The organism is Spongiactinospora rosea, from assembly GCF_003315795.1.
Lineage (GTDB): Bacteria > Actinomycetota > Actinomycetes > Streptosporangiales > Streptosporangiaceae > Spongiactinospora > Spongiactinospora rosea.
Genome location: NZ_QMEY01000002.1, coordinates 171,575 through 229,245, shown reverse-complemented (window position 1 = coordinate 229,245; position 57,671 = coordinate 171,575). Strand labels below are relative to the sequence as shown.

Annotated in this window: 39 protein-coding genes (1 of these 39 cut by a window edge); 17 read left to right on the top strand and 22 right to left on the bottom strand. The window is 70.5% G+C overall.

The window, feature by feature from the left end:
- A protein-coding gene (locus DP939_RS06435) for a dioxygenase family protein (RefSeq protein WP_225878081.1) crosses the window boundary here: on the bottom strand, window positions 1-552 show its 5' portion. 282 nt of this gene lie to the left of the window's left edge; 552 of the gene's 834 nt are visible here — the first part of the coding sequence; its start codon is at window positions 550-552; the stop codon falls past the left edge of the window.
- Between the two features lie 383 nt (window positions 553-935).
- Between DP939_RS06435 and DP939_RS46750 the strand changes: the two genes are divergently transcribed.
- Window positions 936-6,656, top strand: coding sequence for a glycosyl hydrolase family 18 protein (locus DP939_RS46750; protein WP_199564989.1), 5,721 nt, complete (start codon window positions 936-938; stop codon window positions 6,654-6,656).
- Between the two features lie 51 nt (window positions 6,657-6,707).
- Here DP939_RS46750 and DP939_RS06425 read toward each other — a convergent pair whose 3' ends face one another.
- Window positions 6,708-7,190, bottom strand: coding sequence for a VOC family protein (locus DP939_RS06425; protein ID WP_113979671.1), 483 nt, complete (start codon window positions 7,188-7,190; stop codon window positions 6,708-6,710).
- An 87-nt stretch (window positions 7,191-7,277) separates the two neighbouring features.
- Here DP939_RS06425 and DP939_RS06420 point away from each other — a divergent pair, with 87 nt between their 5' ends.
- A complete protein-coding gene (locus DP939_RS06420; RefSeq protein ID WP_113980083.1) occupies window positions 7,278-7,811 on the top strand; it encodes a GNAT family N-acetyltransferase in 534 nt (177 codons plus the stop codon).
- Here DP939_RS06420 and DP939_RS06415 read toward each other — a convergent pair.
- Window positions 7,806-8,360, bottom strand: coding sequence for a DinB family protein (locus tag DP939_RS06415; protein ID WP_113979670.1), 555 nt, complete (start codon window positions 8,358-8,360; stop codon window positions 7,806-7,808). The two genes, DP939_RS06420 and DP939_RS06415, sit on opposite strands and share 6 nt — an antisense overlap.
- A 94-nt stretch (window positions 8,361-8,454) precedes the next feature.
- Between DP939_RS06415 and DP939_RS06410 the strand changes: the two genes are divergently transcribed.
- Window positions 8,455-9,717: a glycosyltransferase gene (locus DP939_RS06410; RefSeq protein ID WP_113980082.1), complete on the top strand. Its 1,263-nt coding sequence runs from the start codon at window positions 8,455-8,457 to the stop codon at window positions 9,715-9,717.
- Here DP939_RS06410 and DP939_RS06405 read toward each other — a convergent pair whose 3' ends face one another.
- Complete coding sequence (locus DP939_RS06405; RefSeq protein ID WP_113979669.1) at window positions 9,718-10,377, bottom strand: CGNR zinc finger domain-containing protein; 660 nt, start codon at window positions 10,375-10,377, stop codon at window positions 9,718-9,720.
- Window positions 10,378-10,513: 136 nt separating this feature from the next.
- Between DP939_RS06405 and DP939_RS06400 the strand changes: the two genes are divergently transcribed.
- The gene (locus tag DP939_RS06400; protein WP_113979668.1) at window positions 10,514-11,299 is read left to right on the top strand and encodes a hypothetical protein; all 786 of its coding nucleotides are present in this window, start codon (window positions 10,514-10,516) and stop codon (window positions 11,297-11,299) included.
- A 64-nt stretch (window positions 11,300-11,363) separates the two neighbouring features.
- On the opposite strand, the gene DP939_RS06395 is transcribed toward DP939_RS06400, so the two are convergent.
- The 3 genes from DP939_RS06395 to DP939_RS06385 all read right to left on the bottom strand — a co-directional run bounded on the left by DP939_RS06395 (window position 11,364) and on the right by DP939_RS06385 (window position 13,485).
- Window positions 11,364-11,726: a DUF6114 domain-containing protein gene (locus DP939_RS06395; protein WP_113979667.1), complete on the bottom strand. Its 363-nt coding sequence runs from the start codon at window positions 11,724-11,726 to the stop codon at window positions 11,364-11,366.
- A 13-nt stretch (window positions 11,727-11,739) separates the two neighbouring features.
- Window positions 11,740-12,339, bottom strand: a complete 600-nt coding sequence (locus DP939_RS06390; RefSeq protein ID WP_113979666.1) for a DUF6230 family protein — start codon at window positions 12,337-12,339, stop codon at window positions 11,740-11,742.
- A gap of 303 nt (window positions 12,340-12,642) precedes the next feature.
- Window positions 12,643-13,485 (bottom strand): AraC family transcriptional regulator, encoded by an 843-nt coding sequence (locus DP939_RS06385; RefSeq protein ID WP_113979665.1) that lies wholly within the window; start codon window positions 13,483-13,485, stop codon window positions 12,643-12,645.
- Window positions 13,486-13,581: 96 nt separating this feature from the next.
- On the opposite strand from DP939_RS06385, the gene DP939_RS06380 reads away from it, so the two are divergent.
- Window positions 13,582-14,472, top strand: a complete 891-nt coding sequence (locus DP939_RS06380; protein WP_113979664.1) for an MBL fold metallo-hydrolase — start codon at window positions 13,582-13,584, stop codon at window positions 14,470-14,472.
- Between the two features lie 107 nt (window positions 14,473-14,579).
- Complete coding sequence (locus DP939_RS06375) at window positions 14,580-15,254, top strand: hypothetical protein (protein WP_147267896.1); 675 nt, start codon at window positions 14,580-14,582, stop codon at window positions 15,252-15,254.
- 212 nt (window positions 15,255-15,466) lie between these two features.
- On the opposite strand, the gene DP939_RS06370 is transcribed toward DP939_RS06375, so the two are convergent.
- The 11 genes from DP939_RS06370 to DP939_RS06320 form a co-directional block, all read right to left on the bottom strand.
- Window positions 15,467-15,778: a winged helix-turn-helix domain-containing protein gene (locus DP939_RS06370; protein ID WP_113979662.1), complete on the bottom strand. Its 312-nt coding sequence runs from the start codon at window positions 15,776-15,778 to the stop codon at window positions 15,467-15,469.
- 311 nt (window positions 15,779-16,089) lie between these two features.
- On the bottom strand, window positions 16,090-16,377 hold the full coding sequence (locus DP939_RS06365) for a hypothetical protein (protein WP_113979661.1): 288 nt from the start codon (window positions 16,375-16,377) through the stop codon (window positions 16,090-16,092).
- A gap of 36 nt (window positions 16,378-16,413) precedes the next feature.
- The gene (locus DP939_RS06360; RefSeq protein ID WP_113979660.1) at window positions 16,414-17,145 is read right to left on the bottom strand and encodes a nitroreductase family protein; all 732 of its coding nucleotides are present in this window, start codon (window positions 17,143-17,145) and stop codon (window positions 16,414-16,416) included.
- Complete coding sequence (locus tag DP939_RS06355; RefSeq protein WP_113979659.1) at window positions 17,138-18,829, bottom strand: hypothetical protein; 1,692 nt, start codon at window positions 18,827-18,829, stop codon at window positions 17,138-17,140. The genes DP939_RS06360 and DP939_RS06355 overlap by 8 nt, the downstream gene beginning before the upstream one ends.
- Window positions 18,826-19,476, bottom strand: coding sequence for a hypothetical protein (locus DP939_RS06350; RefSeq protein ID WP_113979658.1), 651 nt, complete (start codon window positions 19,474-19,476; stop codon window positions 18,826-18,828). The genes DP939_RS06355 and DP939_RS06350 overlap by 4 nt, the downstream gene beginning before the upstream one ends.
- A 36-nt stretch (window positions 19,477-19,512) precedes the next feature.
- On the bottom strand, window positions 19,513-20,868 hold the full coding sequence (locus DP939_RS06345; RefSeq protein WP_158578484.1) for a YcaO-like family protein: 1,356 nt from the start codon (window positions 20,866-20,868) through the stop codon (window positions 19,513-19,515).
- Window positions 20,819-21,712: a thiopeptide-type bacteriocin biosynthesis protein gene (locus tag DP939_RS06340; RefSeq protein WP_113979656.1), complete on the bottom strand. Its 894-nt coding sequence runs from the start codon at window positions 21,710-21,712 to the stop codon at window positions 20,819-20,821. The genes DP939_RS06345 and DP939_RS06340 overlap by 50 nt, the downstream gene beginning before the upstream one ends.
- Before the next feature lie 2 nt (window positions 21,713-21,714).
- Window positions 21,715-24,171, bottom strand: a complete 2,457-nt coding sequence (locus DP939_RS06335) for a lantibiotic dehydratase (RefSeq protein WP_113979655.1) — start codon at window positions 24,169-24,171, stop codon at window positions 21,715-21,717.
- A gap of 3 nt (window positions 24,172-24,174) precedes the next feature.
- Window positions 24,175-25,191, bottom strand: coding sequence for a PqqD family protein (locus DP939_RS06330; RefSeq protein ID WP_147267895.1), 1,017 nt, complete (start codon window positions 25,189-25,191; stop codon window positions 24,175-24,177).
- Window positions 25,192-25,337: 146 nt separating this feature from the next.
- On the bottom strand, window positions 25,338-25,523 hold the full coding sequence (locus tag DP939_RS06325) for a hypothetical protein (protein WP_113979653.1): 186 nt from the start codon (window positions 25,521-25,523) through the stop codon (window positions 25,338-25,340).
- 507 nt (window positions 25,524-26,030) lie between these two features.
- On the bottom strand, window positions 26,031-27,239 hold the full coding sequence (locus tag DP939_RS06320; protein ID WP_113980081.1) for an IS701 family transposase: 1,209 nt from the start codon (window positions 27,237-27,239) through the stop codon (window positions 26,031-26,033).
- A 434-nt stretch (window positions 27,240-27,673) separates the two neighbouring features.
- Here DP939_RS06320 and DP939_RS06315 point away from each other — a divergent pair, with 434 nt between their 5' ends.
- The 10 genes from DP939_RS06315 (at window position 27,674) to DP939_RS06270 (ending at window position 50,731) form a co-directional block, all read left to right on the top strand.
- Entirely contained in the window at window positions 27,674-27,913 is a 240-nt protein-coding gene (locus DP939_RS06315; protein ID WP_113979652.1) for an MbtH family protein, read from the top strand.
- 123 nt (window positions 27,914-28,036) lie between these two features.
- Window positions 28,037-29,329 (top strand): MFS transporter, encoded by a 1,293-nt coding sequence (locus DP939_RS06310; protein ID WP_113979651.1) that lies wholly within the window; start codon window positions 28,037-28,039, stop codon window positions 29,327-29,329.
- Window positions 29,330-29,408: 79 nt separating this feature from the next.
- The gene (locus tag DP939_RS06305; RefSeq protein WP_113979650.1) at window positions 29,409-35,081 is read left to right on the top strand and encodes a non-ribosomal peptide synthetase; all 5,673 of its coding nucleotides are present in this window, start codon (window positions 29,409-29,411) and stop codon (window positions 35,079-35,081) included.
- 23 nt (window positions 35,082-35,104) lie between these two features.
- Window positions 35,105-42,634, top strand: a complete 7,530-nt coding sequence (locus tag DP939_RS06300; RefSeq protein WP_158578483.1) for a non-ribosomal peptide synthetase/type I polyketide synthase — start codon at window positions 35,105-35,107, stop codon at window positions 42,632-42,634.
- Window positions 42,635-42,655: 21 nt separating this feature from the next.
- Window positions 42,656-43,246, top strand: a complete 591-nt coding sequence (locus DP939_RS06295; RefSeq protein WP_113979648.1) for a DUF6817 domain-containing protein — start codon at window positions 42,656-42,658, stop codon at window positions 43,244-43,246.
- Complete coding sequence (locus DP939_RS06290; protein ID WP_199564988.1) at window positions 43,246-46,365, top strand: non-ribosomal peptide synthetase; 3,120 nt, start codon at window positions 43,246-43,248, stop codon at window positions 46,363-46,365. The genes DP939_RS06295 and DP939_RS06290 overlap by 1 nt, the downstream gene beginning before the upstream one ends.
- Window positions 46,362-47,378 carry a TauD/TfdA family dioxygenase gene (locus DP939_RS06285; protein WP_113979647.1) on the top strand — a complete coding sequence of 339 codons (1,017 nt, stop codon included), beginning with the start codon at window positions 46,362-46,364 and terminating at the stop codon, window positions 47,376-47,378. The genes DP939_RS06290 and DP939_RS06285 overlap by 4 nt, the downstream gene beginning before the upstream one ends.
- A complete protein-coding gene (locus tag DP939_RS06280; RefSeq protein WP_113979646.1) occupies window positions 47,375-48,664 on the top strand; it encodes a phenylacetate--CoA ligase family protein in 1,290 nt (429 codons plus the stop codon). The genes DP939_RS06285 and DP939_RS06280 overlap by 4 nt, the downstream gene beginning before the upstream one ends.
- The gene (locus DP939_RS06275) at window positions 48,661-49,875 is read left to right on the top strand and encodes an aminotransferase class V-fold PLP-dependent enzyme (RefSeq protein ID WP_113979645.1); all 1,215 of its coding nucleotides are present in this window, start codon (window positions 48,661-48,663) and stop codon (window positions 49,873-49,875) included. Before DP939_RS06280 ends, DP939_RS06275 begins: the two co-directional genes overlap by 4 nt.
- 31 nt (window positions 49,876-49,906) lie before the next feature.
- Window positions 49,907-50,731 carry a thioesterase II family protein gene (locus DP939_RS06270; protein ID WP_113979644.1) on the top strand — a complete coding sequence of 275 codons (825 nt, stop codon included), beginning with the start codon at window positions 49,907-49,909 and terminating at the stop codon, window positions 50,729-50,731.
- Between the two features lie 105 nt (window positions 50,732-50,836).
- Here DP939_RS06270 and DP939_RS06265 read toward each other — a convergent pair whose 3' ends face one another.
- A complete protein-coding gene (locus tag DP939_RS06265) occupies window positions 50,837-51,919 on the bottom strand; it encodes a lipocalin family protein (RefSeq protein ID WP_113979643.1) in 1,083 nt (360 codons plus the stop codon).
- 231 nt (window positions 51,920-52,150) lie between these two features.
- Here DP939_RS06265 and DP939_RS06260 point away from each other — a divergent pair, with 231 nt between their 5' ends.
- Window positions 52,151-53,755 carry an FAD-binding protein gene (locus DP939_RS06260; RefSeq protein ID WP_199564987.1) on the top strand — a complete coding sequence of 535 codons (1,605 nt, stop codon included), beginning with the start codon at window positions 52,151-52,153 and terminating at the stop codon, window positions 53,753-53,755.
- On the opposite strand, the gene DP939_RS06255 is transcribed toward DP939_RS06260, so the two are convergent.
- The 3 genes from DP939_RS06255 to DP939_RS06245 form a co-directional block, all read right to left on the bottom strand.
- The gene (locus DP939_RS06255; RefSeq protein WP_113979641.1) at window positions 53,756-54,433 is read right to left on the bottom strand and encodes a response regulator transcription factor; all 678 of its coding nucleotides are present in this window, start codon (window positions 54,431-54,433) and stop codon (window positions 53,756-53,758) included.
- A complete protein-coding gene (locus tag DP939_RS06250) occupies window positions 54,373-56,328 on the bottom strand; it encodes a sensor histidine kinase (RefSeq protein ID WP_147267894.1) in 1,956 nt (651 codons plus the stop codon). Before DP939_RS06250 ends, DP939_RS06255 begins: the two co-directional genes overlap by 61 nt.
- Window positions 56,329-56,579: 251 nt before the next feature.
- On the bottom strand, window positions 56,580-57,626 hold the full coding sequence (locus DP939_RS06245; RefSeq protein WP_113979639.1) for an aldo/keto reductase: 1,047 nt from the start codon (window positions 57,624-57,626) through the stop codon (window positions 56,580-56,582).
- Between the last annotated feature and the right edge of the window lie 45 nt (window positions 57,627-57,671).

The following is a 57,671-nucleotide window of genomic DNA, read 5'->3' as shown; positions in this document are numbered from 1 at the left end:
GCGCGGCTCGCCCGGGAAGTAGAGCTGGGTCGTCAGGACCGGGCGGCCGGGGGCCTGGACCTTGACGTGGATGTGGCGGGTCCGGCCCGGGTACAGGCCGGGGACGATCGTGGTGAGCCGGTACTGGCCCTGCGCGTTGGTGAACTGGTGGCCGCGGAAGGTGTAGCCGACGTTGTCGTAGTTGCCGTTGTTGTCGGCCTGCCAGAAGTCCAGCAGGGCGTTGGCGATCGGCTGGCACGCCAGGTTGAAGACGTAGCCGCTGACGACGAGGCGGGTGCCGGCGCCGGTCAAGGTGTCGCGCTGCGGGGAGTTCGGCTTGAAGTACGGGCCCTCGGTCTGCGCGGGGGTGCGGTCCTCGGGCTCCTGGCAGTACGGCGTGGGCTCCAGGGTCTGCCCGGGGGCCATGCTGCGGGCGAGCGCGGGAATCTGGGGGACCAGGATGGGGATCGGCGCTGCCATGACGGCGGCCTTCAGCAGGGTCTTCCGCGAGATGACCTTGCCGCCCTGTCCGGATTCCGGCTCCCTCGCGGCGCCGGTGTGCTCGGCTTCCACAGTGATCTCCTTGGTTTGCTGAGCGGTTTACCGTACGGCCCGGATGCTTGTAAGCACCGGGCCGCTACCCCAGAAGCTGGCATCACGCATTTACCCTGAGTACCCTACAGAAATCTATAATATCGACGTTATGGCGGGCTCCATATAGCGGCGTGACAGGTGCCGGCCGATATGAGGCCGCGGCGCCCCGAAGATCGCGGCGATGGATAAGGAGCCCCTTTTTCGGCCGCCTGGTCAGGCCGAATTGCGCGACCCTTCATGACCGTCCCGGAATGGATAAAAAGTGGACTGTCAGGTGGATGTCAGGCGAAATACTCTGCGCTTGACGGCCGTCATCGTCAGTCCACCACCACGCTGTCATAACGCGTACCGGGAAGGGACACATGTCTCGATTATTGGGTCGTGGATGGAGGCGCCGGGCGGCCGACCTGCTGGCCCTGACGCTGGTCGCCGGGCTCCTCGTCGTTGTACCGCAGCCGCCGTCCGCGAACGCGGCCATCGCCCAGGGCGCGATGACCTGGAACTTACATGGAAGCGGGGACAACGCGGGCAAAGTGCCCGATCTGATGAGTACCAACAATGTCAAGGTCGCCGCACTCCAGGAGGTGGTCAACGGGCCGTTCCTGGGCCTCACCGCCACGAATCACGATGTGCGTTACCTCAACACGGACGGGACGACCTCGTCCCCGCTGCGCTGGCGGGTCGAGCAGTACACGCTTTCCGGCAACGGCGGAACCGCCTTTGTGATCCGCACCAATTCAAACAACCGGGGTATCGCGATCGTCACCACCCTGAACGTCGCCAACGTGGCCACGGACGTTCACGTGGTCAACGTACGGGATGACTGGGACGGGAACACCGCTTTTCCCGCCCTCGGCGTGAGGGTGGACAACGCCTGGTATTACTCCATCCACGCCACCACGGCGCCGAAGCGCGCCAACAACAACGCGGACACGCTGGTCGAGGACATCTCCAGCCTGCACAAGGTGCCCGGATTCATCAGCGACTGGGCCGCGATGGGCGACTGGAACAGGTTCCCCACCGAGAACTCGGAGGCGTTCCGGGCGTCGCGGAACCGGCTCAGCGGGGCCGCCAAGCTCAACTTCCCGGAGAACCAGGCCGCGTTGAACAGCATCACGGAACTCGACCCCGGCGAGCGCATCATCTCCCAGGGCTCGCGGACCCACGATCACGGCGCCGAACTGGATTACATGGTGGCCAAGGGCGCGGGCAACGGCTACAACGCCAGCCGGGCGGGGTCGAGAAACGGTTCCGATCACTATCCGGTGTTCTTCGGGCCCGCCGGTACCGGCACCTGCACGGGCGGCACGGCGCCGGCGAACGCGCCGCTCGCCGCCGCCGCGGATGCCTGTCCCATCGAGGGCCTCCAGCTCGCGGCCGTCTCGATGGGGGACAGCTACATCTCCGGCGAGGGCGGGCGCTGGCAGGGCAACGCCAACACCTCCACCGGTGGCGACTCCTGGGGCACCGACCGATCCGCCGCCGGAGAGGTCTATGAGAACGGCCACGCCTGTCACCGCTCCGACGTCGCGGAGATCAAGGGCGTCGAGATCCCCGGGGTCTCGCAGGAGCACAAGTTCAACATCGCGTGCTCGGGCGCCGAGACCAAGCACCTGCTCACCGACTCCTTCAAGGGAGAAAAACCGCAGATCGAGCAACTCGCCGAGATCGCCGCGGAGTTCGAGGTGCACACGATCGCGGTGTCCATCGGCGGCAACGACCTCGGGTTCTCCGACATCGTGAAGGACTGCGTGACGAGGTTCATGGGCAACTTCCCGGCCTGCCGCGACAGCGCCGACGGGGAGCTCAAGGCACGGCTCGGCGGCGTGGGCAAGGACGTCTCCAAGGTCCTCGCCGCCATCCGCGCCACCATGAGCGACGCCGGGCAGGACGAGGGCAGCTACCGGCTCGTCCTCCAGTCCTACCCGTCCCCGCTGCCGCCCGCCGAGTTCATGCGGTACCCGGGCGATCACTACGACCGGTACACCAAGGGCGGCTGCCCCTTCTACGACGCAGATCTGACGTGGACCCGCGACGGGGCCATCAAGGGCATCGGCGACATGCTGCGGAGGGCGGCCAACGGCGCCGGCGTGGCCTTCCTCGACCTGAAGGACGCGTTCAACGGGCACGAGCTGTGCGCGACCTCCGCCCGGCAGGCGAAGTCCGGCGAAACGCTGTCCGATCCGATGCCCGCGGACGAGGCCGAGTGGGTCCGGTTCATCCAGGGGTTCACCACGCCGGGCGAGCTGGCGGAGGCCATCCACCCGAACGCGCACGGCCAGAAGGCCCTCAGCGCCTGCCTGTCGGACGCCGTCCAGCAGATCGGGGTCTCGGGGCAGAAGTACTTCCCGTGCGTCGGGCGGCCGGGCGACCGCCCCGGTGATTCGAGGCTGACCCGGTCGCCCATCGACGACGCCGTGGAGACCGTCGATCCGTGGCGCGGCGACGGCTTCCGGCTCGCCGACCACTACCTGTTCCAGGACGGCCGCTATGCCCGGTTCAACCCGGACGCCGACATCGACGGCACGATCCACCCCGGTGACGTACCGATCGGCAAGTCGGACGGCTGGCTCGGCGAGGTGAAGGACGCCGGCGACAACTGGCCGAGCCTGCGCGACACCGACTTCGCCGAGGGCATCGACGCCGTTTTCGAGGCACGTACCTCCACCGACAAGGAGCTGATGCTGTTCCGCGGCGACCAGTACGTGCGGGTCGAGCTGGACCCGGAGACCGGCAACGACAGGCGCGTCAAGGGCCCCGGGCCCATCAGGGACTATTTCCACCCCTTCCGGGGCACCGTCTTCGAGTCCGGCGTGGACGCCGCGGTCGGCGACCAGAAGAACCGGGCGCTGGTCTTCCGGGACGGCATGATGGGGGTGCTCCAGGTCACCGTTGATGCCAACAAGGACAGTTGGATCGTGGAGCCGACCCCCATCGCCGACGCGATCCCGGCGCTGATGTTCACCCCGTTCGCCAAGCGGGTGGACGCGGCGCTGATCCGGCACCAGCGGCCGACCGCGATGTGGGTCGATCTCATCTCCGGCAACCAGGTGGTGTCGGTGCTGGTGATGCTCTCCGACCTGCGGCAGAGCAGGCTGGAGACGAGCGTCGTGGACCTCACGGTCATGTGGCCGAGCCTGCGCGGCAGCATCTTCGACTGGACCGGCGGGGTACGGCCGAACCGGCAGGACCTGAAGATCGCCGCAGGTGTCCCGTACGACAACGGCGAGGACGGACGTCAGGGCAAGGCCGTGGTGGACGGCCCGCACTCGCGGTGCCGCCCCGAGGGGCTGACGGCGACCCGCGGCGTGGACGCGCCGTACTGCCTGGCCTATGACGCCGACGGCCGGGAATGGCTGGGCGGCGGCGGACGCGACAAGCGGGTGGTCGGCTACTTCACCGGCTGGCGGACCGGCGCGAACAACCAGCCGCGCTATCTGGTGCCGAACATCCCGTGGTCGAAGCTGACCCACATCAACTACGCGTTCGCGAAGGTCGACGGCAACAAGATCTCGGTCGGCGACACCACCCACCCGGACAACCCGGCCACCGGCATGACCTGGCCGGACGCCGTGGACGCCCGGCCCGATCCCGGCCTGCCCTACAAGGGCCACTTCAACCTGCTGGCCAAATTCAGGAAACGGCACCCACAGGTCAAGACGCTGATCTCGGTGGGCGGCTGGGCCGACACACGGAACTTCTACGCGATGGCCACCAACGCCGACGGCAGTGTGAACCAGGCCGGCATCGACACGTTCACCGACTCGGTCGTCGAATTTCTCGACACCTACAAAGCGGTGTTCGACGGCGTGGACATCGACTACGAATATCCCAGCGCGCTGCCCAAGGCCGGCAACCCCGCCGACTGGGAGCTGTCCGACCCCCGCCGCAAGGGCCTGCAAAAGGGCTACAACGCGCTGATGAAGACGCTGCGCGAGAAACTGGACCGGGCCGGTGCGGACCGGGACCGCTATTACCTGCTCACGTCCGCGGCCTCGGCCTCGGGCTACCTGGTCCGCGGCTTCGACGCCGGTGAGGCGCTGCAGTACCAGGACTTCGTCAATCTGATGACCTACGACATGCACGGCTCGTGGAACCACTTCGTCGGCCCGCAGGCCCCGTTGTACGACGACGGTAAGGACAACGAGCTGGAGGCCGCCGACTTCTACTCGACGAAGGAGTACGACAAGACCGGTTACTTCAACGTCGACTGGGCCTACCACTACTACCGCGGCGCGCTGCCGCCGGGCCGGATCAACATCGGCATTCCCTACTACACCCGCGGCTGGAAGAACGTCGCCGGCGGCACCGACGGCCTGTGGGGCGCGGCGGCCCTGCCGGACCAGGGACAGTGCCAGCCCGGCACAGGACCGGGCTCCGGTTCGTCCACCCCCACGGCCTGCGGAAACGGCGCGGTCGGCATCGACAACCTCTGGCACGACCTGGGCGGGGCCGGTCAGGAGGTGGCGTCCGGCTCCAATCCGATGTGGCACGCCAGGAACCTCCAGAAGGGCAGGGCGCCGAACTACCTGCGCGCCTACACCGACGCGGGCAAGGAGGAGGGCAAGCTGAAGGGGACCTACGAGGAGAAGTACGACGACGCATTGAAGGCCCCGTGGCTGTGGAACGCCGACAAGAAGGTGTTCCTGTCCACGGAGAACAACGCCTCGCTGGACGCCAAAATCGACTATGTCAAGGAGCACAAGCTCGGCGGCGTCATGATGTGGGAACTGGCCGGCGACTACACCGAACTCGGCGGCGGCGACTACGGCATGGGCTATGACATGACCACCCGCCTCGATGAGGGACTGCGCGGTTCCGGCGGCTATGAGACCACCCGCGCGGGCGGGACCACGCTGCCGAACTACGTCGTGGACGTTAAGGCCGAGCTGGTGGACTATCCCACCGGAAAGGATCCGGAGTTCCCGAACGACGACCCCTTCTACCCGATGCGTCCCAAGCTGCGCATCACCAACGACACCGACGTCGCGCTGCCGTCGGGCACCGAGATCGCCTTTGACATCCCGACGTCCGCGCCGCCGATCCTGCGGGACGGCAATTATCAGGAATTCGGGAAGAACGTCGTCATCGAAAAGGGGCGGGAGGGCAGCAACACCGGCGGATTGAAGGCCGACTTCCATCGCGTGACCGTGAAACTCGGCTACTGCGAGGACATCGCGCCCGGCGCGAGCCACGACATCGTGCTGCGCCACTATCTGCCGCTCACCGGCCCGGCCAACGTCACCCTCAAGACCGGCCCCCGCACCTACGGTTCCACTCAGAACGACCAGAAGGGAGCCACCACCGTCACCCCGGAGATGGCCGACGGGGTGGACTGCCAGGCCGAGGAGTGGCAGCCGCACCCCTACAACCCGCGCGGCACGTTCGCCTTCGACAAGGACGGCGACGACTGGCGGATCGTGGACTGGGTCGGCAGCAACGTCCTGGACCACCCCGCCGACTGGGACACCCCGCACCTGGTGGGGAACCAGCCGGGCAACGAGAACCAGTTGTGGAGCGTCGATGAGGAGGGCGGCGCGGGCTGGTACCGGATCAAGAGCCGCGGCAAGTGCCTCCAGGCCGACGGGGTTCTCAAGTCGCTCAGCGTGCACGACTGCGACGGCGAGCCGCACCAGTGGTGGCAACTGCGCACCATGCGGCCGGGCGAGGACGACATCATCACGACCGGCACCCCGGCCGGTGGAACCGGTTACCAACTGGTGTCGTTCGCCGACGACTCCTACGAGCCCGCGTACGTCGCCGAGGGCAAGAACAGCGGCAACCGGCCGGGCACCCAGGTCGTCGCCGGTGACCCCGACGGCACCACCGCGAGCACCGTCATCTGGAACGGCTTCTACTGGCGGGCCAACTGGTGGACCACCGCCACCGACGAACCCGGCAACGGCACCGCCTGGAAGAAGCTCGGCCCGGCCCCCGGCACGGCCGCCCTCGCTCCGGTGCCCACCGGCACCACCAGCAGCGCGGCGCCTCCGCCGGCCGCACCACCGGCCGGTCCCCGCAAGAGCCGTAAACCCGACCCCCACATGAAGCCCGCCCTGCCCAAGCCCAAGCCGATCTCATAACGTCCTACAACACCGTCGCCCCGGCCGGTGCCACCGGCCGGGGCGACGGGTTCACTCCGCGCGTTCGGCCTCGGTGCCGAAGCCCTCGCGCCCGGCGCGCTCCTCGATACTGAGCTGTTCCTGGAAGACCGTGATGTGCAGCCCCGCGGGCGCGTCCAGCCGGGCGTTGAGCGACTGCCACGGAGTGACCGTCGGCGGGGCCACCTCGGTCGCGCCCGCCGACACCAGCCGGTCGGTGGTCTCGCGCGCGTCGTCCACCTCGAACGCGACCCGGAACTTCGGTGCCACCTGGCGCCCGACCTCCACCTCGTCGATCAGCCGCTTCTGCGCCGGATTCGCGATCTCCAGCGTGGCCCGCCCCGCCTCCAGGATCGTCACGCGGGCACCGTCGCCGGACGAGAACGCGACCTGCTCCGGCAGGCCCAGCACGTCCCGGTAGAAGGCGAGCGCGGCCTCGTAATCCTCCGCCTCGACCACCAAGCGCAACTGCCGCACCCCGGACACGGGGCCGGACTCTTCTGGTACCTCGGCCATGACAGCTCCCTCTCCAGTCATCGCTCGATCTTCGAATGCTCCAACACCGGTTTGCCGCCGGACAGTCCGGTCGGATAGGAAGCATTGGTGCTGAGAGGTGAGAAGGTCGGGCTCAGGGCCCGGCACGATGAGGACATTCCGATCCTGCTGGCCGAGCTGTACGACGACGTGGTCAACTCCGCGCGGGCCGAAGGCGGGCCGTGGCGGCCGATCACGCCCGGCTCGAAGGACCCTCGGCTCGTGGTGGACGACAAGGAGCAGGGCCACGTCCCGTTCTCCGTCGTGGCACTGGACGGCGGCGCGCTGGTCGGCACCGCCACGCTGTGGGGGATCGACACCCACAACCGGTGCGCCCACATCGGGCTGGGGCTGCTGCCGGCGGCCCGCGGCAAGGGCTACGGCACCGACGTGGTCGCGACGCTGTGCCACTACGGTTTCATCGTCCGCGGCCTGCACCGCCTGCAGATCGAGACGCTGGCGGACAACACCGCGATGCTGCGCTCCGCCGAACGCAACGGCTTCGTCCGCGAGGGCGTGCTGCGCTCCTCGTCCTGGGTGATGGGCGAGTTCGTGGACGAGGTCCTGCTCGGCCTCCTCGCCCAGGAGTGGAAGTCCTCATGAACCCGCCGGACCCCCGGCCACGGCCCGGTTGGTGTACAGAAGGCGGAGGTTGCCGATCTCGGCCGCGTTCTTCGTGAGCTCGGTGTTCACCCACACGAGCACGTGCCCGAGCGACAGGCCGCCACCGCCGAACCAGGCGCTGCGTCCGGTCGAGTCGAGGTCATCGCCGGTCAGCGCCCCCAGCGCGGCACTCCAGCGCTCATGACACCCGGTCAGCCAGGTCACCGCCGCACCCGCCGTACCGGGCCACGGCGTCGCCGCCGCCGCGGCCGCCCAGCCGGACGCGCCATCGCCGAAGCACCCGGCATGCGTCTCGGTCCACCAGAACCCGATGTGCCACATGACCCACCCGATGGTCGGCACGGGAATCGGATCGGGCTCCTCCAGCGCGAAGTCGGCGGCCCAGGTGCCGTCGGGCCGGGGGCGTACGGTCCAGCAGCCGGCCGCGGGCTCCCACAGGGCCTGCTCATCGGTGACGTCGTCCAGGTGCATGGTCAGCAACGACCAGGAGACATCGAACTGCCAGCGGATGCGATCAAGCTCGGCCATGGGAGCAAGCCTAGGTCTTGCCGGGTCATTGACCATATGGTTAGCTTACTGACCGTGTGGTCCGGGGCCTCCATACGAAAGCGTGGCGGTGGCGATGAAGGTGCTGATCCTCTCCCACGGCACGCGGGGGGACGTCCAGCCGTACGCCGGGCTGGCGCTGGCGTTGCGGCGGGCCGGGCACGAGGCGGTGCTGGGCGCTCCGGCGGCGATGGCCTCGCTCGCGGAGCCGTACGGGATCGCGTTCGCGCCCGTGCACGACGGGCCGAACACGCTGATCGCCGACCCGCGCATCCGCGCCGCGATCGAGACCAACTATCGCGGGGCGCGCGGCAAGAAGATCGCGCTGGAGGTGATGCGGCGCAGTAGGCCGCTGATGGCCAAGGTGTTCGACGACATGGCCACCGTGGCCGAGGCCGGGGCCGACCTGGTGGTGCACGGACCGGGCATCCCCGGGCACCACTTCGCCGAATGGCTGGGCGTGCCCGCGGTGCCCGCCGCGTTGCAACCGGTGTGGGTTCCGACGCGGGCGTTCCGCAATCCGATGCTGCCGGTGCCGCTGCCCAGGGCGCTCAACCGGGCCTCGTACGTCCCGATCAAGCTGATGCTGCGCTCCTTCGGCGGGGTCTCCGACGAGGTGCGCGCCCGGCGGCTCGGACTGCCGCGGCGGCGCGGGCGGCACGACTTCCTGCGCCGCCCGGACGGCGGGCCTGCCACCGTGCTGCAGGCGTTCAGCGCCCAGGTGCTGCCGGAGGGGCTGGACTACCCGGGCTGGGTGCACACCACCGGGTTCTGGTACCTGCCCGCCCCGCCGGACTGGGCGCCCGCGCCGGAGCTTCTGGCGTTCCTGGAGGCGGGACCGGCGCCGGTGTACGTCGGGTTCGGCAGCATGGTCGGCACCGATCCGGAGCGGGTCGGCCGCGTCGTGGCGGAGGCGGTACGGCTGGCGGGGGTGCGGGCGGTGCTCGCGTCCGGGTGGGGCGGCCTGCGCGTGAACGACCTGCCCGAGGGGGTCTTCCTGCTGGACAACGCGCCGCACGACTGGCTGTTCCCGCGCATGGCCGCGATCGCCCATCACGGGGGCAGCGGTACCACCGGGGCGGCCCTGGCCGCCGGGCGACCGCAGGTGGTCTGCCCGTTCGTCGCCGACCAGCCGTTCTGGGCCGCCCGCGCGCACGCGGCCGGCGTGGCCCCGCCGCCGCGGCCCCAGCGGCGGCTCACCGCCGAAGGGCTCGCCGCCGCCATCCGCCGGGCGGTCAACGACCCGGCCATGGCGCACGCGGCCGAACGCCTGGCGCGGGTGATCCGGGCGGAGGACGGCGCGGGCCGCGCGGTGCGGGTCCTGGAGTCGCTGGCCTGATCAGGTGGCCTGCCGGTCCTCCGGCGCGCGTGCTGCCTGCCGCTTCCGCTGGTAGTGGGCCCGGCCTTTGACGGCGTTCCCGCAGGTGGCCATGTCGCACCAGCGGCGGCGGTTTCCCCGTGAGCGGTCGATGAAGAACCACCCGCAGCGCGGGCCGGGGCAGAGGCGAGTACGGTCCGGCGGCAGCGTCCCGAGCAGGTCGACGGCTCGCAGCGTGAGTTCGTGGTTCAGGTACTCAAGCCCGGACGTCTCGACGCTGAGCCGCGGCCGCACCGCGCCCCCATGCACCGCGAGGCGCGCACCGCCGACCGCCCGCCGCCAGTGCCGCTCGACCTGCGCGACCGCCTGCGGCGGGGCAGGGACGTCCTTGCCGGCCAGCGCGGTGATCACATCGTGCAACGCCTCGCGCAGCGCGCGGGTGCGCGCGAGGGCCCGCGCCGCCGCGGCGGGCTCGGCCACCGCCAGGTCGTGCAGGGCCACGAGATCGGCGGGGTCGAACCGGCCGGTCAGGGCGGCCCATTCCAGCAGGCGGGGATAGCCGTCGATCCAGTCGATGGGCGTGGCGTCGCGCGCCGTGACCGTGTTCACCAGGTCGATGACGACATGCCCGCCGACCAGGTCACGGGGCCTGAAGACGTGCGCCTGAACGATCGCGACCACCGATGACCGCCATTTCTCCGATTTTTGAAGCGCAGCCAACCAGTGTAGGGATGTTATCCGGTTGGAGTGAACGTCTCTGCGCACGGGATGAACGCGATCTCGCGCGCATGAGCCAACACCGAACGGACGGGAAAAATTGATCAACAAGAAGGCCGCGATCGCCATCGTGGCAGGTTCGCTGCTCGCCGGCCCGCTGGCCGTGGGCGCACTGACCCAACCGGCCCAGGCCGCCGCCACCGCCGCCGCTTCCAGTGCCGCCGACAGCCGGCTCGGCCCCGGTGAGTGGCTGCGTCCGGGGCAGTCGCTGAAGTCGGGGGGCGGCCGGTTCAAGCTGGTTCAGCAGCACGCGGGCAACCTCGTGTTCTACGACGGCACCCGGGCGCTGTGGGCCTCGCCGACGTCGGGCAACCCGGGTGCCCGCGCGACCATGCAGAAGGAGGGGAACCTGGTCATCTACAGCGCCACCAACAAGCCGCTGTGGAGCACCCCGACCGCGGGCAACCCCGGCGCCTACCTCCTGCTGCCCAACGAGAGCGGCAACCTGGTCATCTACTCCAAGGACAACAAGCCGCTGTGGTCCTCCAAGGGCTACCTGAACGGCAAGCTCCCCTCCGGGCACGTCCTGAACCCGGGCCAGTCGATCCAGTCGAGCAACGGCCGGTACCGCCTGATCCAGCAGCAGGAGGGCAACGCGGTCCTGTACGACGGCCGGCGGGCCCTGTTCCACACCCCCACGGCGAGCCACCCCGGCGCCCGCTCGGTCATGGAACGTAACGGCAACTGGGTCGTGATCGCCCCCGGCGACCGGACCGTGTGGTCCTCCAAGACCGCCGGCAACCCGGGCGCATGGCTGTCGGTGGAGAACACCGGCAAGCTCGTCATCTACACCAAGGACAACAGGCCCATCTGGTCCAGCCGCTGACCCGAAAGAACACCCGCGAAACCCCGGGCGTCCCGGAGACACCCCCTCCGGGCCGCCCGGCCCTTCACGAGTGGCAGGGGCCGCGGACTTCAGCGTTCCGAACGGGGGACCAGGCCAGTGTGAGCATGCCGCCCAGCAGGCCGAAGGTCATGCCGAGCAGGAAGCCGCCGAGGTTGGAGTAGACGAAGGACGCGAGCGACAGCAGTACCGCGATCAGGCCGAGGAAGACCCGCTGGCCGGGCTGGAGCCAGACGAGCACCCCCGCGATGACCAGGGCGATGGCGATGAGGTGGCCCGCGCCCACCGTGCCGAAGACGATCGCCGCGCGCAGCGTGTCGAGCGCGAGCGGGATGGAGATCAGCTCCAGCCCGGCCGCCACGATGAACAGCCCGCCCCAGAACGGCCGGGTACGCCGCCACGCTCTCATGGTCCCTCGCCCTTCAGTAGCACTCGTACGTGCCGCGCAGCACCCGCAGGCGCAGGTCGGGCAGGCTGAACGTCGCGGCCGTGACCGCCCACGCGCCCAGCCTGACGTTGCGCAGGGTGACCACCCTGGCCTGGCTCCCGAAGGTCCCGGCGGGCCCGCCGGGACCTCCGGGCACCGCGTCCAGGCTGCCGGCGTCACGGCCCAGCTCAAGGTCGCGAATGGAGGCGGCGGTCTGCCCCATCTCCACGTCGATCACCAGGTTGTCGATGCCCACCTCGTTGCCGCCCTCGCCCCCGGTGAGCCGCATCGTCACCACGCCGATGGGCGTCCTCACCAGCGCGCTGGTGCACAGCTCGACGACCGTGGCCCGCCGGATGCCGGACACGATAACGGGGACGGCCTGACCTCTTCTGGTACGGTCCATACCGCCGGCCAGGGTGAAGCCCTGGCCGCGCAACTCCCTGGCGAAGAGCTTGAAGCTGTCCCCGGACACCACGAACGTGGCGCCGATGACCCCTTGCGCCGTCGCGGCGATCAGCAGCGATGTCATCGCCGCGACGGGAACGAGGATCAGGCCGAACCGCTTCCAGCGCACGCACCCCTGCTCGGCCATGATGCGCTTCCTTTCCCACGGCCCCGCGGGAGCCGGCGATCTCTTACGGCCGGCCACAGTCCGGTCTACGGCCGAGCATGCGGGAGGACGCGGGCGTTCGTCGGCGTACACGCCGCACACCGTGGCACTTATGGCTTGCCCCTGGACAAATTTGCCGATAACCGGAGGAGGCATCAGGGGACGCCGATCTCGGTCCAGACGGGCGCGCGGTCGCCGGGGGAGCCGAAGGGGCGAAGTCAGCCGGTGAACAGCTCGGGGTGTTGCGCCGGCGCGAGGCGGGTCCGGCGGCCCATCGTCTGAACGTCAGGACAGCTGAAGTCGTCCTGCGGCCTGTGCCCGATAGCGGCCCGGCGTGGTGCCGAACTCCCGCTGGAAGGCGTGCGACAGCGCGTACGGGCTGCTGTAACCGACGCGCCCGGCGATGGTGGCCAGCGTCTCCTCGGTGTCGCGGAGCATCCCGGCGGCCAGGATCACGCGCCACCAGGTGAGGTACGTCATCGGAGGCCGGCCGACCAGGGCGGCGAACCGGCGCGCCAGGGTGGGGCGGGAGACCCCCACCTCGGCGGCCAGGCGGTCGTTGCTCCACGGCGCGGCCGGTTCGGAGTGCAGCGCCCGCAGGGCGGCGGCGGTCACCGGGTCGCGCAGCGCGCCGGGCCAGGCTCCGCTGGTGGCCTTGGTCATCCAGGAGCGGATCATGTAGATGAGGAGCAGATCGAGCAGGTGGGGGAGCGCCACGCAGGAGCCGGGCCGTAGCCGGTCCAGCTCACCGGCGACCAGGTCCATCGCGGCACGGAGTTCGAGGTGGCTGCCCACCCGGCTGGGAAGGTGCACGACCTCGGGCAGCTCCGTCATGAGCGGGTGCTTGCGCCTGCAGTCCAGCCGGTACTTGGCGCACAGCACCTCCGCTCTGTCCGTTGGGGAGTCGGCGATCGCATGGCCGGTGCCGTGCGGCATCAGCACCGCGTCGCCCACGCCGAGCGGCAGTGGGGCGCCGCCGTCGGGCAGCAGCCGGCAGTTGCCCTTGAGGACGACGTAGAAGTTCGCTCCCTCGTACGGGTCCTGCCTCAGGCTTTCGCTCACCCGCAGCCGGTGGAACGACGGGCGCCCGAGGTTCGCGGCAGAGATCGCGTCGCTCACCACATCCACCCGGATAGCTTTACACATCAAGCGTGAGACGGGCGCGTATTCAGTTGAGCAATGCGTGCATTGAGGAGATCACCCGGCCTTCCTAGGCTCGAACGCATGACGAACGAGCAGCGCATGGTGCTGGGCGATGTCGAGGTCATCCGGATCGTCGAGCGGCACGAACCGTTCCTACCCACCTCCGGCATGTTCCCGGGAGTCGCCGCCGAGGTATGGAAGGACAACGAGGACTGGCTGGTGCCGGACCACTGGGAGCCGGACGGCGACCGGGCGGTGCTCGCCCTGCAGAGCTGGGTGCTGCGCAGCGGCGGGCGGACCATCCTGGTCGACACCGGAGTGGGCGACGGACGTGAGCGACCGGGCATGGGGCCCTTCCACCACGCCCGGAGCGATCTCCCCGGCCTGCTGGCGAGGGCCGGTGTCCGCCCGCAGGACGTCGACATCGTCGTCAACACCCACCTTCACGTCGATCACGTCGGCTGGAACACCACCGCCGCCGCGGACGGGCAGTGGGCACCGACGTTTCCCAACGCCCACTACCTCTTTCCGGCCGCCGACGACTTCCATTTCGGCCCCGACAACGCGTACGGGAACGAAGTGCAGGAGGTCGACCGGCTGATCTACGAGGACAGCATCGCGCCCGTCCACCAGGCCGGACTGGCCGTGCTGTGGGACGGCCTCCACCGCATCGACGAACACCTCACGCTGGAGTCCGCCCCCGGCCACACCCCGGGTTCGTCGGTGCTGCGGCTCGCGTCCGGCGGCGATCGGGCGGTCTTCGCCGGAGATCTGCTGCACAGCCCGGTGCAGATTCTGCACCCCGGCTGCAACAGCAACGCCTGCCTGTCCCCGGAACAGGCGGTGGCCAGCCGCCGCCGGATCCTCGCGCGGGCGGCCGACGAACGCGAGCTGCTGATCCCCGCGCACTTCGGCGGCACGGGCGTCGTGGAGGTCCGGCGGAACGGCGACGGCTTCGCCCTCGTCCCGTAAGAGTCCTTCGTGTAAGAGTCCTTCGTCCCCGCGCGGGCCCGGCGCGCGGTAAAGTCCAAAGCCGTTCCGCTCAGTGATCGTCCCGCTTCGACGCAGAGGGAAATGCCATGCCTCCCAGCGAATCCCCGGGTTCACGTCGCCAGGGCTTTACGGGTCTACGCGGATCGGCGCTGCTGGTCTCGGCTTTGGCGCTGCTCTCCACCGCCGGATGCGGCGGCGGCACGAGCCGGCCGCCCCAGGCGGCCCCCTCACCCTCGCCCGCCTCTCTCCCATCGAGCCCACCGGCCGCCGCGAAGTGCGCCGGCAAGGTACTCGACCGCCGTGACATCCAGCACCCGGACCTCGGCGCGGTCCGCGTGTTCCTGATCCGGCGACCGGCCTCCCAGGAGCCCACCGGGTGCGTCACGGCCGTCAGCGGCAGCGGGAACGTACTGACCTCCACCGACGTGGACATCCACGACGAGAAGTCCCTGCGCTTCGCCGACCCGGCGACCGACGCCACCAAGAACACCTTCGTGACCTACAACCCCGGGCGCTACGACGGGGTGCTGGTCTTCGTGCCCAGCACGAAGGGATTCGAGGACATCGGCTGGAGCACCCCAGAGGACCACTACTCGGGCGGCCGGTTCGCCTACTACAACGCGAAACTCGCCGGCCCCGGCGCGGACGGCAGATACACGATCACCCGTTACGAGAAATCGTGCGACCCCAACTGCGCCGAGGGCATCACCACCGAGGTCACCCTGCACTGGAACGGCCACGATTACCGCCCGGCCGAATGACGGCGTCGCGACCGGTGTCGCCAGAGGCGAGGAGCCGGCCGTCGCAGCGGCTCACTGTCGCTGTTGCTGCGATCTTTCGCCACCGCCGTCGTGCTCGGCCTCGCCCAGCGTACGCAGGGCGGTCGTGGAGGTGTGGTCGCCTCCGAGGCGCACGTCGAGAGCCACCAGGTGTCGCACCTGACGGCGCAGCCCGAAAGCGTGGTCTTCCCCCGTCAGGACGGGCCCCTGGAGATCGCCAGCAGGGCCGCCGTGTGTCGTTCGAATGCGTTGAGTCCGGGCTCTGTTATGGCGAGCCAGGTGCGTGGGCGTCTGCCCACGTATCCCTTTTGGACCTGAATGTAGCCGGCCAGTTCCAGTGATTTCATGTGCTTCGATAACGCGGCCGCGCTGACGGCGACCTCATCGCGCATCTTGCCGAACTCCAATCTCCTGTTTCTGGAGAGGACCGCAAGGACCGAGAGGCGAATGGGCGGGTGGATCACGGCGTCGAGTTCCAGGCGGGGATGTGCTGCGGAGCCGCTCACTGGAAGATCCTACTTTCTTCCGAACTGACACGGGCAGATGCCTTGGAGGCGATCCGGAACAGTCCTCATTGAAGTAGATCAGGGCGGCGTAACCAAGATATTCGGCTGTCCCGAACTGTCCGGAACGGTGCTCGACCAGTCTCGACCAGCCCTTGACCAGCGCCGAACGACCTCGACCGGCGTCGCGCGCGGGTAGGAACCGGGCGAAGGGGCGGGGTGCCGGGACATGGGGACGGCCATCGCCCGATCCTTCGCGAGCGCGGCCTCGGGCGCGCGGAAGGAGGCGATGGCCGTGGACGGCGGAGCCGGTTTTATCGCGGGCAGTAGACCTGGTGATAAATCGTGGAACCGTCCGTCCCCTGCGACTTGTAGAGGTCATAGGCGAGCCCGAACGGCGGTTGGACGTAACCGACGTAGGTCGAGCCGGCCGGGGCGCGTTCCGGGCAGCGCGGTTTGTTGGGCCACGGCAGGAGCCACGGCCACCACGCCGTATCGGACACGGCGGCCGGTCGCGACGAATCGGCCGGGGAATTCGCGTGGGCAGGGCCGGCGACGAGCGTCGATCCGATGGCGAGGAGTGTTACGAGGGCGTATTTCATGACCACCTCCGGGAAAGCAGGGATGAAGGTTTCCGTTCAGGACTCTCCGGTCCAACCGCCCGCCGTCCCCCAGGGGCTGACGGCCGGGTCGGACATGGGGAAGCCGCAGGCGAAGGCCAGGAGCGGGCTTCGGGTGCCGCCCGGCTGGAAGCCGGGCAGCGGCACGCCCCAGGGGATCAGGCCGCCGAAGATGGACCCGGCGAGCCCGCGTCCGCCCGCGGCCAGCCACATGCTGTGCGCGGCCACTCCCGCCTGGTTCATGACCAGCCGATGGGCGTGGGCGCCGGCCGCCGCGACGGCAGGGAGATCGCAGGTGATGATGCTGACGAGGGGCGCGGCGGCGAACTCGTCCTGCAGCAGCCACTGGCGGCCGGGCGGAAGGTCGAGCAGGAAGGTGGCCTGCGTGCCGGTGGGGTCCACGTCGTAAAGTCCGGGCCGCAGGCCCTCCACGCGGTAGGCGGCGGCCAGAATCTGGACATATGGCACGGTTTCCGCCGTGCTCAGGGCCGCCCGTGCCGCGGACGGAGCCTGCAACACTCCGGCCATGATGGCCTGGCCGATGCCGTCCGGGCGGTAGAAGCGGGTGGCCTGGCGCAGGGTCAGTACGGTCATCGGGTCCACCGTGGGCGCGCTCGCCGGGGGAAGGCGATGCTCGTAGACCCTCTCGGCGGGAGGGGCCCACCGCCGGGTCACGCGCGTGTGTTGTGCCCGCTCGATGAGGTCGTTCACGATCTCCTGCGGCCGGTGGCCGGGGGTCCATTCAGTCACGGGCGGCGTCTCTCGTTCGGCGGAGCGTGAGGACAGTGGTGACGGGCGTCTGCCGGGGATCGAGGTCCAGCAGGTCGATCAGCAGCCCGTCGTCCCATTCGGCGAGGGCCTTGACCGTCCAGCCGCGATGCGCGGCCTGGAACGCGAGCTGCCAGGTGGCGACGCCGGAGTCCTGGTTGGCGATCCGATAGCCCAGGCTCTGGTACTTGTTCTCCAGCTTCAGGCTGTCCCCGGTCAGGACCAGTACGGCGTCCACGTCGGCCCCGGCGCCCGGGACGGCCTCGGCGAGCCGCCCGGCGGGCACCGCGATCCCGCTCCGCAGCAGGAGGTTGGCCGCCGAGTCGAAGACGTGCACCACCGGCTCCAGCTTCGCCCGGTTGGATCCCAGGGGGAGCAGATAGGCCGTCTGGGAGCCCATGTTGCCGCCCGTCGGAGCCCAGCGGCGACGGGTGGCTCCCCGCTCCGCCGTCGCGGGGATGAACTCGCGGATGCCGAAGGAGCGCTCCAGCAGGGCCGCGAGCTCCGATCCCGCCTCGCCGACGGCGTCGATCGGCTGCCAGTCGCGCGGACGGTCGAAGAAGTGCAGCTCGATGTTCGAGGCGCTGTAGTGGTTCTGGTGCGCGCCGGCCGGGATGTACCGGCGAGGCGGCAGGGTGACGTCGTGTTCGAAGGCGACCGCGAGCAGGCCGTCCCGCTCGATGGGTTCGGTGCCCGGCCGGCAGGACGCGCAGCCGGGAAGCTGGACGAAGGTCTCGACCTCGGCCGTCCAGACGTCGAAGTCGATGATCCGCACGGCCGACTCGTCGTACAGCGGCTCCACCCCCGTCGCCAGCCGGCACACCTCACCGCCCACCATTCCGGCCAGCAGGTCCTCCTGCCAGGCGGGGATCGCCGCGGCTTCCTCCGACCGCGCCGGCGGACGCTGCGCGCGATAACACGGCAGGCAGCCGGACCAGCCGTCCTCGAAGATCGGGCTGATCAAAGCGCCCGAGCCGGTGACGGAGACGAGGAACCAGCGTCCGACGCCCGCCCGTACCGAGGCGTCGAACTCGGCCACCCGGTCCAGGGCAAGCGTGCCGTCGTCGATCAGGACGGCGATCGGGGCGGGCGGGAGCGGGGCGGGGCCGAGGGGCACCTCGTCCTCCCGCGTCGATGTCACGCCGCACTCGCCGAGCGCCCGTACCAGCGTCGACCGCAGCGTACCGGGGGGACCCGCGACCACGACCGGCTGCCGCGCCAGCTTCAGGGCCGCGTGCACACCGGAGGGGTTGTTCCGGGTGGAATCCACGTTCCTGCTCAGGTAGCTCACCACGCTCGCGGGCACGGACGTGCTCTCCAGCGCGCGCGTCTCCTCGGATGTCGGACCCTGCTCCAGCATGCCGCAGGAGTACAGCAGCGAAAGAGCCGTCCTGACGATGTCCACGGAGGGAAGGCCGAGCGTGGCGGCGATCTCCGCCGCGGAGCGCCGCCCGTCCAGCAGCGGCAGCAGCCGCCGTACGAACTCGACGTGCCGGCCGCTGAAGAGCTGGGGCTTGGCGGTGCCCTCGACGAGCAGTTCGCCCTTGCGCACCTCCGCGATCACGAGCCCGTCCACGACCTTGAGGTGGTCGGGAAGCGACAGTTGCGGGTCCCGGGCGATGGCGGCGGCGATGTGCCGCGAGTCCGTGGTGCTCTCGGTGTTCACGCGTGCCCCTTCGCACCGGTGAGGTGGCCGGCGAGACCGCGCCACGAACGGTCCTGCCGCGAGATCGGCGTCGAGGCGGGGTAGCAGCGGGCGCACCCGTGCACTCCCACCGTTCGTCCCTGCAGGAACTGGGCCTTCGTCAGATTCACGGCGCGGTAGGCGCCGTGCGTCCGGGAGTCGCCGCGGCGCAGCGCGGCCAGGCCCCACTGCGCCAGCCCGGCGGCCATCAGCACCTGGGAGGGCAGGTGGCCGCCGGGCCCCGCGGGGTCCGCGGCGTAGAAGGCGTGCAGGTCGGACATGGCCTTGCCGATGGTCGAATGCTGCGTGGACCGGCGTTCGAAGCATTCGGCACACGCCCCGGTCTCTCCGGGGAGGATCAGGGGACCGGCTCTGAGCCAGTGTTTCTCGTGTACGACGGGGACGAAGGACGCGCCCCACTTCCAGGCCAGCTCGCCGACCTCCGCCACCAGCTTCGAGTCGTGCCGCGAGGTCACGAGAACGTAGGTCCCCGCAGGCGGCAGGAGGTCGGCCGGTACGCCGTGCCCCTGGGCGAAGAGCGTCGGCCCGGCGTCCACCTCCCGCCGCTGGAGGACCATGGCCACATCGGCCGCGAACGGCCCGACGGCGATGACATGTGTCGTGTTCATCTCTTTCTCCGGACTGGTCAGGCGAAGGGCTGCTGGTCAGGCGAACGGCTGCGGCCACGGGTTGAGGCCGGGCTCGGCGTGCGCCGGCAGGCCCATGCGCTCGGGGGCCGTGTAGAGCCGGGGGGTGCCCAGGTACCGCGCGCGATAGGAGAAGCTCAGCGGGACGAGTTCGGGGACGATGACCCGCACCACGCGCAGACCCGCCGCGTGGGCCTCGTCGGAGGTGATGTCCACGGCGTACACCGAGCATCCGGCGCCCTTGAGCCTGCCCACCACCCACGCCAGGCGCCCGGCGGGGGAGTCCGGGACCGTGGGGGCGATCTCGGAGAGCCGCCGGCGGTGCGGGGAGTTCAGGAGGAAGTCGAACTCGTGCTCACGTTCCGCCACCGCCATGTGCACAGCGCCGTCGAACACGTTGATGTACTCGTCCAGCGGCTTGTCGTGCGGCTTCTGGTACTGCATGGCCACCCGTCCGGAGGACGACTCGCGCATCACCTTGAGCACGGCACGCCGGGGATCGAGCTCCGTGGCGCACATGACGTACGTGCGCACCTGCGTCGCCTGGGGATCCACGTCCACGCTGTAGACCGTCGGAACGCCCAGGTCGGTGGTCGCGTCGAAGAAGTACGTCCGCAGACCGGACCTGGCGGAGACCTCCAGCGCCTGGTCCAGTTCCGGGTCGGAGACGTCGATCTCGATCCTGGGCAGTGCCAGCCGTTGCAGCCAGGTGAGCGCGATACCGTCCCGTTCGACACATTCGAGCACGGCGCCCAGCAGGGCGCTGTCGTAGTCGAAGTGCGCCGCCGTGCCCGTCGAGATGGGCAGCCAGAACCGTTCGCCGCGGCTCGCGACGGGGATGTGCAGGTAGACCATGACCGCGGGCACCCAGCGAGGTTCGCCGGTGGCCAGGTCCACGCCGCGGACCCAGCGCATCGGCGCGTCCGGGTCGGGGGCCAGGACGGGGCACGCGGGGGCGGCCAGCTCGGACTCCGAACACCGGGGCACCCGCTCCAGGTCCAGCGCCTCGTCCCCGAGGGAGCGCGCGGTGGCCCACCGGAACTGCTCCGGGTCCCACATGCAACTGGAGTAGCGTTCGATCGTCTCGACCGTGGCGGTCAGCCGGGCGGTCTCCTCGGCGAGTCCGCTGCCCGCGCCGTCCAGGTCGGCCCACTTCATGAGGTGGCGCGCGTTCGCCGTGCCGGGCAGGATCGACCCGGGATCGCCCAGGGCGGCGCTGAACACCGGGAAGCGCTGCCGTCCGGTGGTCATCGGGACTCGGGTGACGAGGTTGATCAGGCCGCCACGGGCGTCGATGAGCGTATCCAGCCGCCGCAGCGCGGCCTCAATGCCGGTCGGCGGTGGGCCGGCCATCGGATCGGTGCTCGCTCGCATCGGCATCCTCCTTCGGTGTTCCACCCAGCAGGGCGGCGAGTACGGCTTCGTCACCCGGCGTGATTCCCAGCCGGTTGTTGTGCAGGTGGAGCAGGTGGAACACCCACTGCCAGGTGGTGAGCGGCACGCCTGCGGCGGTCGCCTCGTCGGCGGTCGCGCGGATCGCGCCGGCGTACCTGCCGGCGTCCGCCACCAGGGGAGAAGGGAGACGGACGGCTTCGACGGCGGGCGCGAGGCGGGCGGCCGACGCCGCCGCGGTCGTACGGGCGGCGGGCGCGAGGGACTCGTCCCTGCCGGTCCAGTACCAGAAGTACTTGGACCAGAACTGCTCCTCCGCGCCGGGCAGGCAGTGCCGGAGGGCGTTCTTCATGGTCAGCGCCGCGAGGGCCTGGCGCTGGACGTGGTCGAGGCCCTCGCCGACCGCGCGCAGCGCGATCGTACTGGAGATCATGAAGTTGCCCTCGGCCGCCCGGACGCCCGCCGCGCCGCCGTAACGGCGCAGCTCGGGCTCATAGATCCGGAAGTCGACGGCCTCCCAGTAGTCGGCGGGCGACGCCCCCGGCATGGACGGCGCCGGGACGCCGGGATCGGTCCGAGCCTTGCGCAGGTAGTCGGGAAAGCGGCCGGCGATCTCGGCGTGGACCTCGTCCAGCAGCCCGGCCGGCCCCTGGACGCGCAGCCTGACGTGCGGGCCGCCGACGTCGAAGAACCGCAGGAAGAACCAGCGGTTCGGCTCGGTACCGGCCTCGGCCAGGCCGCGTGCCCGCGCCACCAGCTCCAGGATCACGCCGTCGAGCCGATCGAAGGAGCCGGGGTATATCGCGCAGTAGAGCCAGGAACGCATGCTCAGCACCCGTCCCAGCTCAGGTGGGCGACGTACTCCGCGGTGCGCGGATGCCCGTCGATCACGGGTGAGTCCGTGCCGGGCCGGGGGAGGGCTTCCTCCATGATGAGGATCTCCTTCGCCGAGAGCGAGTCCAGCAGGGCCTGGACCGACAGGGGCACGTCGCCGGACAGCCAGAGCGGCTTGCGGGACTTGGCGAACAGGTCGGGCTCGGTGGTCCCCCGGCGGACGAACAGCTCGTCCGCGATCCCGTGGGCCCGCGCCCAGTCCCGGTAGGCGGCGAACGTCAGGGCCGGGGTGGGCGCCTTCACCCGGGCCAGCAGTTCCGCCGCGCTGACCGTCCAGCGGGCCCTGCGGGTGATCACGGCGCCGACGCGTTCGCGGGGGGTGTGCACCACCCCGTCCGGCCGTTCGAGGCGGAGCAGCAGGGAGGCGGTTCCCCACACCTCGGGGGCCGTGCAGTACCAGGGGCTGGTGAGGGTGGCCAGCACGTTGGCGGGCCCGTTCAGCATGCGGCGGGGCACGAGACCGGAGTAGTAGGGGACGACCGGGCCGTGCTCGTCCTCCACGACCAGCGTTCCGGAGGGTTCGTCCAGCCGGATCCGCAGCCGGTCCAGCGGCACCGGCTCTCCGGTGGGGACCAGTCCGCCGCCGATGTCGAGCGCGCGGGTACGGCCCGCGCAGCGTGCCTGGACGGGGTTCCAGTCCGAGGACACGGGGAGTTCCAGAGGCCGTGAACCCTCCGGCACGAGATGGCCGAGCCACGCCTCGAGCGGGTCTTCGAGGAGGCCGGGGGCGAGCAGCCCGCGGAAACGGGCGGTCACGCCGCCGCTGCCGTCCATGATCTGGTTGAGGACGATCACCTGTTCCCGGTCTTCCAGGGTGGCGAGCTGGAACAGGATCGCGAAGGCGGGCCGGAGCATCGAGGGCCCCACGCCGATGCCGGGGCCTCGGGTGCCGGGCAGCCGGACGTCGGCGTTGTGCCGCAGGTGAGGGCCGGGCGTGGTCATGTAGCGGGCGAGGAACGCCGGCAGCGGGAGGGAGTCGTGGGCCGGCGCAACGTGCCGCCGCCAGAAGTCGAGCGTGCTCGCGTACTGCGGCAGGACGCCCATGCGGGAGGACAGGTGGCGGCCGTAGCCGGACAGGGCGTCCTCGACCCACGCGGGCAGCGCGGGCAGTGGTTCGTTCCTGACGACGTCCTCGCGTACGGCCAGGTCGGGGACGCGTGGCGCGGTGGCGGTGGCCGTGACCTCGTCGAGCCCCGCGGCCAGCCGCGTGATCCGCGAGGCGAGCGCCGCGCGGTCCCTGGGCGCCGCGTCGAACATGCGGCGCATGCCCTCTCCCAGGTCGCGCAGGGCGCCGGCCACTTCCGTCCCCATCGCCTCCGTCACGCCGGGCGACTCGGCCAGCGCCGTCACCGCGTCGTGCGCGTCGTACTCGCCCTCCGGCCACGCCGACTCCAGCCGGAGAAGTCCCGTGTCGGTCAGCCGGGCCACCCGGGTCCAGGACGCCTCGGGGTCGTCCCGGCGCAGCGTGGCGAGCACCTGGTCGCCGGACATGCCATGGGGCACCGTACGCGCCTGCTCGCGGTGGACGCTCAGGTCCGTCACAAGATCCTCGCGCCAGAAGAAGCTGTTGGTGCGGGTGTGCAGGTAGCTGGCGCGCACCATGTGGGTGCCGTTCAGCTTCCGGACGGGGTGGAAGCGCAGGTGGCGGCCGGCGGACTCGTGGGCGCTGAAGCGCTGGAGGAGCCGCAGGTAGAGGGCCTGCGGCAGGGACGCGATGGACTGGTAGGTACCGCCTTCGGCACTGCCGCCGGGGTCCACGCCGCCGATCGAGCACACCGCCACCGGGCTGAACCAGCCCAGCGGGCTCGTCTTGACCGTCGCCCGTACGAGGTAGTTCAGGAGCGTGCGGAGCAGTTTGCGCCGCGCCTTGGCGTGGATACGGTCCGCGTCCGCTCGCAGGACGGCGGCCGTGATCTCGGGCGCGGCGAGGGACAGAGCCTTGATCAGCTCGTCCGTGCCGGCCTGCTCGATCAGCTCGGCTTCGGCCTCGGCCAGCTCCGCCTCGAAGGTCTCCGTGTAGGCCGTCATGGCGGTCTCGGAACGTTCGAGTGCCGCCAGCCATCGTGCCAGCGTCAGACGTACGTCCGGGGCGAGCCGGGCCGCCAGCCGGTCTCGCGCGTCCTCGGAGATGCGTGGTACGCGGCCATTGTGCACATCCCGCCGCAGGACGACCGCCGCGCGGCGCTCCTCGGCGGGCAGCGTGGGCACGAGTTCGTACAAGGCCTCGGACAGCGGGTCCTTGAGCGCCGCCAACCGCAGCCCGCACTCGCGTACCTCGTCCAGCCCCGCCACGGCCCGTCCCGCCCGGAGCCGGCGCGGCCCCGTCGCCGCGTACCCGGAGAAGCGCACCAGGACGAAGGGCGCGATGGTCGCGGATTCCCGGAATCTCATTCCTTATCCCCCCACCGATGCGACGAGACGAGCGAAGAGCAGGACCACGGCGGCCAGGTAGCCGAGGGACAGCACGCCGTATCCCAGGTACATCAGGCGAAGCCGGCGGCCGGCGAACTCCTGGTGATGCGATGACGGAAGCCGGAGCAGGAGGGTGAGCAGGTACTGGATCGCCCTGCGGCGGAACGCGAGCTGACCGGTCGCCGCCTCGATCGCGTGCAACCCGTCGCTGGGCAACAGCGGGTTGACGTCGTTCGCGAGCGTCATCACCAGGATGTACGCCATCGCCGCGGCCAGCGCGCGGAGCGTGGGGTCGTCCGCGGCGAGGGCCACGGCTCCCGCTATGCCGGCGTTCACCGCGTCGATGACGATCCCCGACACGGTGATGACGACCAGCGGTGTACGCCGGGCGAGCCGGTAGGCGTGCGAACGATCGACATAGGGCCGGGGCAGTACCCAGAACCAGAAGGCGATCCCCGCCTCGGGAACCGTCACCCCGTAAAACCGGCAGGCCAGCCAGTGACCGGCCTCGTGCAGGGTCAGGTGGAGCAGCAGGATCAGCGGGATGGCGACCGAGGCGCCCCCGAGGGCCCCGATGTCGAGCCGCCAGGTCGCCCCCAGCACGGCCACCCCGACCGCCAGCAGGGCGATCACCCCCACGAAAGCCCCCGCGACGACCCGCGCCAGGCTCCCCCACGTCGCCTGCCTGCCGACGGCCGCAGGCGGCGAAGAATCACGCACCAGCACGAGCCGCCCCATCGGTATCTCCGCCAGCGCCCGCGCGAACCGCCCACGCAGACCTCTCGCGGGGGGAGGGACGTCGAGCAGCCCCATCTCACGGATCTCCGCCAGGAACCTCGTGACCGTACGCGCCGCGGCGGACTCCCGCACCTGGAAGGAGTCGGAGACCTGCTGCACCAGAAAGCGCGGCGTGGTGCCCTTTTGTAAATGCGGGACGAACATCCGCGAACTGCGCCCGAGCCGGAAATACCGCCCGGTGTCGTTTCTGTACAACAGCACGCCGGGATTGTCCCCGGGAACGATTTCCACCGATGCGGCGAAGGCGACCGGGAGATCCCAGGCCGGCTGCTCGTCATCCACCAAATCGAATGCGGCATTGGGGCGCGGCATCGGACTGGGACCTCCCCTCGTTCAGCCGGTCAGGCTCAGCCGGTGACGGACGACCCGGCGGTGGAGACGCAGCCGGCGCTGCTGCACGTACCGGTAGAGAAGGTGAATGCGCTGCTCAGGCTGGCGAACGAGCGACCGGCCTCCATCTCCTCACCGGACAGCTCGCGAGCGAAGAGCTCGAAATCGGCAGCGAAATCCGGCGCGATGCCATGGTCCTGCATGGTGAATCCTTTCTTTCTGTGTTGCTTTTCCCGTGACGTTGCGACTATCGCATGAGCGGATTAACGGAGAAAAGGCAAGTGCAGTGTGACGTAGATCACGTAAGCCGAAAGAAGAAAATAGTTGCCCCTTGGAAACCAAATGAACCCGGGAAATCAAATGCCCGCCGAGATGGTCGCGCCTGGATTGCGGTGGCAGAGGGCCTGTCCGAGGCCGGAGGGGACGGCGCCTGCGAGGAGCTTGGCGAGATCCACCCGCGGCGGGGGCGGGTGTTGCTCACTTCGGATCACCTAGGGATGATCAGAGACCGGGGGCCGGTACGTGTCGCCGTCCCATCGGGAACGTTGCAAACCATTCATGAACGATTGGTGACATTTGGGGCGCGCGGCACCTTCTGGTGCGATCCCTCCCGTGCGCCCTCCTCGTGTCCCAGTGATCTCAACTCCGTACAGGTCCCGGTACTACAGTCAGGTTTCGTGATCCAGAGCTGGATCTCGTCGTGGCGCTGGTCAGATGTGCCAGGAGATGGCGGGTCTTGGGCGGGGTGAGGGGGGCCAGGCCGTGTGTGGTTTGGGGGTGTGTGCGGCGGTGACGGCGAGGTAGGCGTGGGCGAGCATCGCCAGGGTGATGTGGCGGTGCCAGCCGTCGTAGCGGCGGACCTGGTACTGGTCCAGGCCGACCTTGTTCTTGGCGGACTGTAAGCAGTCCTCGATGGCCCAGTGGGAACCGGCGATGTGGGCCAGTTGCTCGATACCGGTCCCTGAGGGGCCGAAGCACAGGTAGTAGGCATGGTCCGGCTCGCCTTGGACGTCGGGGGCCGGGCTGCGGCGGACCAGGAGCCGGCGTTGGAAGCCGCCGGGGCCGCGCAGGTCGTCGGCGGGATGGGGCGGCAGGGTCGCCATCGCCCAGTCATACGACCGCGGGCCCTTGGCCCCATCGTCCGCCGGCAGGCGTTTCCACGCCTGCCGGGGGGCGGCGGCGGCCACCGCATCGGCCCGTGAACCGGTGTCGCCGTAGCCGATGCCGACGCCCAGTAACTGCTTCCCGGGTACGGCCACCACATACCCGACCTTGCGTTTCTCCAGGTAGAGACGGAACTTGTAGTCCTGGCCGCAGGTCTCGTCCGCGCTCACCCACGAGGCCGGTACTCCGCCCTCCAGCGCCCGGCCCAGCATCGCCGCCGCCAGCGCCGGTCTGGTGGCGAACGGCACATCGTCGGGGATGCCGGCCTGCGCGCACCGGGCCCGATCATCGGTCCAGGATTTCGGCAGGTACAACTCCGCGTCCAGCAGTACGCGCCCGCGCGGGGCGGAGTAGGCGAGGAACACTCCGAGCTGGCAGTTCTCCATCCGGCCCGCGGTTCCCGAGTACTGCCGCTGTACCCCGGCCGACCGGTTGCCCTTCTTGACGAACCCCGTCTCGTCCACGATCAAGACCCCACCCGGGTCCCCGAGGTGTTCGACCACGTAATCACGCAGGTCGGCGCGGACATCCCGCGGGTCCCACCGCACGCCGTTCAGCAGCCGCTGCATCCGGTGGGGCTTGGCATCGCCCGCGGCCTCGGCCAGTTGCCAGCCGTTCTTCCGCTCCACCGGCGCGAGCAGCCCGACCAGGTAGGCCCGCGCCTGCCGGCGTGGTTCCACCCGGCCGAAGCGAGCGGCGACCCGCGCGAACAGTTCGTCCAGCCCGGCCGCCCATGGCCGGGGATTCTCGGATATCGCCCATCCGATACAGCTCAAACTATGGATCACGAAACATGACTGTAGTGCCAGAGGTGCTTACCTTCGGAACGGCGGGGGCCTTTCTTTAATATTAAATCTTGTTAGCCGATAGGAAATACATGTTTAAATTTGAACCCGCCCATGCCCGGCGCCGAAACCCGCCCGATGCGGTCCCTTACCCGGGGTGGGCAGGGCTATATAGACCGCTCTACCTGCAGGAATGACAATGTGGTTGCCAGAACGCTTCAAGGGATGTCATAGTCAGTCCGAAATGACCGCTCGGTATGCACTCGGCGCGTTTCATGGCCTGCCTTTAGTGCTCACAGTTCGCCGCCCACCGGTGGCCTGCTGTCGCGTGGAGGCGGATGCGCGCGCCTGGTGATGTGGTGCGGCCGTGTACGGACCCTGACGGCAAGGCGGAGGAAGGCTGTATGTCAAGTCTGTTCGGGGAGGCGGGTGAGAGCTGCCTCGTCGTGGTGAACGAGGAAGGCCAGCACTCGCTATGGCCGCAGGTCACGGCACCTCCGGTCGGCTGGAGGCCGGTGTACGGCCCGGCCGGTCGCGCCCGGTGCCTGGCCTATGTCGAGGAGCACTGGACCGACATGCGGCCCCTTGGACTTGTGGCTCGGCTCGCCGGCGAGGCGGCGGCCACCGAACGACGAGCCGGCTAAGACGGAAATCTTTCCTCCTGTTGAACATGCCCTGAATTCCGGGCCACCCACAGCATTGTCGGAGCACGGTTCCGCTGTGCCTCCGGACGCCGTGATCACCTCTTGTTGAATCCGGAGATTTCTATGGGTTCGAGCAGTCAGCCTGGCTCGATTTTTCGGAACAAGGCGTTCGCTCTGCTTTGGTCCAGTCAGTCGATCTCGTTCATGGGAACGCAGCTCACTTTTGTGGCGTTACCCTTGACCGCCGTTGCCGTGCTGAATGCGACGCCCATGGAAGCGGGCTTACTGAACGCACTCGAAACGCTTCCCTTTCTGCTGTTCGGTCTCTTCGTCGGTGTCATGGTGGACCGGTGGGCCAGGCGGCCGATCCTGGTGTGGGCGAACGCCATCAGGTTCGTCGCGCTCGCCTGGATACCCGTGGCGTTCGTGCTGGACGTACTGACGATCGAGCAGCTTCTGGTTGTGACATTCGTGGTGGGCGTCATGACGGTCTTCTTCGAGATCGCCTACATGTCGTACCTGCCGAGCCTGGTCGATCGTGATCGGCTCATCGACGCCAACAGCAAGCTGCAGGCGTCCTCCTCGGTCGCCGAGGTCGCGGGCCCCGGCCTGGCCGGCGGGCTCATCGGCCTGATCGGCGCCCCCATCGTGATCGCGATCGATTCCGCGAGTTATCTGATTTCGGCCATCGCCCTGTTCAAGCTGCCAAAGGACGCGGCCCCGCAGAGGCCCGAGGACGAGGCCAAGCCGTCGATCTGGGCGTCGTTGCGCGAGGGATTCGCCGTCGTCGCCCGCGACACGCTGCTGCGCTGGTGCACCATCGCGGTCTTCTTTCTCAGCCTGTTCTTCAGTTCGATCATGGCCGCCTATTTCCTCTTTCTGATCAGGGAGGCGGGGATGGCCTCGGCGGCGGTCGGCCTGATCGTCGCGGTCGGCAGTGTCGGCGGGCTCGTCGGCGCGCTGCTGGCCGAGCGGATGAACGCCTGGCTGGGCATCGGCCGTACCCTGGTCACCGCCCTGGCTCTGCCGGGCATCGGCTTCCTGCTGCTCTCCTTCGTGGAGGGCAACTCCCTCGGCGCGACCGTGCTCGCCGGTGCCGCCACCTTCGTCGGGTTCCTCGGCATCCCCGTCTTCGACATCACCGTCATCAGCTTCCGCCAGTCGATCACCCCCGAGCACTTGATGGGCCGGGTGAACGCCACCCAGCGCTCGCTCTCCTGGGGCACCTTGTCCCTCGGCTCCCTGATGGGCGGCGCTCTGGGCGGCGTACTCGGCCTGGGGGAGACGATCATGTGGTCGGCGATCGGCCTCTTCGTCCCCGCGGTCCTCCTGGCGCTGTCCCCTGTACGCCGGATGCGTCATCTGACAGACCACGCGGAAGGGCCGGCCGAGCCGAGTCCTGTCGGCTCCCCCTGAATCTCACCCCGGCGAGCCGGCTGATCAGCCTGTCTGTATCCGTCGGCCGGCGAGCCATTCCCTCGAAGGAGAAACGGACGTGGCGGACCTCGCGGAGCGGCGGGATCGGCTCCAGGACACACCTTCGGCCCTCGGACTTCCCACCGACCGGATGCGGCCGGGAACGTTCCGCTCCCTCGGTGACGAGGTGGCGGTCACCCTCGGCGGCCCGACCGTACGGCGGCTCGACGAGGTCGCCGCCGCGCATGGGGCGGCGCGGTCCGCGGCCTTGCTCGCGGCGTTCATGCTGCTGCTCGGACGCTACGCGCGGGTCACCGACGTCAGTGTCACCCTGCTGGACGGTTCCCAGGTCGTGCGTACCCACTGGGATGACGATCTGACTTTCGCGGAACTCCTCGCGCTGGTACGGAAGGCCATGCCGGGCACGTTCGAGCCCCGGGACCTGCCGGCGTTCCAGGTGGCGACGACGGCGCAGCGGGACGCGCACCCCGCCCTGCGCGTGACCTGGGAGCCGCCGTCCCAGGACGGCGCTCTGCGCGGCGCCGTCGCGTACGACGCCGGCCTCTTCGACCGGGCGACCGTGGCACGTTTCGCCGGCCATCTGGTGACCCTGTTGGAGTCCGCCCTCGGCGCGCCCGGGGCCCGCCTGCGCGACCTCGCCCACACGACCGCCGCGGAACTGGACCTCCTGCGGGCCTGGGGAACCGAGCCCGAGCGGGCCCCCGCCATCGGCGTGGGCGAAGCCTTCCTCGAACGCGTCCGCGCCACGCCGGATGCCGTGGCCCTGCGGTTCGAGGACGGAACGCTGACCTACGGCGAGCTCCACGCGCGGGCCCGGCACCTCGCGGGCCTGCTCCAGGCGCGCGGCGTGACGGCGGAGAGCGTCGTCGGGCTGGCCATGGAACGGTCGTCGTCGCTGGTCGTCGCCATGCTCGGGGTGCTGCTGGCCGGGGCGGCCTACCTGCCGCTCGACTCCGGCCACCCCGGCGCGCGGCTGGCGTACATGGTCGAGGACAGCGGGGCCCGCCTGATCCTCACCGACCGCGAGCTCCCGTTCCGCACCGAGGTGCCGACCCTGCGGATCGGCGCGCCGCCCGAGCCCGCGCCGGAGCCCGCGCGGCTCGGGCCGGCGCATCCGGAGCAGCAGGCATGTGTGCTCTACACGTCCGGTTCGACCGGCCGGCCGAAGGGTGTCGCGATCACCCACCGGGGGATCGTGCGCCTGGTCCGCGACGCCGGCTACCTCGGCTGGGGCCCCTCGGACGTGGTGAGCCAGGCCGCGAACACCTCGTTCGACGCGGCCACCTTCGAGATCTGGGGGGCGCTGCTGAACGGCGCCCAGCTGGTCGGCGTCCCCAAGCACGAGGTGCTCTCACCGGCCGCGCTGCGCCGGCGCATCGAGACCGACGGCATCACCGCGATGATGCTCACCACGACCGTCTTCCACAAGTGCGCCGACGCGGACCCTGCCATGTTCGCGCCGCTGCGCACGCTCTTCTTCGGCGGTGAAGCCGCCGACGCGCGGCGGGTGAGCGCCGTACGCGAAGCCGCGCCCGGAGTCCGGCTGGTGAACGGATACGGCCCGACGGAGTGCACGACGTTCGCGAGCTGTTACGACATCACCGACCTTCCCGGTGACGCCATCCGGGTCCCGATCGGCCGGCCCATCGACGGCACCACCGCGTACGTACTCGACGCCCACGGCAGGCAGACCGGCATCGGGGTGCCCGGCGAGCTGTACCTGGGCGGCGCCGGTCTGTCGCGCGGATACGTGGGCCGTCCCGGCCTGACCGCCGAGCGTTTCGTGCCGAGCCGGTTCGGGACGGGGGAACGGCTCTACCGGACCGGGGATGTGGCCCGCTGGCGGGAGGACGGCCTCCTGGAGTGCCTCGGCCGTACCGACGCCCAGGTGAAGATCCGCGGCGTCCGCATCGAGCCGGACGAGGTCGCCGGCGTGCTCGGCTCCTACCCCGGCGTCAAGGAGGCGGTCGTCACCGTCCAGGGGGAGGGTGACCAGGCGGCCTTGGCCGCCTACGTCGTCATGCGGGACGGACCGCGCCCCGAGCCGCGTGAGCTGCGCTCGTTCCTCGCCGACCGGCTGCTCGCGGCGATGGTGCCCACCTGGTACGTGTTTCTCCGCGAGCTGCCGGTGACGCCGAACGGCAAGGCCGACCTGAGGTCGCTGCCCTCCCCGTCGGAGCGGGACGCCGTACGCGCCGAGGCCCGGGTCCCGCCACGGGGGCCGGTCGAGGAGCTGGTCGCCGGCGCCTGGGGGGAACTGCTGCGGCTGTCGGACATCTCCGCCGGTGACGACTTCTTCGCGCTCGGCGGCAACTCCCTGCTCGCGGCGCAGGCGGTGACCCGCATCGCGGAGCGGCTCGGTGCCGATATCGGCGTCCGGGACCTGTTCGAGGCGCCCACGGTGTCGGCGTTCGCGCGCCGGGCCGCGGCGGCCGGCTCCGCGCGGGCCAGGCTGCCGATCGTGCCCGCGGGGGCCGGGCCGCAGCCGCTGTCCTTCGCCCAGCAGCGCCTATGGTTCCTGGACCGGCTCATCCCCGGCAGTCCGCTGTACAGCGTGCCGCTGGCGCTGACGCTGGAGGGCGAGCTCGATGTGCAGGCCCTGCACACCGCGCTGCGGGGTCTGGTGCTGCGCCACCCCTCGCTGCGTACCCGCCTGGTGGACCTCGGTGGCGGAGAGCCGCGCCAGGTGGTCGAGCCGGGGGCCGTCGCCGAGCTGGAGGTCGAAGACCTCTGTGGCCTGCCGGAGGCCGAGCGGGAGCGCACGGCCGCGCGGCGGGCGCGGGAAGAGGCGGCACTGCCGTTCGACCTGTCCGCCGGGCCGCTCTTCCGCACCCGCCTGCTCCGTCTCGGCGAGCGGCGCTCGGTCCTGCTGCTGACGATGCACCACGCCGTCTCCGACGGGTGGTCGGTCGGGGTGCTCATCCGTGACCTCGGGACGCTCTACCGGGAGGCGATCGGCGCCGTGGCCGGACCGCCGCCACCGCTACCGGTCCAGTACGCGGACTACGCCGTATGGCAGCGGACGCTTCTCGACGGGCCCGTGCGGGACGAGCAGCTCGCGTACTGGCTGGACCGCCTGGCCGGTGCGCCGCCCGCCCTGGACCTGCCCGCCGACCGTCCGCGCCCGGCCACGCCCCGGCATGCCGGGGACACCGTCCCCGTGCGGCTGCCGGCCGAGCTGACGGCCCGGCTGGGCGAGATGAGCCGTCGGCTCGGCGCGACCCGCTTCATGATCCTTCTCGCGGTCTTCCAACTGGTGCTCGGCCGCTACGCGGGGGTCAGGGACGTCAGCGTCGGCACGCCGGTGTCGGGCAGGGGCCGTCCGGAACTGGAGGAACTGGTCGGGTTCTTCGTGAACACGCTGGTGCTGCGCTCACGCTGGGACGAGCACCTGACCTTCGCCGAGTTCCTCGCGGGTGTCAAAGACGGCACGCTGGACGCCTTCGCGCACCAGGACGTCCCGTTCGAGCAGGTGGTGGAGGCCGTGCGGCCCCCTCGCGAGCCGGGCCGGACGCCCCTGTTCCAGGTGATGATGTCGATGCAGGACATACCCGAGAGGGCGGCCGTCGCACCCGGCCTGTCGTTGTCGGTGCGTGAGCTGGTCGGCCCGGTGGCGAAGTTCGATCTCACCCTCGTCTGGGATGAGGCGTCGCTCGCGTCGGGGGCTCTGCGCGGCGCGATCGAGTACGACGTCGATCTCTTCGAGCGGGCCACCGTGGAGCGGCTGGCCGGGCATTTCGTGGCCCTGCTGGAGTCCGCTCTCGCCGCTCCGCAGGCGCGACTGGCCGCTCTTTCGATGCTCGGCGAGGCCGAGACCGAGTCCCTGGTGGGCGGCGGCGCGTCGGCGTCCGCCGCGGGTCCGGCCACCCTGCTGGGGCTCCTCGCCTCGGCGGCCGCCCGCTGGGGCGAGCGGACGGCGGTCAGCCAGGGAGGCCGGTCGCTGAGCTACGCCGAGCTGGCCGCCCGCTCGGACCGGATCTGCGCTCACCTGCGCGCCCGTGGCGTCAGGCCGGGGGATGCGGTCGTGGTGCGGATGGAGCGTTCCCCCGAGTGGCCCGTCGCGTTGATCGGTGTCATGAAGGCCGGCGCCTGCTACGTGCCGGTCGATGCCGCCACGCCGCAGGCACGGCTGGAGCGGGTGCTCGCCGACTCGGGGGCGGCGCTGGTGCTGGTCTCCCGGGCGGGTGCCGGGCTCGCGACCGGCGGGGTGCCCGTCGTCGCCGTCGAGGACGCCTTGGCCGCACACGAACCGGGCGCGGATCTCTGGCCCGAGGTTCCCGCGATGGCGACGGCCTACGCGCTCTACACCTCGGGCACGACCGGCGCCCCCAAGGGCGTCTGCGTCAGCCAGGCCAACCTGGCCCACACCCTCCAGGCCCTCGCGGATCGCTACCGGATGGGCCCGGAGGACCGAGCGCTGCAGTTCGCCTCCGTCACCTTCGACGTGGCGGCGGAAGAGCTGTTCGCCACGCTGATCCGGGGTGGATGCGTGGTCATGCTCCCGGCAGGGCCGGTACCCGGCATCGCCGAGCTGACCGAGCTGACCCGCCGGGAGCGGCTGACCGTCCTCAACCTCCCCGCGTCGTACTGGCACGAGTGGGTGGCGGTGCTCGACCGGTACCCGGTGGCCGACTGCCCGGACCTGCGGCTCGTGGTGGTGGGCAGCGAACGGGTGGACGCGGGCCGGCTGGCCGAATGGCGGGCCGCCTCGCCGCCGGGGGTGCGCTGGCTGAACGCGTACGGGCCGACCGAGGCGACCATCACGGCCACCGTCCATGAGCCGGACGAAGCGCACGCGTCCGGCGGGGCGACAGTGCCGATCGGCAGGCCGCTGCCCGGCGTCCGCGCGTACGTGCTGGACGAACTGCTCAGGCCGGTGCCCCAGGGCGTCCCCGGCCACCTCTACCTCGCCGGTGCCGGTGTCGCCCAGGGCTATCTCGGAGACCCCGCGCGCACGGCAGAGAGCTTCCTGCCCGATCCGTGGGGGCGTCCGGGCGAGCGCATGTACGCCACCGGCGACCGTGTCCGGGCGGGCGCGGGGGGAACGCTGCACTTCCTCGGCCGCGACGACGACCAGATCAAGCTGCGCGGCTTCCGCATCGAGCTCGGCGAGGTCGAGGCGGCGCTGGCCGCGCATCCACAGGTCGGCGAGGCGGTGGCGATCCTGCGCGAGGACGTTCCCGGCAAGCCGATGCTGGCCGGCTACGCGGCGCTCGCCGGAAGCGGGCCCGGGGAGCCCGAGTCCGCGCCCGTTACGGTCGCCGAGCTGCGCGAACACCTTGAAGCGAGGCTGCCCGGCTACATGGTGCCGGCCGCGATCGTCCTGATGGACGGCCTGCCGCGCGGCGGCAGCGGCAAGATCGATCGGCGCGCGCTCCCCGCCCCGGCGGACGCCGGGAGGCGGAGGACCCCGCCGACCGGGGAGCTGGAACGCCGGGTCGCGGCCGTCTGGACCGAGGTGCTCGCGGTCGATCACGTGGGCGCCGACGAGAACTTCTTCGAGGCCGGCGGGCACTCGCTGCTCATCCTGCGGGTGCAGGCCCGGCTCACCGAACTGCTCGGACGGACGATCCCCGTGGCGGACCTGTTCCAGTTCCCCACCGTCCGCAGCCTGGCACGACATCTCTCCGCCGATGAGGCGCGCTCCTCCGCCGGCGACGCGGGGCGTCGCCGGGCCGACGCACGGAAGGCGCGATCGCGTACCGGGGCGCCGCGGAGGTCTCCCCGATGAGGCCGGACACCTTGGAGACAGGAATGACACACGAGATCACGGACGACAGCGGAGCGCCGGAGGGCGCGGTGGCCATCGTGGGGATGGCGCTGCGGTTCCCCGGGGCGGACACCTTGGACGGCTTCTGGCGGAACCTGCGGGACGGCGTCGAGTCGATCACCACCTTCACCGATGAGGAACTGCTGGCCGACGGCGTCCCGCCGGAAGAGTCCGCACGGCCCGGCTATGTGCCCAGGCTCGGCGTGCTGGCCGACATGGCGGGCTTCGACGCGGCGTTCTTCGATTTCTCCCGCCGCGAGGCCCAGCTCCTCGACCCCCAGCATCGCCTGCTGCTGGAGTGCGCGTGGGAGGCGCTGGAGCACGCCGGCCGCCCTTCGGGGACGGACACGGTCACGGGTGTGTACGCGGGCGTGGGGGAGAGCGCCTATCTCCACCGCAACCTGCTGCCCAACGATGACCTGGTGGCCCGCGTGGGCGCGTTCCAGACCTCCATCGGCAACGACAAGGACTTCGTGCCGACGCGCATCTCCTACAAGCTGGACCTGCGCGGGCCGAGCATGAGCGTCCAGACCGGGTGCTCGACGTCCCTCGTCGCCGTGCACATGGCGTGTCAGGCCCTGAACAACGGCGAGTGCGATGTGGCGCTCGCGGGAGGCGCGACCGTCCTCCCGCAGCGGCGGGGTCATCTCCATGAGGAGGGCGGCATCAGGTCGTCCGACGGCCACTGCCGCGCGTTCGACGCCGCCGCGGACGGCACCGTGGCGGGGAGCGGCGCCGCCGTCGTGGTGCTCAAGCGTCTCGACGCGGCGCTGGCCGACGGTGACGTGATCCACGCGGTCATCCGCGGCTCGGCCGTCAACAACGACGGGGCCAGGAAGGTCGGCTTCACCGCCCCGAGCGTCGAGGGGCAGGCCGACGTGATCGCCGAAGCGCTCGCCGTCGCCGGCGTGGACCCGTCCACGATCTCTTATGTCGAGGCCCACGGCACCGGTACGCCGCTGGGCGATCCCGTGGAGATCGCCGCGCTCAAGAGCGTCTTCGGCGAGGGTCCGGCGGGCCGCTGCGCGATCGGCTCGGTGAAGACGAACGTCGGGCACCTCGACACGGCGGCCGGCCTGGCCGGGCTGATCAAGACGGTGCTCGCGCTGAAGGCGAGGCGGCTCCCGCCCTCGTTGCACTTCCGCGAGCCCAATCCGCGGCTCGGCCTGGAGGACAGCCCCTTCCACGTCAACGCGGCCCTGACGCCGTGGCGCGGGGAGCGGCTGCGCGCGGGCGTCAGCTCGTTCGGCATCGGCGGCACCAACGCGCACGTCGTCCTCGAAGAGGCTCCCCCGCGCGCGGCGGCCGGGGAGGGGGAACGAACCAGGCACATCCTGCCGATCTCCGCCGCGACACCGACCGCGCTGGAGAAGAGCGCCGCCAATATCGCCGGCCACCTCATGGCGAACCCGGACGAACGCCTCGAAGAGGTCGCCTACACCCTGCAACGTGGCCGCTGGGCGCTCCCGCATCGCGGTTTCGTGGTCGCGAGCGGCGCGGGCGAGGCCGCCGAGGCGCTGAGCATGGGCATCCAGGCGCGGCACGCCACGGACGGCGACCGCCAGGTGCTCTTCGCCTTCCCCGGTCAGGGCACCCAGAGCACGGGCATGGGCCGGGTGGCCTATGAGCAGGAGCCGGTGTTCCGGGCGGAGGCCGACCGGGCCGCGTCCATGCTGCTGTCGCTGACCGGCATCGACGTCCGGGCGGTACTGGGCTTCGGCGCGCCGCCGCCCGCCGACGAAGGGGCGATCGACCAGACCGCTCTCGCGCAGCCGGCCCTGTTCGTCATGGAGTACGCGCTCGCCCGGCTCGCGGAGTCCTGGGGCATGCGGCCCGCGGGCATGGTCGGGCACAGCCTCGGCGAGCTGGTGACGGCCTGCGTCGGCGGGGTGATGTCGCTGGAGGACGCGCTGGGCCTGGTCGCCGCGCGCGGCCGGCTCATGCAGGGCGCGCCGGCCGGTGCGATGACGGCCGTCCCGCTGCCGGAGGGCGAGGTCGTGCCACTGCTGAAAGGCGGCCTGGACCTCGCCGCCGTCAACGGCCCCCACGAATGCGTGGTGGCCGGCCATTTCGACGCGATCGCGGATTTCGAGGCCGGGCTCACCGACCGGGGTGTGGTCTCCAAGCGCCTGCGCACCTCCCACGCCTTCCATTCGCGGCTGATGGACGACGCCGCGGCCGCTTTCGAGGAGGCGGCCGGGCGGATCCGGCTCTCGCCGCCGTCCATCCCGTTCGTGTCGAACGTCACCGGTGACTGGATCACGGACGAGGACGCCACGAGCCCCGGGTACTGGGCGCGGCAGATCCACGCCACGGTGCGCTTCGGCGACTGCCTGGGCACCGCGCTCGGCACCGGCGCCGCGCTCGTCGAGCTGGGTCCCGGCCAGGTCCTGACGAAGCTGGCCCGCGCGGCCGGGGCGGACGCGGTGGCCTGCCTGCCCGTGGGCGGGACGGACCTGCTGACAACGGCGGGCGAGCTGTGGTGCCGGGGCGTCGCGATCGACTGGGACGCGCTGACCGGCGGGATCACACCCCGCCGCACCGTCCTGCCCGGCTATCCCTTCGAACGCGAGCGCTGCTGGATCGACCCGCCGCGCCCGTCCAGGCGGACGGCGACGCCCGAGCGCGACGCCGCGGAACCCCCGCATGCCGCGGAGCCCGTCGCGGAGGAGCCGCACGCGGGCGCGGCGGTGTACGACGATCCGGCGGAACTGGAGATCGCGGCGATCTTCTCCGACCTTCTCGGCGCCGAGGACATCGGCCCGGATGACGGGTTCTTCGAGCTGGGCGGGCATTCGCTGCTGGCCGCTCAGCTCGTCTCCCGGGTACGCGCGCTGCTCGGTGTGGAGATCTCGCTGCGTACCTTTGTCGAGCACCCGACGATCCGTGGCCTGGCGGATGCGATCCGTGGCGCGGAGAAGGGCGCCGGCCCGGCGGCCCTGCCGGTCATCGTCCCCGACCCTGGCAACGCGGCCGAGCCCTTCCCGCTCACAGACGTCCAGCAGGCGTACTGGATCGGCCGCACGGGCGTCTTCGACATCGGCAACGTCGGCATGCACGGCTACGAGGAGTTCGAGGTCGCCGACCTGGACCTGGGCCGTCTGGAGCGCGCCTTCCGCCGGCTGATCCGCCGCCACGGCATGCTCCGCGCGATCGTGCTGCCGCACGGCGAACAGCGCGTCCTCCCCGAGGTCCCCGACTACGTCATCGTGGCGCAGGACGTGCGCGGGCTGCCGGACGAGGCGGTGCGCGCGGCGCTCGACTCCACCCGCGAGTCCATGTCCCACCAGGTGTTCGCGCCCGAGCGGTGGCCGTTGTTCGAGCTGCGCGCCACGGTCATGGACGGCGGCAGGACCCGCCTGCACTACAGCATCGACGGCCTGATCACCGACGCCAGGAGCTCGAATCTCCTGCTTCGCGAGCTTTCCGGCCTCTATCAGGACCCGGATCGGGAGCCGCCCCAGCCGGAGCTCTCCTTCCGGGACTACGTCCTGGCCGAGGAGAGCCTGGAGCAGAGCGAGCCGTACCGCCGTGCGGAGGCGTACTGGCGCGAACGCGTGCCGGACTTCGCCCCGGCGCCCGAACTGCCGCTGGCCCGTGACCCCGGCGACATCGACACCCCCCGCTTCAGCCGGGTGCACGGGACGCTGGAGGAGCGGTACTGGGAGCCGGTCAAGGCGGCCGCCTCGCGGCGCGGGATCACCCCCACCGCGCTGTGCATCGCGGCCTACAGCGAGGCGATGGCGACCTGGTCCAAGAACCGCCGGTTCACCCTCAACCTGCCGATGGCGAACCGGCTCCCGCTGCACCCCGGCGTGGACGCCGTGGTCGGCGACTTCACCTCGGTGACGCTGCTCGAAGTCGACGCCTCGGGCGGCGGCACGTTCGCCGAGCGCGCCCGCGCGGTGCGGGACCGGCTCCTCACCGACATCGACCACCGGCTCTTCAGCGGTGTTCGCGTGCTGCGCGAGCTGAAGAGGGTACGCCCCGACACGGCGATGCCGGCGGTGTTCACCAGCCTCTTCCTCGACCACGGGCAGGACACGGGGATGGGCGAGGAGATCTTCAGCATCTCCCAGACGCCGCAGGTGTGGATCGACGCCCAGGTCTTCGAGTCCGAGGGCCGCCTGGTCCTGGACATCGACGCGGTGGACGACCTCTTCCCGGAAGGGCTGGTCGCCGCCATCCACGGCGCGACCCTGGACATGCTGCGCCGGCTGGCCGCGGACGAGGGGCGGTGGGACCAGGCGCTGCCGTCCCTGCTGCCCGCCGAGGACCGGGCCCTGCAGGAGAGCTACAACCAGACCGCGGGCCACCGGCCCGCGGGCCTGCTGCACGAGCCGTTCTTCGCCATCGCCGCGCGCACGCCCGGCCGCCCGGCCGTCATCACCGGGACCCGCACGCTGAGCTACGGCGAGCTGGCCGGCCGGGCCCATGTGATCGCCGCGCGGCTCAAGGCCCTGGACGTCCGGCCGAACGACCTGGTCGCCGTGGTCATGGACAAAGGCTGGGAGCAGTCCGCCGCGGTCCTCGGAATCATGGCCTCCGGCGCGGCCTACCTTCCCGTGGACGCCGAGTTCCCCGAGGAGCGGATCCGGTTCCTGCTCGGCCACGGGCGGGTGCGGGCGGTCCTGACCCAGTCCCAGGTGGCCGAGCGCATGGACGCCGCGCTGGGAGCGGACGGCACGGTGCTCCGCGTGGACGCGCTGCCGTCCGGCCCGGTCCCGCCCCCGGACGGGCCGATCGCCACCGAACCGGGCGACCTCGCCTACGTGATCTTCACGTCGGGCTCGACCGGTGTGCCCAAGGGGGTGATGATCAGCCACCGCGGCGCCCTGAACACCGTCGTCGATGTCAACGACCGCTTCGCCATCGGCGAGGGGGACCGGACGCTGGCGTTGTCGTCACTGAGCTTCGACCTGTCGGTCTACGACATCTTCGGCCCCCTGTCCGCCGGCGGTGCCGTGGTGGTGCCGGACGCGGCCTCGCACCGCGACCCCGCCGCCTGGCTCCGCCTGGCGGAACGGGCCGGGGTCACCGTGTGGAACTCGGTGCCCGCGCTGATGGAGCTCCTCGTCGAGCACATGATCGTGAAGGAGGAGAGCAGCCGGGCGCTCCGCCTGGTGATGCTGAGCGGCGACTGGTTCCCCGTCACCCTGCCGGAGCGGATCAGGCGGGTTCTCGGCGAGCCGGAGATCGTCAGCCTCGGCGGTGCGACGGAGGCGTCGATCTGGTCGATCCTCTACCCGGTCGGCGACGTACCCGCCGGCTGGCCGAGCATCCCGTACGGCCGTCCGATGCGTAACCAGACGTTCCACGTCCTTGACGATTCGCTCAAGCCCCGCCCGGCCGGTGTGCCCGGTGACCTGTACATCGGCGGCATCGGCCTGGCCGAGGGGTATCTGCGCGACGAGGAGCGCACGGCCGCCGCTTTCATCCACCACCCCGTGACCGGCGAACGCCTCTACCGCACGGGCGACCTGGGCCGGTTCCTGCCGAGCGGCGACATCGAGTTCCTCGGCCGCGAGGACTTCCAGGTCAAGGTGCAGGGGTACCGGATCGAGCTGGGCGAGATCGAGACGGCGCTGATGCGGCATCCGGACCTCCGCAGCGCCGTGGCCACCGTCCACGGCGAACCTCGCGGCGCCAAGCGGATCGTCGCCTTCGTCGTCCCGGAGGACGGGCGTCCGCTCCCGGCCGACCTGCGTGCCTTTCTCGGCGAGCGGCTGCCCGAGTACATGGTGCCGAGCGCCTTCGTCGAGATCGAGGCCCTGCCGCTGACCGCGAACGGCAAGGTCGACCGCAAGGCGCTCGTCGTGACCGAGCGCGTGTTCGAGGACACGGTGGCGTACGAAGCGCCCTCGACCCCGATCGAGGAGACCATCGCCTCGGTATGGGCGGGGATGCTGCAGGTCGAGCGGATCGGCCGGCACGACCACTTCTTCGAGCTCGGCGGCGACTCCCTGATGGCCATGCGCACGGTCGTGCACCTGCGCAAGGCACTCGACCTGGAGATCCCCATCCGGGTGCTCTTCGACAGCCCGACGCTGGCGGGCATCGCCGCCGTGATCGAGGGCCTGCGGCACGACGGCGAGTCTCACGCGGTGTCGGGGCCGGTCGCCAGGCAGGATCGGGAGGGGCCGGTGCCGCTGACGGCCGCCCAGGCCCGCCTCTGGTTCCACGACCAGCTCGTGCCGGGCAACACCACGTACAACCTCGTGCAGCCGTTCCGGCTCTCCGGACCGCTCGACGTCGCCGCCCTGCGCGGCGCCTTCGCGGCCTTCGTCGAGCGGCACGAGGTGCTGTCGATGTCCTTCGAGGCGGACGAGAGCGGTCCCCGCCAGGTCCCAGGCGGCGGCAGGCCGCTGGACTTCCAGGTCGCCGACCTGGGCGGCGACTCGGTGGAGCAGGTGATCGCCGAAGAGGCGCGCATCCCCTTCGACCTGCCGAACGGCCCGCACTTCCGTGTCCGGCTGCTGCGGGTCGCCCCCGAGGAGCATGTCCTGATCGTCTCGGTGCACCACATCGTCTGGGACGGCTGGTCGACCTCGATCATGGTCCGCGAGATCAGCGCGCTCTACGGGAGCCGGTCCGCGCTTCCCGCCCCCGGCGTCGGCTACGCCGACGTCGCGGTGTGGGAGGCCGGGCAGTCCGGCACGGGCGACTTCAAGCCGCAGATCGACTTCTGGCGCAGCCGGCTCGCCGCACCGCTGCCGGTTCTGGCCCTTCCCACCGATGGGCAGCTCGACGGCTCCGACGTGATCGAGGGGGCTCGTGCCGCCCTCGCGATCGACCCCGCCGTGGCCGCCGACTTCAAGGGCGTCTGCACCGCCGAACGCGCCTCCACGTTCATGGGGTACCTCGCCGCGTGGAAGGTGCTGTTGCAGTGGTGGTGCCGGCAGCGGGACATCATCGTGGGGGTGCCGGCGGGCCACCGCGCCCACCCGCAACTGGAGAACACGATCGGGTTCCTCGTCAACAGCCTGGCCATCAGGACCCGCTTCACGGGCGATCCCGATTTCACGGACGTGCTGAAGGAGGTCCGCGAAAGGGCCCTGGAGGCGTACGCGAACCAGGACGTGCCCTTCGACCACGTCGTGCAGGCGATCAACCCGGTCCGCCGCGCGGGCGAGTCGGCACCGGTCTTCCGTACCTGGTTCCTGCTGGAGGACGTCCCGCCGCCGGAGTGGGACATCCCCGGCGTGCGCGCCGAGGAGCTCGACGCGGAGTTCCTTCTTTCCGTGCACGACATCAAGCTCACGCTCATGACCACGGCCGACGGTGGCATGGAGGGCGGCATCGATTATCGGGTCGGCCTCTTCAGCGAATCCACGGTGCAGCGCCTGACGCGTTGCCTGGGCGAACTGGTCAAGCTTCTTTCCGCTCGTCCGGACACGAAGGTGAGCGTCATCAACCGAACGCTGGAAAATCTGTGGGAGGGCAAGGAGGAAACGCGGAGACAGCGATCCTGGAATGAGATCCGCGCACAACGCGTATCCGTTCGAGAGCGGTGAGAAGAATCCAAGGAGTTTGCCATGCTTGACGCTGAAAAATATCGCGGCGACCTGGTCCGGCTGGGCCTGCACAAAGTCGCCCACCAGGACGAGACCTTGATGAACCACATGTTCCGGGCGTGCACCATCCTCCAGGACATGCAGGCGGCGGACCACGTCTGTCTCGCGGGGCTGTTCCACGGCGTCTACGGGACGGAGGGCCTGCACAACGACAATGTCGAGTCCATTCCCGAGGACAAGCGCGTCGCGGTCCGCGCGATCGTCGGAGCGCCGGTGGAGCAGATGATCTTCACTTTCTCCGTCATGAGCTACCAGTCCCTGGGCAAGAGCTTCCGCAACATGATGCGCCCGAAGGGGAAGCCGGAGATGAAGGATCGGCGGACCGGCGCGGACATTCCGCTGGAGCGGGACGAGTTCTTCGACATTTTGCGCATGAAGCTGGGTGACGTCCTGGCGCACATGCCGCAGCAGGCCGGCAACACCCAGCTCAATCTGCCGGCGGAATACTCCGGGTTCTGGAAGGTCGCCGCCGAATACCTCGGCCCGGACGCCGTCGACACCTGGAACAAGTACACCGACCGGCAGATGTGGATCGATCCGGAGGAGAACTGATGACCCAGGAATGGGAGGGTTTCCGACTCTCCAAGCAGCAGGAGCACGTTCTCGGTCTCGCCTCCGGCGGACCGACCGGCCGGACGGTCGCGGGGGTGGGCCTCGCGGCGCCGCTCGACCGCGACGTGCTGGAGCGGGCCGCCCACGACGTGGTGTCCGCCCACGAAAGCCTGCGCACCGCCTACCGCAAGGTTCTGGGCGAGCACAGCGCCGTGCTGATGGTGATCGAGGACGGCCCGCTGGTCGGCGTCCGGGAGAGCTCCGGTGACGACGCGGCGCTGGCCGCGCTCGTCCGCGAGGAGGCGCGGGCCACGGCGGGTGAGGACGATGAGCGCGTCGTGCGGCTGACCCTGTTCACCCACGCCGACCAGCGGCGCTCGCTCGTGGTGTCAGCCCCGCGGATGAGCATGGACGGGGCCTCGGCCGAGATCTTCTTCCGGGACCTGCGGCAGGCGTACGCCTCGCGGCTGAGCGGCACGCCGTGGAGCCGCGACGATGTCGTGCAGTACGCCGACTACGCGCAGTGGCAGTTCGAGCAGGGACCGCCGAGCGATCGCCAGAAGGAGATCGCGGCCGACCGCGCGGCGCGGCTCGCCGAGCTGCCTCCCCTGTACCTGCCGCTGGAGCTGCGTTCCAGCGAGACGGGGCACGAAGACCTGGAGTGGACGCTCCCCGAACCTTTGGCGCGGCGGCTGCGGAGCCTGGCGGAGGGGCTCGACGGCGGTCTGCGCAGTGTCCTGCTGACCGGCTGGTTCGTCGCCCTCTGGCACGCCACCGGACGGCCGGAGCGCCTGGCGGTCGACGCGACGCTCACGCGCCGGCCGTTCGAGGAGATGCTCGGGTCGATCGGGCGGTTCGAGACCCCGATGCCGATCCTGGCCGCGATCTCCGACGAGACGACGCTGGACGAGCTGCTGCGGGCGGTGGACCTGGAGCTCGACTCGTTCGAGCAGGCGGACGAGAGCTCCGTGGAGCCGGCCGGGCAGCATGCCGGCGCCCTCCCGGGCTTCAGGTTCGGCGACGCGACCGGGTTCGCCTCCGCGGAGGCGCCCGCCTTCTCCGGCCTGTGGGTCGAGCCGTCCGACGACGCCCGCAAGATCGGCCTTTCTGCGCAGGGCACGGACGGGGAGATCCGTCTCACGTTGCACCACCAGGCCATGAGCCTGGCCGAGGGGGGCGCCGACGCGCTGCTCCACTGCCTGCGGGCCGCCCTTTCTGCGCTGGGCGGCGCCCTGTCGGCCGCCGTGCACACGCTGGCGATGCTCGACGAGGACTCCGCGCGCGAACTCGTGGCCGCCACCAACCCGGCGCAGCCGCCCGTACGGCCCGCGACGCACTGGCACCGGCGGGTCGAGGAGAGCGCGCGGCGCACGCCCGACGCCCCGGCGCTCAGGTACGCCGCCCGCACCTGGAGCTACGGTGAGCTGGACCGGGCCGCCAACCGCCTGGCCGGCGAGCTGGCCGGGCGGGGCGTGGGCGCCGGGACGCTGGTCGGGCTCTTCCTCGAACGTTCCGACCTCGCCATCGTCTCGATGCTGGCGATCGCCAAGGCCGGCGCCGGCTACGTGCCGGTCGATCCGAGCCTGCCCCCCAAGCGCCGCTCCACCATCATGGACGCGGTCGGTTTCACTCACGTCGTGGCGACCGCGGAAACGGCCGCGAGCCTGACGGCGGACTGTGACATCGTCCTCCTCGACGCGGACCTGACGGTCTGCGCTAACCGCGGCGACGAGCGCCCCGACGTGGCCACGGCCGACGACGACCCCGCGTACGTCCTGTTCACCTCGGGCTCCACCGGCGTGCCGAAGGGGGTGCTGGTCGGCCACGGGCAGCTCGCGGCCTACCTGGACGGCGTGCTCGACCGGCTGGGCCTCACCGGCACGATCGACTCGGTCGCCCTGAGCACCCTGGGCACCGACCTGGGGAACACCGGCCTGTTCCCGCCCCTGCTGAGCGGCGGCGAGCTTCTGGTGATCCCCCCGGACGTCTCCGCCGACGCGCAGGCACTGGCGGAGCTGCTGAGCCAGGAGAGCTACGACCTCCTCAAGATCACGCCGACGCACCTGGAGTCCGTCTTCGCCGTGGCGGAGGAGCCCGAGCGACTGATGCCGAGCAAGGCCCTGGTCGTGGGCGGCGAGCCGTTCGGCTGGGGCGCGTACAACCTGTTCCGCGGCTTTCTCGGCGGCTGCAAGGTGTACAACCACTACGGCCCGACCGAGACGACCGTGGGCGTGCTCTGCGGGGAGACCACCTCGGGCGACCTGGCCACGCTGGCCTCCAGCGTTCCGCTCGGCAAGCCGATGCGGCACGCCCGCGCCTACGTCCTGGACCCCCAGCGCAGGCCGCTGCCCGCCGGCATTCCCGGCGAGCTGTGGATCGGCGGCTCCTCGGTGTCGCAGGGGTACCTGTCCGGCACGGCGGAGCAGCAGGAGCGGTTCGTGGCCGATCCCTTCAGCCCGGATCCGTCGGCGCGGATGTACCGGTCAGGGGACAAGGTCCGCTTCCTGCCCGGCCACAGCATCGAGTTCCTCGGCCGCATCGACCGCCAGATCAAGGTACGCGGCTTCCGGGTGGAGCTGGGGGAGATCGAGGCGGTCATGCGTCAGCACCCCCGGGTGACGGGCAGCCTCGCCGTGGAGGCCGGCGAGAGCACCGCCGCCCACATCGTGGGCTACCTGATCGACACGGAGGGCGGCCGCGGGTCCGCGGACTGGTTGCGGGAGTTCCTGGCGGAGAGGCTTCCGGACTTCATGATTCCCGCCCATCTGGTGGCGCTGGACGCCTTCCCGCTGACGAGCACCGGGAAGATCGACGCCTCGATGCTGCCGGAGCCGGGCCTGTACAGCGAAGGCTCCACGTCCTACGTCGAGCCGCGCACCGAGACCGAGAACAGGGTCGCCGGCATCATCGCGCAGCTCCTGCTGCTCAAGCAGGTGGGCGCCGATGACGACTTCTTCGAGGTCGGCGGCCACTCGCTGCTGGCGACCCAGCTCATCGCCAAGCTGCGCGACGACTTCAAGGTGAACATCAAGCTGCGCAATCTCTTCGAGCGCCCCGTGGTGTCGGAGCTCGCCGAGTTCATTGACCGGCTCCTGGAGAAGAAGGCGGAACAGGCATGACGAACCAGACGACGGCGGCCCCGAAGGGCCGCTTCGGCAGCTCGCGGAAATCCATCTCGGTCAGCAAGGACTCGCTGGTCCGTGTGGATCCGCTGGCCGAGGGATCACGGGCGGTGATGTGCGCGCCGACCGTGGCCGGCCTTGACGCGCGGGAGTGGCTGTCCAGCTCGGGTGACACGCTGGCGCGGCTGCGTGCCGAGCACGGGGCGGTCCTGCTGCGCGGCTTCACCCCGCTCGACGCGGCGGGGCTGGCCGAGCTCGCCACGGCGCTCACGGGAGGGCTGCGCGACTACGACAACCGCTCCACTCCGCGGCAACGGGTCGACGGCAACGTCTTCACCTCGACGGAGTACCCGCCCGACCAGACCATCCCCGCGCACAACGAGATGTCGTACACGGCCTCCTGGCCGTCCACGCTCTTCCTCACCTGCCTGGTCCCGGCGGCCGAGGGCGGCGAGACGCCCGTGGCCGACAGCGCCCGCGTCCACTCCCGGCTGCCGGCCGAGACCCGCGAGCGTTTCGAGCGCGACGGCGTCATGTACGTCCGCAACTTCGGCCACGGCCTGGACCTGAGCTGGCAGGAGGTCTTCCAGACCGAGGACCGCGACGAGGTCGACGCGTACTGCGCGAACAACGGCATCCAGGTGGAGTGGCTGGGTGGAGAGCGGTTGCGCACCCGGCATGTGGTGCAGGCCACCATCACCTCACGGGCGACCGGCGAGAGGGTCTGGTTCAACCAGGCGCACCTGTTCCACGTCAGCTCGCTGCCCGAGGGAGTCCGGCGCGAACTGCTCGAAAGCTTCGCCGAGGACGAGCTGCCGCGTAACGCCATGTACGGCGATGGCAGCCCGCTGGACCCCGAGCACCTGGCCCAGATCCGGGCGGCCTACGACGCGGAGGAGATCGCGCTTCCCTGGCGGACGGGCGACGTCATGATCGTCGACAACGAGCAGTTCTCGCACGGCAGGAGGCCCTACTCGGGGGCCCGCAAAGTCCTGGTGGCCATGGCATGACCGGCTCGGCCACGTTCGAAGCCGTGCGAGAAGAGATCGCCTACGCCTTCGACAGCACCGTCTTCTTCCGCGATCATATGGAGGCCAACGGCCTGCGGCCGGAGGACATCAAGGACGCGGACGACTTCCTGCGCATCCCGCCGACGTCGAAGTCGCACTATCGCCGCAATTTCCCGACGGGGGTGCTGGCCAAGGGATACACGCTCAACTCCTCGCACGTCATGCGCTTCCAGAGCTCCGGGACCTCCGGCGATCGGCTCAACAGCGCCATTCTGGCCTATGACCTGGCGCGGCGGCAGGCCACCGCGATCGGCGTGAACCGCCGCTTCGACGACCTCTGGCGGCCCGGCAGCCGACCGAAGATCTGCCGGTACGCTCCACCGAACTGCTCCGACGTGGAGTGCGCGACCGGATTTTCCGGCATGGAGGACCGGACACTGCCCGACGGCACCCTGGTGCTGACCGTCGCGCACGACCTCCTGGCCACGCCGGAGTGGCAGATCGTCAAGGCCCTCGACGAGATCGAGCTGTACCAGCCCGACCTGCTGGTGGTGGACCCGACGCACTTCGCCTTCCTGACCAGGTGGGCACGGCGGCTCGGACGCCGGATCACCTCGCCGCGCCCGTTGCACATCGTGTGCGGATACACGCTCATGACCCGGGCGGCGCGGCGCCAGATCGAGGACTTCATGGGCCCGGACGTCCCGATCGGCGACATGATCGGCATGTCCGAGCTGGGTTACCTCGGGTTCGACTGTCACCTTGGACACCGGCACATCAACGACCGGGACTTCTTCGTGGAGTTCGTCCGGGACGGCAAGCCCGTCCGCGAAGGCCAGATGGGCGAGCTGTACGTCACCACGGTGGACGACGGACTGATCCCGCGCATCCGGTACGCCACCGGCGACTACTTCACCCCCCTGGGCGGCTCGTGCGACTGCGGCAGCGACCTGCCAGTGGTGCGGATCGAGGGCCGGGGCACCCACATGGTCCGGCTCCCGGACGGCCGCCTCGTCACGCCGGGCGCGCTGGACGCCGCGGTCGGCGATGTGCCCTGGATCGATCTGTACAAACTGGAACAGGACCTCACCGGTGCGTGCACGTTCCGGTACGTGCCTGGGGCCCAGGCGCCGGCCGATGACGCCGCGGCGCTGGAGCGTCGCCTGACGGAGATCCTGGCGCCCGCCCCCGTCCGGGTCGAGGCCGTGGACTACATCGCCTGCGAGCGCAGCGGCAAGTTCCAGTCATGCATCTCCCACATCTCCGCGAAGGAGGCCGCGCGATGATCCGCCGAGACGATTTCCCAGCCCTGCATCGCGAGATCGACGGACAGGTGATCTCCTACCTGGACAACGCGGCCACGACCCTGAAACCGCAGTCCGTCATCCAGGCGATCACCGAGTACTACGAGACCAACGGCGCGAACATCCACCGCGGCAAGCACCGGCTGTCAGAGGAGGCATCGGACGCCTACGAGGCGTCCCGGGTGACGATCGCCCGTCACATCGGTGCCGCGGCCAACGAACTGGTCCTGCTCCGCAACACGAGCGAGGCGCTCAACCTGGTCGCGAGCGGGCTCGGCCTGGACCCGGACGCGTACATCGTGGGCTGCATGGACGCGCACCACTCGCAGCTCCTTCCCTGGCGGCGGGCCGGCCGCCTGGACCTGACGCGGGTGGACGCCCACGGCCGGCTCGACCGCGACCACTTCCGGGCGCTCCTGCGCGGCCGGCCGAAGGTGGTCGCGCTCACCTACTGCTCGAACGTCACCGGCGTCGTGCATCCGGTGGAGGAGCTGATCGCCGAGGTCCGCTCCGCCTGCGACGCGACGATCGTCGTCGACGCGGCGCAGTACCTTCCGCACCAGCGCGTCAACGTGCGGGAGCTGGACGTGGACTTCCTGGCCTTCTCCATGCACAAGATGCTGGGCCCCACCGGGGTCGGCTGCCTCTACGGCCGCAGTGGACCGCTCGCCGCGCTGCGGCCCCTGGCGGTCGGCGGCGGCATGGTGGACTGGGTCGATCTCGACGGTAGTGTCGATCGGCGGATCCCGTTCAAGTTCGAGACGGGCACGCCGGCCATCGCGTCCGTCATCGGCAGTGCCGCGGCGATCCGCTACCTGGAGGCCGCGGACGGGCCGGCGCGCCACCAGCACGATCGGGAGCTTCGCGCGGCGCTGGTCGGCGGGGCTCTCGCCCGCCCGGGGCTGAGCCTGATCGGCCCGCCGGAGGAGAGCGACAGGATCGCGCTGGTGACCCTGCGCCTGGACCAGAACCTCCCGACCGGGGAGGTGGCCCGCATGCTGAGCGACTCCTACGGCCTCATGGTGCGCAGCGGTCATCTGTGCGCGCAGCCCCTGGTCACCGAGCTGGCCGGGGGCGAGTCCCTGCGCGTCTCGGCGTACTCGTACAACGAGGTCGCCGAGATCGAGCGCTTCTACCAGGCGCTGGATGAACTGCTGGCCTGGATAGGCCCCGTCGCGGCCGGCGCGCGCTGATCTCTTTTCGGTCGAACAACAGAGGTGTCACATGTCGAGCGGGCGGGTCTTGTCTCTGATGTGCTTTCCCCACGCCGGCGGCGGGATGGGGCGTTTCCGCAAGTGGCGGGAGGATCCGCCGGAAGGTGTCAGGCTGGTGCTGCCCGACCTGCCCGGCCGGGAGGGGAAGATCTCCGACGATCCTCTCCCTGACGTCGCGTCGGCCGGCCAGTACGTGCTCTCCGAGCTGGCGGAGGAGATCGAGAGCAGCGACGACCTCGCGATCGCCGGGATCAGCTACGGGGCCCTGGTGGCCTACGACGTGGCGGCGCGCCTGGAAGCGTCCGGGAAGAGCGTCCGGGCGATCTTCGTCGCCAGCCAGCGAGCGCCGGCCACACCCCTGCCGGATGTCAACTGGCGGTCGCTGGACGACCGGCAACTGCTCGCCGAGCTGATCGCGATGGGCGGGCTGAGCCCCGACCTGGGGGACGACGAGGAGTTCATCGAGCTGTTCCTGCCGATCATCCGGGCGGAACTGCACGCGAGCGAGTCCTACCTCAAACCCGCCACCGCCGGCCGCCTGCAGTGTCCGATCTTTCTGTACCACGGCAACGAGGACGCCGCGATCCCGGTGACCTCGACGTACGCGTGGTGCGCGGAGACCGCTCACTTCTCGATGAGAACACTTGAGGCCGCCCATTTCCTGCTCGGGCCGGGCGGTGAGGACATGTGGTACGAGGCGTTGCGGAAGGACCTGGCACTGCTCACGTCCAGTGGTGCGGCCGATCGCATTTTCACGGGGAAGGAGGAGGTCTCGCTCGGACGACGGTCAGGCGGGTCCGGCGCGTGGCGGTCGGCGACGACGGCGAGCACCTGATCGCCCGGGCGCGGGCGGTGGGCGGATCGGGCCGCCGGCGCAGGGGCGGGCGCGCCTGCCGGCGGCCCCGGTCGCATCGCGCCGGGCGACTCGATGCGCCGGTGTTCAGGATTTCCACTCGCCGGTCATCTCGACGTAGTTCTCGCCGAGGACCTTCTTGCCCTGGTACATACCGTTGAACGCCACCGTCGCCTCCAGGTAGCCGCTCCCATCGGGAGTCTCGATCTCCTGGTCCGGGTTTCCGGTGACCCGTACGTCGAGCACGGTGTCCAGGGCGGGAATGCGGACGCGCCAGCGAGTGGGATAGCTCTGGCCGGTGGCCGGACTGGTCCACTGCCGGGAGGCGCCCTTCGCGAGCGGCTCGACGGCGACCACCTCGTAGGAGCCGTCCGGGCGCAGGACGGTCGCCCAGCTGTTCTTGGACTTGGCGCCGACCGTGTCCCAGAGGGCGACCTTGTCGCCATTGGGCATGCTGAAATTCATCCACGTCCACCGGACCAGCGACCTGGGCATCTCCCCCCATTGCCTGTCCAGCCAGGAGGTGCCCCTGACCTTGTGCTCCCTGCCCTGGATGGAGAGCGTCCCGGACGTCCGCATCTCCGGGAGCGCGAACTCCTGGTTCGGCACGCCGTCGGCCAGGTGGAACACGCCGGTCGACGCGTAGTTCATGGCGGGGCCGGTGGGCGCGAGCTGGACGTCGAGCGATCCCCAAGGCGTCTTGACCCGCACCGACTGGCGGACGGAGTCGCCTGTCCAGCTCAGCCCCGGCGCCTTGATGTCGAGCTTGCCCTGGCTCCACCGGTAGTCCTTCGGCTCGACCATCGCGGCGTAGTCCTTGTACCACCCGGTGGTCTTGTTGATCACTGAGAGTGTCCAACGGTAGGCGGCCTCGTCCCGGTTCGGCATGATGCGCGTGTGGACCTGAAGGCCGAAGTCCTGGCCGTTGGCTTTCACGGAGCTGGTGAAGTAGATCGAGTCGAACCAGGTCAGTTCGGGCCCGGGCGTATGCCGTCCCAGATCGGCCGCGGGATCGACCGCGGCCGGGATCTCCGACCTGGCAGGGCGGTCGGCCGGTGTTTCCGGCGTGCGAGAGGCCTGGGCCGAAGAGTCGGTGAACGTACAGAGCGCCAGAACCGCCGCGATGGTGACCACGGTCGCCGTTCTGCTCCTGATCCGGATTGCGGGCATGAGGATTCCTTCCTGCGCCGTCCAGGGCGGGACATAGTTGGTATTGCCAACATAATGGTTGGTAATCCCAACGATGTCAAGGGAGTCGGCTGCCGCTGGACCGGGCCGTCAGCGGAAATACGGGGGTTAACCCCCATCTCGGACGGGTGCCAAGGCGGTTCTCCACCCAGTGATCACGCTTCTAGCGTTGCCATCGCACGGATTTCGGTCGAGAGCAGGAGGTGTTCGATCGTGAGCGAGGTGAACCGCCGCGGATTCGTGGGCGGAGCGGCAGTACTCGGCGGAACGGCGGTGCTGGGCCTCGGCATGCCGTCGAAGGCAGGGGCTCAGGAACTGGGGCCGGTCCGGATAGCCCCGAATGACCCACGTTATGGGGATCTAGCCATACGCCGGACGAACCAGCGGTTCGACGCCAGACCGGAGTACTTCCACGTGGTCGGCTCGACCGAGCAGGTAGAGAAGGCCGTGGAGGAGGCCGTCAAGGCCGGCAAGCGGGTCACCGTGCGCAGCGGTGGCCACTGCTACGAGAACTTCGTCGGTGACGGCGCGCAGGTCGTGATCGACATGTGTGAGATGTCGGAGGTGTACTTCGACGACGAGCGCGGCGCGTTCGCGATCGAGGCGGGCGCGACGTTGATGCAGGTGTACCGGACGCTGTACCTGGGCTGGGGGGTGACGATTCCCGGAGGCCAGTGCGGCGGGGTGGCGGCCGGCGGCCACATCGCCGGCGGCGGCTACGGCCAGCACTCGCGCCGTTTGGGCTCGGTGGTCGACTACCTGCACGCCGTCGAGGTCGTGGTGGTGGACCGTTCGGGGCGGGCGCGTACGACGGTCGCCACGAGAAATCCGTCCGACCCCGACCATGACCTGTGGTGGGCGCACACGGGCGGCGGAGGCGGAAACTTCGGCGTCGTGACGCGCTACTGGATGCGCGACCCTCAGGCGAAGGGGAAGGACCCCCGTAAGCTGCTGCCCAAGCCGCCGCCGGCCCTGCTGGTCTGCCATCCGGCCTGGTCGTGGAGTGATATGACCGAGGAGTCGTTCACCACGCTGCTGCGCAACCACGGCGAGTGGCACGAGCGCAACAGCTCCCCCCGCTCGCCGTACGCGGGGCTTTGGAGCTCGCTGATCGTCCAGAGCCGCGTGCAGGGTGCGGAGCCTGGCGGCATGATCCTGCCGACCATGATGGACGCCTCCGTTCCGAACCCCGAGCGTCTGCTCACCGAGTACTTCGCGGCGCTGACGCGGGGAGTGAAGGCGCAGGGGTACATCCCTCCGGTGCAACGGCTGCCGTGGTACCACGCGGTCAGCACACAAGCGCTCGGCGCTGACCAGGAGTCCGGGAGGTTCAAGGCCAAGTCCGCCCAGATGCGCCGGCGTTTCACCGATCGGCAACTCCGGGTCGCCTACGACCACCTCAGCGTGGCCGGCCCGGCCTCTTCGAGTGGCGTGTTGCTGCTGGCGTCCTACGGCGGGCGGGTCAACACCGTGGCCCCCGGCGCGACCGCCGTGGCCGAGCGCGACTCGATACTCAAGGCGCTCTATGTGGGCTCCTGGACGGAAGGGGAGGGGGCCGAGCGCATCGCCTGGGTGCGGCGCTTCTACCGGGCGATGTACGCCGACACGGGTGGCGTGCCGGTTCCGGGCGGCGCCAACGGCGGCGCCTACATCAACTATCCCGACATCGATCTGGCCGACCCGGCGTGGAACACCTCCGGCGTGCCATGGTCCACGCTCTACTACGGTGGCAACTACCCGCGGCTGCAGCGGGCGAAGGCCCGCTGGGACCCGCGCGGGGTGTTCCGGCATGCCCTGTCCGTCCGGCCCACCCGTTGATCAAAACCCGGTAGGGTGCGGCGGCGCCGCCCGCGCGTGGTTGAGGAACGCGAGCACGGCCAGGACCCGGCGGTTGGTGTCGTCCGTGGCCTCAAGGCCGAGTTTGGTGAAGACGGCGGCGATGTGCTTGCCGACCGTACCCTCGCTGATGTGGAGCCGGTCGGCGATGGCGGCGTTCGAGCGTCCCTGCGCCATGTACTGGAGCACCTCGCGCTCGCGCGGGCTCAGCGACGCGACCGGGTGCAGGGGCGAGGTACCGCCGAGCAGCTTCGAGACCACCTCCGGGTCCATGGCGGTGCCGCCGGCCGCGACCCGGCGCAGCGCGTCGACGAAGTGGCCCGTGTCGAACACCCGGTCCTTGAGCAGGTAACCGACGCCTCCGGCGCCGTCGGCCAGCAACTCGCGGGCGTAGATCTGCTCGACGTACTGCGACAGGACCAGTACGGGAAATCCCGGATGGCGCGTGCGGGCCTCGATGGCGGCCCGTACCCCTTCGTCGGTGTAGCCGGGCGGCAGGCGTACGTCCACGATCGCGGCGTGCGGCCGATGCCCGGCCAGGGCGTCGAGGAGCTCCTCGCCGGTGTCCACCGCGGCCACGACCTCGATGCCATGAGCCCTCAGAAGGTGGGTGAGCCCTTCCCGGAGGAGGTAGGCGTCCTCGGCGAGGACAACGCGCATGGAATCTCCAAGGTCGCAACGGTCGGTCCGCCCGGTGGGCTGGACAGGGTCAGAACTCCGTCGAATCCGTCGAGCCGGCGCCGGATGCCGTGCAGCCCGCCCTCACGTCCGGCCACGGCGCCGCCCCGCCCATTGTCGGCCACGGTGACCGTCAGCACGCCGTCCGCGTGGCGCAGCTCCACCAGGACGCTCGACGCGGCGGCGTGTTTGGAGGCGTTGGTCAGCAGCTCGGACACGGCGAAGTAGACCGCCGCCTCGATCGGCGCGGCCACCCGGCCCGGCAGATGCACGCGGACCTCCGCGTCCAGCGGGGCGTCCATCGCCAGGGTCCGTACGGCGTCGGCGAGCCCGCGGTCGGCGAGCACCGGCGGATGGACGCCCCGGATGAGCTCGCGTAGCTCGACGAGCGCGGTCATCGACATGTCCTTGGCGCCGGCGATCATCGCCTTGGCCGCCTCGGGGTCCTGGTCGATGAGCCCTTCGGCCGCCCCCAGCGTCATCCCGACGGCCACCCACCGGGCCTGCGCGCCGTCGTGCAGGTCGCGTTCGATCCGGCGTAGCTCGGCGGCCTGAACGTCCCGGATCTGATCGCGGCTGCTGGTCAGCGTGTCCACCCGGCTCGTCAGCAGCGCCGCCCTGGCCGGGCCGAGCAGCGAGCGGCTCAGCAGGGCGTGGCAGCGCAGCATCGCCGGGGCGACCCCCATGCCGAGGGCGGCGGCGAGCAGGCCGAACACCGGGGACGGGATGCCTGACAACGCCGGTACGGCGGCGTACAGCAGGTCGTCGGGCGACCACGTCAGCCCGGTGAGCAGGCCCAGCGCCGAGGTCCACGACCACAGCCAGCACAGCCCGGCCAGCCCGCCGACGACCAGCAGCGCCGGACCGGCGAAGAGCACAGCGCAGATGGGCGCATCCAGGAGCAACCATGCCAGATCCCGCCAGGAGGCCCCGTCACGTACCATCCACCCGAACCGCCGCGCCCGCACGACGGCTCCCCGCGTGCGATGGACCGTGCCGACCGGCCCCCACCTCAGCCGGTAGGACCCGTCCGGCTCGGGGCCGGGCATCGGCGGCTCTGGGCGGTATGGTTCGGCGATCCGCACACCCGTCCACTCGCCGATCTTGGCCCGGCGCCAGGACACGAAACGACGCGAGCTCGACACGGCCTCAGGCCACAGCCGCCTCGGCAGCAGCCCGATCGCCACCACCTGGGCCACGGCGAACACCATCGCCACCCCGGACAGCACGAGGCTCATGCACAGCCGCGCCCCGGCGCGACTCCCCACCCTGATCCCCGCCCCGACGGCCGCCGCCACGCGGCCCGGCACGCGGCGGGACGACGGCGCGAGCAGCACCCGGGTCCAGCGGGCGTGCAGGCGTAACAGCCGGGGCCCGAGGGCGAAGCCGAGCAGCGTCGCCGCGACGCCGGCCGGTCGGTGGAACCACACCGCCACGAGACCGCCACCGATCAGTGCCGGCGCGAGTCCCGCCAGGACGCCGCCGATCAGCGGGTTGAGCATCATCCACAACAGGTCGCGCGCGGTCGCCGGATCGCGGGCGACCCACCGCAGCCGCGCCAGGTAGGCGGGCAGGAACGCCGAGCGGAACAGAGCGTCGCCGTCGCGATACCAGCCGTCGGGATCGCACACGGGCGGCGGCGGAGCCGGACGGTAGGGCGAGGCGATCTCCACGCCACCCCACCGGGCGGCCAGCCGGCGGGCCAGTGCCGGCAGCCGGCGGCCGTGCTCGACGAAGAACGCGGGAGACGGCAGTCCCGCGTGCGCGCCCACGAAGATCACGACCAGCAGCGGCGGCCCCAGCAGCGCGAGCCCTGCCAGCGCCAGGGCTCGTAGAGGTGCGCCCATGTACCCGGCGAACCCGCTGCCTTGCCTCACCCCGCGCCTCCACGAGCTCCGCGATTCCGGCCACCCGAGGGGCTGGGCCGTCCGGCTCCTAGTGATTCGTACGATGAAAGCACGCCGGCGGGGAGCGACGGCATGGGTGCCACCCCCCGTCTCCGGGGTGCGGAAAAGGCCACCGCTCGCCGGGTGGTGCTGCACCGAGGCCCCTCAGAACCGTGCGTGAGTCCGTACTGCCATACGCGGGCAGATGCCGTCGGCGGCAGGAGTCCGGCGCGGTCGTCGGATCAGGCTGCGGCTCGTTCGCCGCCCGGCCGCCGGCGCAGCCCGGCCCGGGTCACGGCCGGTGGGTCGTAGGACACATCGAGCAGGCCGATGTCGGTGCCTGGAGGCACGATCTCATCGATCCGGTCCAGGACGTCATCGCCGAGGACGGTCCCGGCGCCGGCCAGCAGATCGTCGAGCTGGTCCATGGTGCGCGGGCCGATGATCGCCGTGGTGACGGCCGGGTGGGCGACCGCGAACGCCATCGCCATGTGCGTCAACGACATCCCGGCCTCCCCGGCAAGCAGGGCGAGCCGTTCGACGGTGTCGTGGGTGCGCTCGTCGGTCATGTGCCGGGGCACCCAGGCCATCCGGCGCTCGGAGATCTCGCGGTCCTTGCCGTCGTTGCGGTTCTTGCGGTAGCGGCCGGTGAGCAGGCCCATCCCCAGCGGGCTCCACACCAGCGTGCCCATCCCAAAGCGTTCGCACACGGGCAGCACCTCGCGTTCGATGCCCCGGTTGAGCAGGGAGTACGGCGGCTGCTCGGTACGAAAACGCGCCAGACCGCGCCGCTCGGCCACCCACTGGGCCTCGACGATGTCCGAGGCGGGGAAGTTGGAGGTGCCGATGGCCCGTACCTTGCCCGCGCGCATCAGATCGGTCAGCGCGGCAAGGGTCTCCTCGATGTCGGTCCGCGGGTCGGGGTGGTGGATCTGGTACAGGTCGATGTGGTCGGTCTGCAGGCGTCGCAGTGAGTGCTCGACCTCGGTGACGATCCAGCGCCGGGAACTGCCGGCGCGGTTGGGGTCCTTGCCCATGGGGCTGTTCACCTTGGTGGCCAGGACGACGTCGTCGCGGCGGCCTTTCAGCGCCTTGCCGACGATCTCCTCGGTCTCGCTGTAGGAGTACACGTCGGCGGTGTCGATGACGTTGATTCCCGCGTCCAGGGACCGGTGGATGATGCGGGCGCATTCATCGTGGTCGGGGTTGCCGACCTGGCCGAACATCATGGTGCCCAGGCAGTAGGGGCTGACCTGTATTCCGGTCCGTCCCAGTGGGCGCATCCTCATTCCGGCCGTCTCCTTTCGTCGTCTTCGAGGGGTGCGGGAGGCGTG

Coding starts and splice junctions, on each gene's coding strand:
- DP939_RS46750 (WP_199564989.1), top strand. CDS start 936: ATGTCTCGATTATTGGGTCGTGGATGGAGGCGCCGGGCGGCCGACCTG.
- DP939_RS06425 (WP_113979671.1), bottom strand. CDS start 7,190: ATGGCCGAGGTACCAGAAGAGTCCGGCCCCGTGTCCGGGGTGCGGCAG.
- DP939_RS06415 (WP_113979670.1), bottom strand. CDS start 8,360: ATGGCCGAGCTTGATCGCATCCGCTGGCAGTTCGATGTCTCCTGGTCG.
- DP939_RS06410 (WP_113980082.1), top strand. CDS start 8,455: ATGAAGGTGCTGATCCTCTCCCACGGCACGCGGGGGGACGTCCAGCCG.
- DP939_RS06395 (WP_113979667.1), bottom strand. CDS start 11,726: ATGAGAGCGTGGCGGCGTACCCGGCCGTTCTGGGGCGGGCTGTTCATC.
- DP939_RS06390 (WP_113979666.1), bottom strand. CDS start 12,339: ATGGCCGAGCAGGGGTGCGTGCGCTGGAAGCGGTTCGGCCTGATCCTC.
- DP939_RS06380 (WP_113979664.1), top strand. CDS start 13,582: ATGACGAACGAGCAGCGCATGGTGCTGGGCGATGTCGAGGTCATCCGG.
- DP939_RS06375 (WP_147267896.1), top strand. CDS start 14,580: ATGCCTCCCAGCGAATCCCCGGGTTCACGTCGCCAGGGCTTTACGGGT.
- DP939_RS06365 (WP_113979661.1), bottom strand. CDS start 16,377: ATGAAATACGCCCTCGTAACACTCCTCGCCATCGGATCGACGCTCGTC.
- DP939_RS06350 (WP_113979658.1), bottom strand. CDS start 19,476: ATGAACACGACACATGTCATCGCCGTCGGGCCGTTCGCGGCCGATGTG.
- DP939_RS06345 (WP_158578484.1), bottom strand. CDS start 20,868: ATGCGAGCGAGCACCGATCCGATGGCCGGCCCACCGCCGACCGGCATT.
- DP939_RS06340 (WP_113979656.1), bottom strand. CDS start 21,712: ATGCGTTCCTGGCTCTACTGCGCGATATACCCCGGCTCCTTCGATCGG.
- DP939_RS06335 (WP_113979655.1), bottom strand. CDS start 24,171: ATGAGATTCCGGGAATCCGCGACCATCGCGCCCTTCGTCCTGGTGCGC.
- DP939_RS06325 (WP_113979653.1), bottom strand. CDS start 25,523: ATGCAGGACCATGGCATCGCGCCGGATTTCGCTGCCGATTTCGAGCTC.
- DP939_RS06315 (WP_113979652.1), top strand. CDS start 27,674: ATGTCAAGTCTGTTCGGGGAGGCGGGTGAGAGCTGCCTCGTCGTGGTG.
- DP939_RS06310 (WP_113979651.1), top strand. CDS start 28,037: ATGGGTTCGAGCAGTCAGCCTGGCTCGATTTTTCGGAACAAGGCGTTC.
- DP939_RS06300 (WP_158578483.1), top strand. CDS start 35,105: ATGACACACGAGATCACGGACGACAGCGGAGCGCCGGAGGGCGCGGTG.
- DP939_RS06295 (WP_113979648.1), top strand. CDS start 42,656: ATGCTTGACGCTGAAAAATATCGCGGCGACCTGGTCCGGCTGGGCCTG.
- DP939_RS06290 (WP_199564988.1), top strand. CDS start 43,246: ATGACCCAGGAATGGGAGGGTTTCCGACTCTCCAAGCAGCAGGAGCAC.
- DP939_RS06285 (WP_113979647.1), top strand. CDS start 46,362: ATGACGAACCAGACGACGGCGGCCCCGAAGGGCCGCTTCGGCAGCTCG.
- DP939_RS06280 (WP_113979646.1), top strand. CDS start 47,375: ATGACCGGCTCGGCCACGTTCGAAGCCGTGCGAGAAGAGATCGCCTAC.
- DP939_RS06275 (WP_113979645.1), top strand. CDS start 48,661: ATGATCCGCCGAGACGATTTCCCAGCCCTGCATCGCGAGATCGACGGA.
- DP939_RS06270 (WP_113979644.1), top strand. CDS start 49,907: ATGTCGAGCGGGCGGGTCTTGTCTCTGATGTGCTTTCCCCACGCCGGC.
- DP939_RS06265 (WP_113979643.1), bottom strand. CDS start 51,919: ATGCCCGCAATCCGGATCAGGAGCAGAACGGCGACCGTGGTCACCATC.
- DP939_RS06255 (WP_113979641.1), bottom strand. CDS start 54,433: ATGCGCGTTGTCCTCGCCGAGGACGCCTACCTCCTCCGGGAAGGGCTC.
- DP939_RS06245 (WP_113979639.1), bottom strand. CDS start 57,626: ATGAGGATGCGCCCACTGGGACGGACCGGAATACAGGTCAGCCCCTAC.